This is a genomic window from Superficieibacter sp. (genome assembly GCF_032071645.1).
GTDB lineage: Bacteria > Pseudomonadota > Gammaproteobacteria > Enterobacterales > Enterobacteriaceae > Superficieibacter.
On the sequence record NZ_DAMAPU010000006.1, the window covers coordinates 57,672 to 114,908 of the forward strand.

Annotated in this window: 57 protein-coding genes (2 of these 57 running past the window's edge); 32 read left to right on the forward strand and 25 right to left on the reverse strand. The window is 54.7% G+C overall.

The genetic code is table 11. The annotated features are described in order from the left end of the window. The 8 genes in view from RT197_RS13165 to RT197_RS13200 are tightly spaced (at most 37 nt apart) and all read left to right on the forward strand, a layout consistent with a single transcriptional unit that may run on beyond the window. A protein-coding gene (locus RT197_RS13165) for a pentapeptide repeat-containing protein (RefSeq protein ID WP_312951363.1) crosses the window boundary here: on the forward strand, positions 1-657 show its 3' portion. The gene continues 414 nt to the left of window position 1, outside the view; only the last 657 of its 1,071 coding nucleotides appear in the window; its start codon lies off the left edge, out of view; it ends in the stop codon at positions 655-657. 9 nt (positions 658-666) lie between these two features. Further along, entirely contained in the window at positions 667-1,272 is a 606-nt protein-coding gene (locus tag RT197_RS13170) for a DUF3540 domain-containing protein (RefSeq protein ID WP_312951365.1), read from the forward strand. Positions 1,273-1,281: 9 nt separating this feature from the next. Next, positions 1,282-1,674 (forward strand): DUF4150 domain-containing protein, encoded by a 393-nt coding sequence (locus tag RT197_RS13175; RefSeq protein WP_312951368.1) that lies wholly within the window; start codon positions 1,282-1,284, stop codon positions 1,672-1,674. 37 nt (positions 1,675-1,711) lie between these two features. Further along, entirely contained in the window at positions 1,712-2,515 is an 804-nt protein-coding gene (locus RT197_RS13180) for a hypothetical protein (protein ID WP_312951370.1), read from the forward strand. Beyond that, on the forward strand, positions 2,499-2,966 hold the full coding sequence (locus tag RT197_RS13185) for a hypothetical protein (protein WP_312951372.1): 468 nt from the start codon (positions 2,499-2,501) through the stop codon (positions 2,964-2,966). The genes RT197_RS13180 and RT197_RS13185 overlap by 17 nt, the downstream gene beginning before the upstream one ends. 20 nt (positions 2,967-2,986) lie before the next feature. Then, positions 2,987-3,424, forward strand: a complete 438-nt coding sequence (locus RT197_RS13190; RefSeq protein ID WP_312951374.1) for a DUF1795 domain-containing protein — start codon at positions 2,987-2,989, stop codon at positions 3,422-3,424. Positions 3,425-3,441: 17 nt separating this feature from the next. Further along, on the forward strand, positions 3,442-7,587 hold the full coding sequence (locus tag RT197_RS13195) for an RHS repeat-associated core domain-containing protein (RefSeq protein ID WP_312951377.1): 4,146 nt from the start codon (positions 3,442-3,444) through the stop codon (positions 7,585-7,587). Continuing rightward, positions 7,577-7,873, forward strand: coding sequence for a colicin immunity domain-containing protein (locus RT197_RS13200; protein ID WP_312951379.1), 297 nt, complete (start codon positions 7,577-7,579; stop codon positions 7,871-7,873). The genes RT197_RS13195 and RT197_RS13200 overlap by 11 nt, the downstream gene beginning before the upstream one ends. A gap of 420 nt (positions 7,874-8,293) precedes the next feature. Here the strand turns inward: RT197_RS13200 and RT197_RS13210 are convergent, their stop codons facing one another. After that, complete coding sequence (locus RT197_RS13210; protein WP_312951380.1) at positions 8,294-9,157, reverse strand: YicC/YloC family endoribonuclease; 864 nt, start codon at positions 9,155-9,157, stop codon at positions 8,294-8,296. Between the two features lie 125 nt (positions 9,158-9,282). On the opposite strand from RT197_RS13210, the gene rph reads away from it, so the two are divergent. Continuing rightward, positions 9,283-9,999 carry a ribonuclease PH gene (gene rph, locus RT197_RS13215; protein WP_194207582.1) on the forward strand — a complete coding sequence of 239 codons (717 nt, stop codon included), beginning with the start codon at positions 9,283-9,285 and terminating at the stop codon, positions 9,997-9,999. A gap of 64 nt (positions 10,000-10,063) precedes the next feature. Next, positions 10,064-10,705 (forward strand): orotate phosphoribosyltransferase, encoded by a 642-nt coding sequence (pyrE, locus tag RT197_RS13220; protein WP_312951383.1) that lies wholly within the window; start codon positions 10,064-10,066, stop codon positions 10,703-10,705. Positions 10,706-10,738: 33 nt separating this feature from the next. Here the strand turns inward: pyrE and RT197_RS13225 are convergent, their stop codons facing one another. The 4 genes from RT197_RS13225 to coaBC all read right to left on the reverse strand — a co-directional run bounded on the left by RT197_RS13225 (position 10,739) and on the right by coaBC (position 14,266). Next, positions 10,739-11,755 (reverse strand): SMP-30/gluconolactonase/LRE family protein, encoded by a 1,017-nt coding sequence (locus RT197_RS13225; RefSeq protein WP_312951385.1) that lies wholly within the window; start codon positions 11,753-11,755, stop codon positions 10,739-10,741. A gap of 149 nt (positions 11,756-11,904) precedes the next feature. After that, a complete protein-coding gene (slmA, locus tag RT197_RS13230) occupies positions 11,905-12,501 on the reverse strand; it encodes a nucleoid occlusion factor SlmA (RefSeq protein ID WP_312951387.1) in 597 nt (198 codons plus the stop codon). Between the two features lie 117 nt (positions 12,502-12,618). After that, complete coding sequence (gene dut, locus RT197_RS13235; protein ID WP_312951388.1) at positions 12,619-13,077, reverse strand: dUTP diphosphatase; 459 nt, start codon at positions 13,075-13,077, stop codon at positions 12,619-12,621. After that, positions 13,055-14,266: a bifunctional phosphopantothenoylcysteine decarboxylase/phosphopantothenate--cysteine ligase CoaBC gene (gene coaBC, locus RT197_RS13240; protein ID WP_312951626.1), complete on the reverse strand. Its 1,212-nt coding sequence runs from the start codon at positions 14,264-14,266 to the stop codon at positions 13,055-13,057. Before coaBC ends, dut begins: the two co-directional genes overlap by 23 nt. Before the next feature lie 171 nt (positions 14,267-14,437). Here coaBC and radC point away from each other — a divergent pair, with 171 nt between their 5' ends. The 4 genes from radC (at position 14,438) to mutM (ending at position 16,623) form a co-directional block, all read left to right on the forward strand. Next, entirely contained in the window at positions 14,438-15,103 is a 666-nt protein-coding gene (gene radC / locus RT197_RS13245) for a RadC family protein (RefSeq protein WP_312951390.1), read from the forward strand. A 216-nt stretch (positions 15,104-15,319) separates the two neighbouring features. Further along, positions 15,320-15,556: a 50S ribosomal protein L28 gene (gene rpmB / locus RT197_RS13250; RefSeq protein ID WP_002436699.1), complete on the forward strand. Its 237-nt coding sequence runs from the start codon at positions 15,320-15,322 to the stop codon at positions 15,554-15,556. A gap of 20 nt (positions 15,557-15,576) precedes the next feature. Then, a complete protein-coding gene (gene rpmG, locus RT197_RS13255) occupies positions 15,577-15,744 on the forward strand; it encodes a 50S ribosomal protein L33 (protein ID WP_003024094.1) in 168 nt (55 codons plus the stop codon). 69 nt (positions 15,745-15,813) lie between these two features. After that, on the forward strand, positions 15,814-16,623 hold the full coding sequence (gene mutM / locus RT197_RS13260) for a bifunctional DNA-formamidopyrimidine glycosylase/DNA-(apurinic or apyrimidinic site) lyase (protein ID WP_312951394.1): 810 nt from the start codon (positions 15,814-15,816) through the stop codon (positions 16,621-16,623). Between the two features lie 10 nt (positions 16,624-16,633). Here mutM and coaD read toward each other — a convergent pair whose 3' ends face one another. Both coaD and waaA read right to left on the reverse strand, forming a co-directional pair. Further along, positions 16,634-17,113, reverse strand: coding sequence for a pantetheine-phosphate adenylyltransferase (gene coaD, locus RT197_RS13265; protein WP_312951396.1), 480 nt, complete (start codon positions 17,111-17,113; stop codon positions 16,634-16,636). A gap of 8 nt (positions 17,114-17,121) precedes the next feature. Then, on the reverse strand, positions 17,122-18,399 hold the full coding sequence (gene waaA / locus RT197_RS13270; RefSeq protein WP_312951398.1) for a lipid IV(A) 3-deoxy-D-manno-octulosonic acid transferase: 1,278 nt from the start codon (positions 18,397-18,399) through the stop codon (positions 17,122-17,124). 453 nt (positions 18,400-18,852) lie between these two features. Between waaA and RT197_RS13275 the strand changes: the two genes are divergently transcribed. From RT197_RS13275 to RT197_RS13290, 4 genes are read left to right on the forward strand one after another with little or no spacing between them, the layout of a single operon-like run. Beyond that, positions 18,853-19,983 carry a glycosyltransferase family 4 protein gene (locus RT197_RS13275; protein WP_312951400.1) on the forward strand — a complete coding sequence of 377 codons (1,131 nt, stop codon included), beginning with the start codon at positions 18,853-18,855 and terminating at the stop codon, positions 19,981-19,983. Positions 19,984-20,027: 44 nt separating this feature from the next. Then, positions 20,028-21,098: a lipopolysaccharide core heptosyltransferase RfaQ gene (gene rfaQ / locus RT197_RS13280; protein WP_312951402.1), complete on the forward strand. Its 1,071-nt coding sequence runs from the start codon at positions 20,028-20,030 to the stop codon at positions 21,096-21,098. A gap of 11 nt (positions 21,099-21,109) precedes the next feature. Continuing rightward, complete coding sequence (gene rfaP, locus RT197_RS13285; RefSeq protein WP_312951404.1) at positions 21,110-21,907, forward strand: lipopolysaccharide core heptose(I) kinase RfaP; 798 nt, start codon at positions 21,110-21,112, stop codon at positions 21,905-21,907. Next, positions 21,904-22,851, forward strand: a complete 948-nt coding sequence (locus RT197_RS13290) for a glycosyltransferase family 8 protein (RefSeq protein ID WP_312951405.1) — start codon at positions 21,904-21,906, stop codon at positions 22,849-22,851. The genes rfaP and RT197_RS13290 overlap by 4 nt, the downstream gene beginning before the upstream one ends. Positions 22,852-22,885: 34 nt before the next feature. Here the strand turns inward: RT197_RS13290 and RT197_RS13295 are convergent, their stop codons facing one another. From RT197_RS13295 to rfaD, 6 genes are all read right to left on the reverse strand, one after another. Then, a complete protein-coding gene (locus RT197_RS13295) occupies positions 22,886-23,905 on the reverse strand; it encodes a glycosyltransferase (protein ID WP_312951407.1) in 1,020 nt (339 codons plus the stop codon). A gap of 139 nt (positions 23,906-24,044) precedes the next feature. Next, positions 24,045-25,028, reverse strand: a complete 984-nt coding sequence (locus RT197_RS13300) for a glycosyltransferase family 2 protein (protein ID WP_312951408.1) — start codon at positions 25,026-25,028, stop codon at positions 24,045-24,047. Then, entirely contained in the window at positions 25,003-26,262 is a 1,260-nt protein-coding gene (locus RT197_RS13305; protein WP_312951627.1) for an O-antigen ligase family protein, read from the reverse strand. Before RT197_RS13305 ends, RT197_RS13300 begins: the two co-directional genes overlap by 26 nt. Position 26,263: 1 nt before the next feature. Further along, the gene (gene rfaC, locus RT197_RS13310; protein WP_312951409.1) at positions 26,264-27,229 is read right to left on the reverse strand and encodes a lipopolysaccharide heptosyltransferase RfaC; all 966 of its coding nucleotides are present in this window, start codon (positions 27,227-27,229) and stop codon (positions 26,264-26,266) included. 3 nt (positions 27,230-27,232) lie between these two features. Then, a complete protein-coding gene (gene rfaF / locus RT197_RS13315; protein WP_312951411.1) occupies positions 27,233-28,279 on the reverse strand; it encodes an ADP-heptose--LPS heptosyltransferase RfaF in 1,047 nt (348 codons plus the stop codon). A 1-nt stretch (position 28,280) separates the two neighbouring features. Then, positions 28,281-29,213 carry an ADP-glyceromanno-heptose 6-epimerase gene (gene rfaD / locus RT197_RS13320; protein ID WP_312951412.1) on the reverse strand — a complete coding sequence of 311 codons (933 nt, stop codon included), beginning with the start codon at positions 29,211-29,213 and terminating at the stop codon, positions 28,281-28,283. A gap of 213 nt (positions 29,214-29,426) precedes the next feature. On the opposite strand from rfaD, the gene kbl reads away from it, so the two are divergent. Together kbl and tdh are read left to right on the forward strand one after the other, a co-directional pair. Then, positions 29,427-30,623, forward strand: coding sequence for a glycine C-acetyltransferase (kbl, locus tag RT197_RS13325; RefSeq protein ID WP_312951413.1), 1,197 nt, complete (start codon positions 29,427-29,429; stop codon positions 30,621-30,623). 9 nt (positions 30,624-30,632) lie between these two features. Further along, positions 30,633-31,658 carry an L-threonine 3-dehydrogenase gene (tdh, locus tag RT197_RS13330; protein ID WP_312951414.1) on the forward strand — a complete coding sequence of 342 codons (1,026 nt, stop codon included), beginning with the start codon at positions 30,633-30,635 and terminating at the stop codon, positions 31,656-31,658. A gap of 27 nt (positions 31,659-31,685) precedes the next feature. Here tdh and RT197_RS13335 read toward each other — a convergent pair whose 3' ends face one another. Continuing rightward, positions 31,686-32,378 carry a lipopolysaccharide core heptose(II) kinase RfaY gene (locus RT197_RS13335; RefSeq protein WP_312951416.1) on the reverse strand — a complete coding sequence of 231 codons (693 nt, stop codon included), beginning with the start codon at positions 32,376-32,378 and terminating at the stop codon, positions 31,686-31,688. Between the two features lie 225 nt (positions 32,379-32,603). On the opposite strand from RT197_RS13335, the gene RT197_RS13340 reads away from it, so the two are divergent. Beyond that, a complete protein-coding gene (locus RT197_RS13340; protein ID WP_312951628.1) occupies positions 32,604-33,638 on the forward strand; it encodes a glycosyltransferase in 1,035 nt (344 codons plus the stop codon). Here the strand turns inward: RT197_RS13340 and RT197_RS13345 are convergent. Genes RT197_RS13345 through gpmM form a run of 3 tightly spaced genes read right to left on the reverse strand, consistent with a single transcriptional unit; the run spans position 33,635 to position 37,402 of the window. Beyond that, complete coding sequence (locus tag RT197_RS13345) at positions 33,635-34,573, reverse strand: divergent polysaccharide deacetylase family protein (RefSeq protein ID WP_312951418.1); 939 nt, start codon at positions 34,571-34,573, stop codon at positions 33,635-33,637. The genes RT197_RS13340 and RT197_RS13345 overlap by 4 nt on opposite strands. Before the next feature lie 3 nt (positions 34,574-34,576). Then, the gene (gene envC, locus RT197_RS13350; RefSeq protein WP_312951420.1) at positions 34,577-35,848 is read right to left on the reverse strand and encodes a murein hydrolase activator EnvC; all 1,272 of its coding nucleotides are present in this window, start codon (positions 35,846-35,848) and stop codon (positions 34,577-34,579) included. Between the two features lie 9 nt (positions 35,849-35,857). Then, positions 35,858-37,402, reverse strand: coding sequence for a 2,3-bisphosphoglycerate-independent phosphoglycerate mutase (gene gpmM / locus RT197_RS13355; RefSeq protein ID WP_312951421.1), 1,545 nt, complete (start codon positions 37,400-37,402; stop codon positions 35,858-35,860). 246 nt (positions 37,403-37,648) lie between these two features. Here gpmM and RT197_RS13360 point away from each other — a divergent pair, with 246 nt between their 5' ends. The 5 genes from RT197_RS13360 (at position 37,649) to cysE (ending at position 40,816) form a co-directional block, all read left to right on the forward strand. Further along, the gene (locus RT197_RS13360) at positions 37,649-38,080 is read left to right on the forward strand and encodes a rhodanese-like domain-containing protein (protein WP_312951422.1); all 432 of its coding nucleotides are present in this window, start codon (positions 37,649-37,651) and stop codon (positions 38,078-38,080) included. Between the two features lie 15 nt (positions 38,081-38,095). Next, positions 38,096-38,347 carry a glutaredoxin 3 gene (gene grxC, locus RT197_RS13365; RefSeq protein ID WP_312951424.1) on the forward strand — a complete coding sequence of 84 codons (252 nt, stop codon included), beginning with the start codon at positions 38,096-38,098 and terminating at the stop codon, positions 38,345-38,347. 88 nt (positions 38,348-38,435) lie between these two features. Then, positions 38,436-38,903, forward strand: a complete 468-nt coding sequence (secB, locus tag RT197_RS13370; protein ID WP_312951426.1) for a protein-export chaperone SecB — start codon at positions 38,436-38,438, stop codon at positions 38,901-38,903. Continuing rightward, the gene (gene gpsA, locus RT197_RS13375) at positions 38,903-39,922 is read left to right on the forward strand and encodes an NAD(P)H-dependent glycerol-3-phosphate dehydrogenase (protein ID WP_312951427.1); all 1,020 of its coding nucleotides are present in this window, start codon (positions 38,903-38,905) and stop codon (positions 39,920-39,922) included. The genes secB and gpsA overlap by 1 nt, the downstream gene beginning before the upstream one ends. 75 nt (positions 39,923-39,997) lie before the next feature. Continuing rightward, positions 39,998-40,816, forward strand: coding sequence for a serine O-acetyltransferase (gene cysE / locus RT197_RS13380; protein ID WP_312951429.1), 819 nt, complete (start codon positions 39,998-40,000; stop codon positions 40,814-40,816). Positions 40,817-40,854: 38 nt separating this feature from the next. Here the strand turns inward: cysE and trmL are convergent, their stop codons facing one another. The 8 genes from trmL to RT197_RS13420 form a co-directional block, all read right to left on the reverse strand. Beyond that, positions 40,855-41,328 carry a tRNA (uridine(34)/cytosine(34)/5-carboxymethylaminomethyluridine(34)-2'-O)-methyltransferase TrmL gene (gene trmL, locus RT197_RS13385; protein WP_312951430.1) on the reverse strand — a complete coding sequence of 158 codons (474 nt, stop codon included), beginning with the start codon at positions 41,326-41,328 and terminating at the stop codon, positions 40,855-40,857. Positions 41,329-41,377: 49 nt separating this feature from the next. Then, complete coding sequence (gene lldD, locus RT197_RS13390; RefSeq protein ID WP_312951432.1) at positions 41,378-42,568, reverse strand: FMN-dependent L-lactate dehydrogenase LldD; 1,191 nt, start codon at positions 42,566-42,568, stop codon at positions 41,378-41,380. Beyond that, positions 42,565-43,341 carry a transcriptional regulator LldR gene (gene lldR, locus RT197_RS13395; RefSeq protein ID WP_312951434.1) on the reverse strand — a complete coding sequence of 259 codons (777 nt, stop codon included), beginning with the start codon at positions 43,339-43,341 and terminating at the stop codon, positions 42,565-42,567. The genes lldD and lldR overlap by 4 nt, the downstream gene beginning before the upstream one ends. Then, positions 43,338-44,993, reverse strand: a complete 1,656-nt coding sequence (gene lldP, locus RT197_RS13400; protein WP_312951435.1) for an L-lactate permease — start codon at positions 44,991-44,993, stop codon at positions 43,338-43,340. Before lldP ends, lldR begins: the two co-directional genes overlap by 4 nt. Before the next feature lie 280 nt (positions 44,994-45,273). Next, on the reverse strand, positions 45,274-45,636 hold the full coding sequence (locus RT197_RS13405; RefSeq protein WP_312951437.1) for a YibL family ribosome-associated protein: 363 nt from the start codon (positions 45,634-45,636) through the stop codon (positions 45,274-45,276). Between the two features lie 58 nt (positions 45,637-45,694). Then, a complete protein-coding gene (gene mtlR / locus RT197_RS13410; protein ID WP_312951439.1) occupies positions 45,695-46,285 on the reverse strand; it encodes a mannitol operon repressor MtlR in 591 nt (196 codons plus the stop codon). Next, positions 46,282-47,430 (reverse strand): mannitol-1-phosphate 5-dehydrogenase, encoded by a 1,149-nt coding sequence (mtlD, locus tag RT197_RS13415; protein WP_312951440.1) that lies wholly within the window; start codon positions 47,428-47,430, stop codon positions 46,282-46,284. Before mtlD ends, mtlR begins: the two co-directional genes overlap by 4 nt. A gap of 119 nt (positions 47,431-47,549) precedes the next feature. Then, the gene (locus RT197_RS13420; protein WP_312951442.1) at positions 47,550-49,463 is read right to left on the reverse strand and encodes a PTS mannitol transporter subunit IICBA; all 1,914 of its coding nucleotides are present in this window, start codon (positions 49,461-49,463) and stop codon (positions 47,550-47,552) included. Between the two features lie 572 nt (positions 49,464-50,035). Between RT197_RS13420 and RT197_RS13425 the strand changes: the two genes are divergently transcribed. The 6 genes from RT197_RS13425 to selA form a co-directional block, all read left to right on the forward strand. After that, complete coding sequence (locus RT197_RS13425; RefSeq protein WP_312951443.1) at positions 50,036-51,574, forward strand: PTS transporter subunit EIIC; 1,539 nt, start codon at positions 50,036-50,038, stop codon at positions 51,572-51,574. Between the two features lie 13 nt (positions 51,575-51,587). Continuing rightward, positions 51,588-53,315, forward strand: a complete 1,728-nt coding sequence (locus tag RT197_RS13430; RefSeq protein ID WP_312951444.1) for a sulfatase — start codon at positions 51,588-51,590, stop codon at positions 53,313-53,315. A gap of 11 nt (positions 53,316-53,326) precedes the next feature. After that, positions 53,327-54,205, forward strand: coding sequence for an aldose 1-epimerase family protein (locus tag RT197_RS13435; RefSeq protein ID WP_312951445.1), 879 nt, complete (start codon positions 53,327-53,329; stop codon positions 54,203-54,205). Between the two features lie 57 nt (positions 54,206-54,262). Next, entirely contained in the window at positions 54,263-55,144 is an 882-nt protein-coding gene (locus RT197_RS13440) for a MurR/RpiR family transcriptional regulator (RefSeq protein ID WP_312951447.1), read from the forward strand. A 179-nt stretch (positions 55,145-55,323) separates the two neighbouring features. Beyond that, complete coding sequence (locus RT197_RS13445; RefSeq protein WP_312951448.1) at positions 55,324-55,932, forward strand: glutathione S-transferase; 609 nt, start codon at positions 55,324-55,326, stop codon at positions 55,930-55,932. Between the two features lie 84 nt (positions 55,933-56,016). After that, a protein-coding gene (gene selA, locus RT197_RS13450; protein WP_312951450.1) for an L-seryl-tRNA(Sec) selenium transferase crosses the window boundary here: on the forward strand, positions 56,017-57,237 show its 5' portion. Its footprint extends 168 nt past the window's final position; 1,221 of the gene's 1,389 nt are visible here — the first part of the coding sequence; its start codon is at positions 56,017-56,019; its stop codon lies off the right edge, out of view.

Sequence of the window (57,237 nt, forward strand, 5' to 3'; positions counted from 1 at the left end):
TTCTTTCAATCGACGCTGGCGCGCAGCATCTTTGACGATTGCCAGAGCCTGCAAACGACGTTTTACGATATCGATCTGCGCACCACTTCGCTGGCGCGCGGGCGCTTTGAACGCAGCGTCTTTTTTAAGTGCGACCAGCGCGGCAAAAACTATACCCGTCAGCAGTTTATCGGCTGTCAGTTTACCGATTGCCCGCTGGACGGCGCGCTGTTCAACGGATCGCAGTTAACCCAGTGCAACTTTAAGGGCGCGTCGCTGAAAGCCGCGCAGCTCAACAAGGTGAATGCCAGCCAGGCGCTGTTTATGGAGGCGGATCTGAGCGGCGCGCAGTGCCGGGGTAGCCTTTTCGATCAGGCCATTTTTGCCGGGGCGACGTTGACGCAGACGGATTTCAGCCAGAGCCGCTTCTTTCAGACCATCCTGCATCAGGTCAGCGCCCGGCAGGCGCAGTTCGCCTTTTGCGATCTGACCTACGGCGATTTTACCGGCGCGGATCTGCGCAACGCCGATTTTCGCAGTGCGACCTTTTCCCGTACCCGAATGCACCGCGCCCGCCAGGAAAATGCGTATTTTTCCGGGCGGCAGGGGATTCTGGAATATGACGAAGAACTACTGGCTGCGGAGGCGTGGAGCGTACAGCGCCAGAGCCGGAGCTAAGGAGAGAAGATGAATAAGATTAACCATAAGCTGGCGCAGAGCGTCATGCCGCCAGCGCAGGCGTCCGGGATCGTGACTCACGGCTTCGCCGATGGCAGCCTGACGGTGGAAAGCGAAGGGCGCGGCTGGCACTGCCGCCGCGCGGTAAGCTGTGTGATCGCGCCCCAGGTGGGCGATACGGTGCTGATCGCAAGCGTAGAAAATCAAATCTGGCTGCTGGCGGTACTGGAGCGCGCGGACCCGCATAGCGCTGAACTGAGCGTTCCCGGCGATTTGCGGATTGCCAGCGGGGGCGAGCTTAGCCTCGCCAGCGCTACCCTGCGCGTCAGTGCGCAGAGCGGCGACTGCCATATCAGCGACATGAAATACAGCGGCGACAAACTCTCCGCGTGGGTCACGCTGTCGCGCATTGTGGGCAAACGCGCCGAATCGGTGTGGCAGACCGTGACCCAGATCAGCCATAACCTGCTGCGTACCACCCGGCAGACGGAGCAGGTGCGCGCGGGGCAACTGGATATGAAAGCGGAAAACTATGCCCGGCTGCACGCCCACAATACGCTGATCACCTCAAAGGCGATCACCAAAGTGGATTCAGAACAGATCCATATGGGATAAGGAGCGACTATGTTTGCAAACTGCCAGCTTTTCGGCGTGGATCTCGCCTTCCCGGATGTCTGCCTGACACCGATGCCTGCGCCCACGCCGATCCCGTACCCGGATATCGCGCTGGGTCCCACGGCCATCCCCAACGCGGTGAACATTCTGTTTATGGGGATGCCCGCGCACAATATGGCGACCGTGACGCCGTTGACCAATGGCGATAACCCCGGCGTTGCCACCGGCGTGGCTTCCGGCACGGTGATGGGGCCGTCCCGGCATTTGACCGGCGCATTTACCGTCCTGCTGAAAGGCACGCCCGCCACGCGGATGACCAGCCTTAGCCTGCAAAACTCCACTAATACCGTGGGGATGCGCATTGTGCCGAGCCAGTTTAAAGTGGTGATGCTGGCACCCTGAGCGATGTTGCCGCAACCCTAATCAGGAGACGCCTGCTATGAATATGTATGATTTGCGAAGGCAGCATCTTCATCCTAAAGAATATGAAAATATCGTTTCGCCTTCGTGGGCGAAAAATTATATCCGCAGCCATTTTGTGGTGGTGAGGGGCGCGACGAATCCATTCTTTAGTATTGATGGCATGACCTTAAAAAATCGCTTTGAATATAATCCCAATGCGGCATTTGACCCGCTCTATACGCAGAATCTCAGCAAAATAGAGAGCATGATCGATGCCGGGGATATCGTGGTTATCGATCATCTGCAACGCACCAAATTTTATTATCCGTTTTTCATTTCTGAAAACGGCGAACTGTTTTGCGTGGATGAAAATGCTTACGGCGCGCATTTTGTGAATTACGTGCTGGAAAAATATCGCTCCAGCGTGTCGCAGTCCGGTAAACCGTCGCCCACCCGCAGCGCGTTTGTCCCCGCGACGGCGCAGTACGGGCCGGGATACTGGAAAACGTCGGATAACGATTATCACGGCAGTAAGAATGTGCTTATTATGGCGATTAACCGTCTGACCAGCATGGGCGATGAGGGCCGCGTGTTTGGCTCCGACGGTAAAGATTATATGAACACCTCGCGCGATAAAATTCAGCTCTGGACGCCGTTACCGGCGGACCTGGCGGATGACGCCAGAGCCACTCTTTCACAGCGCTCGGTCATCAGACGCTACGGCGAAAAACGCGCGACCTACCAAAAATATCAGGAAAGCGACGATGCATGGGCGGTCAGCGGTAAATCATGGCAGTGGATCCCCGGCGTAAGAGATGAGGATTATGAATTTAAAAACTAAAATATTTTATTTCTGGGGCGCAATGGATGTGCTGGCTATTGCAATGTACGTCATCGCGTCGGTGTCCAATGGACGGGTGCCCTTTATTTCTGATTTTATCGCCTTTACCGGTATGGATAACAACGTCACCGGCGACGGCGGCTATAGTGTAGCCGTCACTTTGTTTTTTGTTCTCGACCTGATCATGCTGCTGTCGTTATTTGTTTCGGCAGCGCTGTTTTTTAAGAAACACCGTTATGCAGTGCGATTTGCCCTCTGCCAGGAAGTGCTGCGCTTTATTGCCTCGCGCTATTCGCTGGCGCTTTTCCCGGCGCTAACGGGATTATTCGGCGCGGGAAACAACTGGATTTATCTGTCGCTGTTTATTCTCTCTGAACTGCTCAAAATTGGCTCGCTGATTTACGTGATTAAGGCCGACCGTCACGCCGCGCCTCATTCAGTCATTCGTTAATACGGGGTGGAAACCGCTTAATGTCACCACAAAATTCAGTCTGCCTGTTTACTGAAGGCCAGGTCACGCTGCCTGACGGTTATCAGGACCGCACGGTTAACGCCTTTATTCCTCCTGCCGCCCACGCGCCCGCGCTGAATATTGCGCGCGATACTCTCAACCCGGACGAAACGCTGGCTGCGTATATCGACCGTCAACTGGCGCTGATGGAAAAACATCTGAAAGGCTGGAAACAGGGACTGCGCGACGCGGCTACGCTCGGCAATAACCTGTTACAGGGTGAAATCGTCCATGCCAGTTATCTACGCGACGGCAGGCGGATCTGGCAGCAGCAGGCGGTGTTTAATTCCGCAGATCGGCAGGTTCTGGTCTTCACCATGAGTTCTTCTGCCGCATTCAACGATGCGGATAACGCGCTATTTCTCGCCCTGCTCGCCAGTTTTCATTTTCACGCCTGATAATAAGGATTTTTGCCATGTTTGAAGCAGCCCGCATCGATGACGATATCGGTCATTCGGGTGCCCTGGCCGGGATGATCGCCGGAACGATTGTCGGCGGGATCATCGCGGCAGCGGGCGGCTGGGCCTCTACCGCGCTTTTTATCGCGGGCATAGGGGCTTCCTGCCTGGGCGTAGGGCTACTGCTTATCGGCCTCAGCTTTGTTGTCGGTACGGTGTCCGCCAATCTGGCGGTGTCGGCGAGGGACAGCATCGCGGAGGACGGGGCCAGCAGGATGACCAAAAAAGGAACCATCAAAACAGGCTCCCGCAACGTCTTCACCAACAGCAGACGCGCCGCCCTTGCCGTCATCAGCATTGTGGATTGCCAGGACGACGGCCCGACAATGCAGATGTCGGAAGGATCGTCTCTGGTCTTTATCAACAGCCAGCCCGCTTCCCGTATCGGCGACCAGACCACCTGCGGCGCGAAGGTGATGACCGGCTCCGACAACGTGTTTATCGGTGGCCCGCCCAAAGCGATGCTGCCCATCAAGCCAGAAGTGCCTTCGTGGGTCTATAAAGCGTCCGATCTGACGCTGTTATTAGCCGGACTTTTCGGCGGTATACGCGGAGCCGTCGGTAAAGCAGGGGCGATAGCCCGACAGCTGGCGAAGATCCCCGGTATCAATAAAATCATGCAGATCGCCTGCCGCTCCGGCGCGTTGATGGTTGGCCTGGCTGCCGTCGGGATTATCGTTCGCCCGGTGCATATTGTCAGCGGGCAAAAATTCCTCGCGGGTGATGACGAGCTGGATTTTGAGCTGCCCTCCCGCCTGCCCGTGCGCTGGCAGCGCTACTGGCGCAGCGGCAACCCCGGCGACAGCGTGCTGGGGCGCGGCTGGAACCTGTTCTGGGAGACCCGGCTGGAGCGCTATCAGGACGGCCTGGTCTGGCGCGCGCCGACCGGGGATTACGTCTCTTTTCCCCTTGTGCCCAGGGGGATGCGCACCTGGTGCGAGTCCGAGAAGCAATGGCTGGAACATCACCGCGACGATAGCTGGTCGGTGTATGACCTCAGCGGTGAACGCTGGCACTTTGCGCCGTTGCAGGATGACGCGCCCTCCCTGCTACAGCGGCTGTCCGAACCCTGCGGCAACGATATTCTTTTTGAGTGGAACGGGGACCATACGCTTCATGCGCTGACCGACAGCGCCGGCCAGCGCGTGGTTTGCCGTTATGAAGGCAACCGTCTCGTCGGTGCCTGGCTGGATGATGACGTCTGTCTCGTCAGCTACGCCTACGATGAGCAGCGCCAGCTGATCGCGGTATCAGGGCGTGGCGGTCAGCTGCGTCGGCGTTTCCGCTGGCAGGACGGGCTGATGATCGCCCATGAAGATGCCAACGGCTTGCTCAGTGAATACCAGTGGCAGGAGATTAACGGGCTGCCGCGCGTGGTTGCTTTCCGGCACAGCGGCGGCGAGCAGATGACGCTTGAGTATGACTTCGCTAACGGTACGCGCCGTGCCATCCGCGATGACGGAGCCGAGGCGCACTGGCTGATTGACGATGATGATAACGTTGCCCGCTTTACGGACTTCGATGGTCGGCAGACCGCTTTTGTCTACCGCAACGGCGAGCTTTGTGACGTCATCCTGCCCGGCGGCGCTATCCGCGCCAGCGTCTGGGATCATTATGGTCGTATGACGCAGGAGACGGACCCGGCGGGGCGGCAGACGATTTGGCACTGGTATCGCCTGACCGACCGTATCACCCGCATTCAGTATCCTGATTTCACCTCTGACCATAACGAGTACGATCTCAGCGGTCGCCTGCTGGCTGAAACAGATGTCTGTGGCAACACCACAACGTATCACTATGCCGATGCTGAAGAGACGTTGCCGGATCGCATCACCGATGCCATCGGCGGCGTGGTCAGGATGGAGTGGAACCGTCAGGGACTGCTGACGCAGCGTACCGATTGTTCCGGCAGCGTGACCCGCTTCAGCTACGATCGCTTCGGGCAACTGGTCAGCAGCGAAGATGCGGAAGGTAACGTCACCCGCCGGGAATGGAACGCGGCGGGGCTGATTAGCGCAGTGATTTACCCGGACGGCAGCCGCGAGTCGCTAATCTGGAACGAACGCGGTCAGCTCAGCGCCTGGCGTGATCCGCTGGAAGATGAGATGCGCTGGACGTACAACGCGCTGGGCCAGCCGGTCAGCCTTACTGATCGTCTTAACCGCACCCGTCGCTGGCATTACGATCCGCGTGGCAACCTGCTGCGGCTGGAGAACGGTAACGGCGGCGAATACCGCTTTACGCGGGACGCCGCAGGCCGCCTGCTCAGCGAACTCCGCCCGGATGAGACGGTGCGTTATATGGAGTGGGACGCGCGGGGCTTTATGAGCGCGCTGCGGGAGGAGGGCAAACCCGCTGCCGATGGCGGCATCGCCCGGCGTAAGGAGCAGTTCAGCTACGACGACAGCGGCCTGCTGACCGGACGCCGCCACCGCCATGCGGAGTACCGCTATTTGCGTAAACAGAGCGGACAGCTTGCCAGCGTGCAGCGCATTCCCACCGCAGAAGGCGCGGCGCTGGGCATTGAACGCGATAATGTGGACTTTACCCTGGACGCCGCTGGGCGCGTGCTGGGCGAGTCCGGCGTCAACGGCGCGCTTGCCTGTGAGTGGGATGCGCTCGGCAACCTGACCTCCCTCACGCTGCCCGGCGCACAGCAGATATCATGGCTGCATTACGGCTCCGGTCACGTCAGCGCCATTCGTTTTGGGCAGCAACTGGTGACGGAGTTCACCCGCGACCGCCTGCACCGGGAGATCCAGCGCAGCCAGGGCGCACGCGAACAGTTCCGCCAGTATGACCGCCTCGGCAGGCGCACCCTACAGCGCAGCGAACTTAGCACCGATGTCGCCCTGCCGGAGCAAACGATTCTCGAACGCCTTTACCGCTACACCGGACGCGGTGAACTGGCGGGGGTCAGTGACACCCTGCGCGGAGAAATCAGCTATGGCTACGATGCGGAAGGCCGCCTGCTCCGGCACTATGAAGCCAGGCAGGGACACAAGAACAACCATTTCCGCTACGACGCTGCCGATAATCTGGCCGCAAACGATGACGAGTCGCCCGCCGTACCGCTGACCGACAACCGTTTGCAGCACTGGCAGAACCTGTTCATGAAGTACGACGCGTGGGGCAACCTTATCAGTCGCCGCAGCGGTCTGTATGAGCAGCATTTTACCTGGGATGCAGAAAATCGGTTGGTCACAGCCCACGGAACCGGGCCGGAAGGCCGTTTCCGCGCGCACTATCACTATGATGCGCTGGGCAGACGAACCCGCAAAACCGTCAGCACTGGCCGTGGTACCACCACCACCCGCTTTCTCTGGCAGGGCTACCGTCTATTACAGGAACAGCATGAGGGAGGGCGTGACAGCACTTACCTCTACGATCCAAATGAGGCCTGGAGCCCGCTGGCACGTATCGATCACCCCGATACCGCGAATGAGGGTGAGATCCTCTGGTTCAGTACCGACCTGAACAGCGCTCCGCTGGAAGTCACCGACGCCAGCGGCGCAGTACGCTGGAGCGGGCAGTACGGCAGTTTTGGTGAAGTACGCTACCAGAGTGAAGGCCTGTCGCGGCTGGCGAACAGCGCCACGTTGCGGCATCAGCCCCTGCGCTACGCCGGGCAATATGCCGACGGTGAAACGGGTTTACACTATAATCTGTTTAGGTATTATGACCCGCAGGTCGGACGGTTTGTGGTGCAGGATCCGATAGGGCTGGCGGGGGGAGTAAACCTCTATAGTTACGTCAAAAATCCGCTGTCATATATTGATCCACTGGGATTAACTGGATGTTCTGTTAATTTTTCCCCGAAACAATTACAGAAAAAATTCAAACATGCTATTGATTTTGGTGTCCCCGGAAATGCTAGCAAGCAAGGTTTAGAAGTATTCGAAAATGCTATGAGAAATCATATTGATTTACCCGACACGACACCTATAGTTGGTAAATATAGATGGAGTCAGGATGTCTATCATTATTTTAATCCAAAAACCAATCTTAATGTTATGACGGATATGAATGGTAATTTTATATCTGGATGGAAGCTATCAGAGAGGCAAGTGACTGATTTGTTGGAGTTGAAAAATGTGTTCTAAGGAAAATGAAACAGAATTGTTGGGGCTAATAGAGGATTTTATCTCTGGAAATATTCCTGCAATTGAATTTGAAAAAAAATATATTGCTGCATGGCGCCATTATAGAGACTCCGATGATTTCAGTAAAATTGATAAAAATATTCAAATATATGTTGATCGTGTTTTTACAACTTTAGATGTTTATTGCTCTGACCCTGAATTAAGAGATGAAAACGATCTGGATGATAATGAATTATTTAGTGAAATCATCAGGCTAAGTAATAAATGGAAGAAAAATAATTTATAACTAATAAAAGCCGGGAAGAAAATTAAACCTTCCCGACTTTTTATTATTTTACGCTCGTTCAACATACTAAACACTCCGCCTGTCAGTGTCTTAAACGCCTGCTTCACCTTCCTGCATTTCATTACCGCCAGCCATCAGCACGATGCACCCTTCCGTGATCTTCACGGTAACGTCCGTCCCGGTCTCAAACCTGCCTGGGCGAGGCAATCGCATTTTGCCGTGAAGCGAAATGATCACTGGCATCGCTCTGCATTACGCCGGGCAATAGGCCGACGGTAAAACGGACTTACACTATAATTATGCCCCGCAGGTCGGAAGGTTTGTGGTGCAGCAGCCAAAAGACGATCCCAATAAAAAAGCCTGCTTCCCACAGGCTCCCGGAATCACTTCGCGCAGTAAATATCCTGCCCTTAAAATCGCTTACTCAATATTTTGAATCTGTTCCCGCATCTGCTCAATCAGCACTTTCAGCTCAATCGCAGAATTAGTCACTTCAGCATTAATCGACTTCGACGCCAGGGTATTCGATTCGCGGTTAAATTCCTGCATCATAAAGTCCAGACGGCGGCCGACGGCTTCTTTCTTCTTCAGGATGTTCCAGGTTTCTTTAACGTGCGCTTCGAGGCGATCCAGTTCTTCCGCGACGTCGATGCGCTGGGCCATCAGCACCAGCTCTTGTTCCAGACGGTTGTTTTCCAACTGGACGTTAGCATCTTCCAGTTTTGCCACCAGACGTTCGCGCTGCCACTGTAGAATCTCCGGCATATGGGCGCGGACTTTAACTACTTCTGCGCTCACACCGTCCAGCCGCTGTTCGATCAGCGCTTTCAGCGCCTGGCCTTCGGTTTCACGGGCGACGATAAAGTCATCCAGCGTGCCGTCCAGCGCGGCGAGGATTTGAGCGGCAATCGCATCCAGATCCTGTTCCTGAGCGGCCATTACGCCCGGCCAGCGCAGGATATCGACCGGATTAATCTCCCCTTCGTCGCTCTGCATTTTGACCCAGTTCGCGGCAGTCACGAGCTGCTTCGCGAGCTTCTCATTCAGGTTCAGTTCACTCTGGGCACTGGCATCGGGTTCAAAACGCAGGCTGCACTCGACTTTACCGCGCGTCAGGCGGGTACGAATACGCTCGCGCACCACCGGCTCAAGGCTACGGAACTGCTCCGGCAAACGAAAATACGTTTCCAGATAACGCTGGTTTACCGAGCGCATTTCCCAGGTGGCGCTACCCCATTCGCCCTTGATTTCACGGCGGGCATAAGCGGTCATACTGCGGATCATAAACGTTCCTGTTTTTAAAGGAGAGATGGGAGGATTATAGCTATCCATGCCTTGTCATGATAGGAATAACCGCCGGAAGCCCGTATAATGCGCAGCCACATTCGTTTTAAGCCGGAGAATTCAACATGCGTCCAGCAGGCCGTAGCGTCAATCAGGTGCGTCCCGTCACCCTGACCCGTAACTATACAAAACACGCAGAAGGCTCCGTGCTGGTCGAATTTGGTGATACCAAAGTTCTGTGCACTGCGTCTATTGATGAAGGCGTGCCGCGCTTCCTGAAAGGTCAGGGGCAGGGCTGGATCACCGCCGAGTACGGTATGCTGCCGCGCTCAACCCATACCCGTAACGCGCGCGAAGCGGCGAAGGGTAAACAGGGCGGTCGCACGATGGAAATTCAGCGTCTGATTGCCCGCGCGCTGCGTGCGGCGGTGGATCTCAAAGCGCTGGGCGAGTTCACCATTACCCTCGACTGTGACGTGATCCAGGCCGATGGCGGTACGCGCACCGCATCCATTACCGGTGCCTGCGTGGCGCTGGCCGATGCGCTGAATAAGCTGGTCGCAGCCGGTAAGCTGAAAACCAATCCGCTGAAAGGCATGGTGGCAGCCGTCTCCGTGGGCATCGTCAATGGTGAAGCGGTCTGCGATCTGGAGTACGTCGAAGACTCAGCGGCAGAGACAGATATGAACGTGGTGATGACCGAAGACGGTCGCATCATTGAGGTACAGGGAACGGCCGAAGGCGAGCCGTTCACGCATGAAGAGTTACTGACCCTGCTGGCGCTGGCGCGAGGGGGAATAGAGTCCATTGTGGCGACGCAGAAGGCGGCGTTAGAAAATTAGTTTTAAGGCGACTGAGAAGTCGCCTTTTTTTTGCCTGTAATAAAGTGAGATGAGGAGCAGATCCATGAAACCATATCAGCGACAGTTTATTGAGTTTGCGCTTGGCAAGCAGGTACTGAAGTTTGGCGAGTTTACGCTGAAGTCCGGGCGCAAAAGCCCTTATTTCTTCAACGCCGGGCTGTTTAATACCGGCCGCGATTTGGCGCTGTTAGGTCGTTTTTATGCGGAAGCCCTGGTGGATTCCGGTATCGAGTTCGATCTGCTGTTTGGTCCGGCCTATAAAGGCATCCCGATTGCGACTACCACCGCCGTTGCGCTGGCTGAGCATCATGACCGCGATTTACCGTACTGCTTTAACCGTAAAGAAGCCAAAACCCACGGCGAGGGCGGCAACCTGGTCGGTAGCCCGTTGCAGGGCCGGGTGATGCTGGTTGATGATGTGATCACCGCAGGCACCGCCATTCGTGAGTCGATGGAGATTATTCAGGCCCACGGCGCACAGCTGGCGGGCGTACTGATTTCGCTGGATCGCCAGGAACGCGGACGCGGCGAGATTTCTGCCATTCAGGAAGTTGAGCGCGATTACGGCTGCAAGGTGATTTCGATCATCACGCTGAAAGAGCTGATTGCCTACCTCGAAGAGCAGCCGGAAATGGCGGCGCATCTGGCGGCGGTGCGGGCGTATCGGGAAGCGTTTGGCGTGTAAAATTTACCCGGCAGGCTGTCTGCCGGGTAGGGTTCAGATCAGTTTTGCGCCCTGCGTATTCACGAACAGTGAATAGATCGATGTACTGGAAGCCATAAACAGCCGGTTGCGCTGTTCGCCGCCGAAGCACAGGTTGGCGCAGCGCTCTGGCAGCTTAATCGTGCCGATGTGTTTGCCCTGTGGATTGAAAACCCTTACGCCATCCAGTTCTTCCGTCCCGGTGCCCCAGCCGCACCACAGGTTGCCGTCAACGTCGCAGGCAATGCCGTCCGCCGTGCCGTTACCGCAATCAATATGCACCCGTTTGTTTTGCAGCGCGTTATCAACGACATCCCATGCCAGAATGAGTCTGTTTGGTGCGGCGCGGCTTTCCACCACGTACAGGATTTTTTCATCGGGGGAAAAGCATAGCCCGTTCGGGCCTTTCACATCGCCCAGAACCACGCTTAGCTTGCGGCTTTCCGGGTCCAGTCGATAGACATTCTGCGGGAGTTGCGGCGTGGCTTTATGGCCTTCATAAAAACCGGTGATGCCAAACGGCGGATCGGTAAACCAGACTGAGCCATCTGATTTCACGACAATGTCATTAGGCGAGTTAAGCGGTTTGCCCTCAAAGCTGTCGGCCAGCACGGTGATGGTGCCGTCATATTCGGTGCGGGTGATGCGACGGGTATCGTGTTCACAACTGATCAGCCGACCCTGTCGGTCACGGGCATGGCCGTTGGCGTTGTTTGCCGGGCGACGAAAGACGCTGGTTTCTCCACTCAGTTCATCCCAGCGCATGATGGCGTTGTTGGGAATATCACTCCACAGCAGCATTTGCATATCGCCAAACCAGACCGGACCTTCCGCCCAGCGAAAACCGGTGGCGATTTGTTCCACCTTCGCGCTGGCGACCATGTAACGGCGAAAGCTGTCATCAACCGCAATGAGACGTGGATCGGGATAACGTTCGGAAGGTGTCCAGCCGGCAAAACTTTTTTGACTCAGCAGTAACGTTGCGGTTGCCAGCCCGCTCAGTTTTAGCAGTTCCCGTCGTGATGTCGCCATCGAACTTGTCCTTATCTTATAAAAGAGGAGCCTGAAGAATACCAGGAGAGTGGGAGGGGAAAGCATCTGGCAATTCAACGAATTACCCTGGAGCTTTTTACAAATTGCAGCGGGGAATAATGCAGCCCCGGCGGGCTGCATGAGCGTGATTACTGGAGTTGTGCGGCAATCAGCGGCCAGCGGGCGTCGAAGTCGTCCGTCGGGCGATATTTGAAATCGCTGCGCACAAAGCGCGACAGCATACCTTCGCAGAATGCCAGTAGCTGGCTTGCCAGCAGGGTTTCATCGGTGACATAGCCTTCACCTTCGCGCATTCTTTTTTCGCGCAGTACCTGACGCAACTGGGCTTCGATACGTTCGAAAAGCTGGCTGATACGCCCCTGGAGCCGATCCTGTTCGAACATCAGCGCGTGCCCGGTAAGAATGCGCGTCAGCCCCGGATTACGCTCACCAAACCCCAGAATCAGCAGCACGATCAGGCGCAGGCGCGCGGTGGTATCCTTCTCGTCTTTGAGGATCAGATTGATGCGGGTAATCAGGCTATCTTCGATAAATTCAATCAGGCTATCGAACATGCGCGTTTTGCTGGGAAAATGACGGTACAACGCCGCTTCGGAAACGCCTACGGAAGCGGCGAGTTTCGCCGTGGTAATGCGTTGACTGCCATCGCTGGATTCAAGCATTAACGCCAGAGATTGAAGTATTTCTTCGCGACGGTTCCTTTTCGCGGTTTGTTTTTCTGCCATGTTGCAAAATACCCCTGAAAATAAACAATGGTCAGGCGAGCATCCACACAGCGACCGCAAACCGGAAAGTTTGCGGTAATGTTATTGCGCTTGTGCGCTGTGGGATGCGTTAACGTTTTATTTGCGCCCGGAGTGACCGAAGCCGCCTTCGCCACGATCGGTGGCATCAAACGCGTCCACCAGATTAAATTCAGCCTGTACGATCGGAACAAATACCATCTGGGCGATACGCTCGCCTGGCTCGATGGTGAAGTTGTCCTGCCCACGGTTCCAGATGGATACCATCAGTTGGCCCTGATAGTCGGAATCGATCAGGCCCACCAGATTGCCCAGCACGATGCCGTGCTTATGGCCGAGACCGGAACGCGGCAGCATGACCGCCGCCAGAGAGGGATCGGCGATATGAATAGCCAGCCCGGTAGGCAGCAGCGCGGTTGCGCCGGGTGCCAGCTCAATGGCTTCGTCAAGGCAGGCACGCAGGTCAAGACCGGCAGAGCCGGAGGTGGCATAGGTCGGCAGCGGGAATTGCTCGCCAACACGCGGGTCCAGAATCTTAACGTCGATTTTTTTCATCATAACGGGTAACGATCTCGTCGAGTAATAATTGGCCCAGGAGTTCTTTGCGCTCAAGCGGTAAGATTTTATCTCCATCCTGCCAGAAAAGGTGCAAGGCATTGGTATCGCTGTTAAAGCCCTGATTCGCCAGCGAAACATCGTTCGCGCAGATCAAATCAAGGTTTTTACGGGTTCGCTTCTGCCGGGCGTATTCTTCCACATTAGTTGTTTCGGCGGCAAACCCTACGACGTAGGGACGATGGTCGTTAAGTGCGGCGACGCCAGCGACAATGTCCGGGTTTTTGACCATTTTTATTGTTAATTCATCGCCTTGCTTTTTAATTTTTTCTTCAGCAATCGCGATGGCGCGATAGTCTGCCACGGCAGCGCAGCCAATAAAAATATGCTGCTGCTGCGCGCTTGCCTGGACTGCGGCTTCCATTTCCAGCGCGGTAGTGACGTCCACCCGCTGAACGCGCGGCGGTGTGGGTAACGCCACCGGACCCGCCACCAGGGTGACGTTTGCGCCGCGTTTTGCGGCGGCGGCGGCGATGGCAAACCCCATCTTCCCGGAACTGTGGTTCGAAATGTAGCGTACCGGATCCAACGGCTCACGCGTGGGGCCAGCGGTAACCATAATATTGAGATGTTGCAGATCGTTGACGGGCGAAAAATGGGCCGCAGCCATATCGACAATCGTCAGTGGGTCGAGCATCCGCCCCGGGCCGATATCGCCACACGCCTGGCTACCGCTGTCCGGTCCCCAGAGCAGCAGCCCACGCTCGGCAAGCAGGTTCAGGTTATGCTGCGTGGCGGCGGCGCGATACATCTGCTGATTCATGGCGGGCACGACGGCAACGGGTGCGGGCGTCGCCAGGCAGATGGTGGAAACCAGATCGTTTGCCATGCCTGCGGCGACACGGGCAATTAAATCTGCGGTGGCGGGAGCCAGAATCACCAGGTCGGCCCATTTGCCCAGCTCAATATGGCCCATTGCGGCTTCGGCTGCCGGATCAAGCAGGCTATCGGAAACCGGGTATCCAGAAACCGCCTGTAAGCTCAGGGGCGTGATAAAGGCTTTGGCTGCGTCGGTCATTGCCACGCGCACATCCGCCCCGCGCTCGCGCAGACGACGCACCAGTTCCGGCGTTTTATAGGCAGCGATACCGCCGCTTACGCCGAGAACGATTTTTTTACCGGCCAGGCTCATCATGATCTTTCCTGTTGGATTACACCAGAAGCTGGGCATTTTATCACAATCCTGGTAGCACTGTGCGCCCTGGGCACTTTCACTTTGCGAGTGACTACGCAAGAGTGAAAAAGGCAGGTCGATGCGCCGGGCCAGCTATGGCAGCATATTCCCTCACAGCCAGGGGGGGATATGAAAACAGCCGCTGAAGAGTTACCGCGCGAGAAAATGCTGCGTTCAGGCATTGAATCGCTTAGCGAAACAGAGCTGCTGGCGCTGTTTTTACGCACCGGCACGCGCGGCAAAAATGTGATGAAGCTGGCGGCAGACTTATTAAATCATTTTAACTCTCTTTCCGACCTGATGGCGGCCGATTTGTCGCAGTTCGCCGAAATTGGCGGCATCGGCATCGCCACATACGCGCAGCTTCGGGCCATTCCTGAAATATCCCGCCGCTGCTATATCGAACGCCTGCGAGCGAAGCGCGCGCTGTTGAGTCCTGAACTGACGCGGGAGTTTTTACAGAGCCAACTGGTGGGTGAAGCGCGCGAGGTGTTTATGGTGATCTATCTTGATAGCCAGCTTCAGGTACTCAACTATCAGCGGCTTTTTGCCGGTACGCTTAGCCACGTTGAGGTGCATCCGCGTGAAATTGTACGAGAAGCCATCAAAGTCAACGCTGCCTCCGTGATCCTTGCACATAATCATCCTTCCGGTAGCGCCGAACCGAGTAAAGCAGATAAGATGATCACCGAACGTGTGGTAAACTGCTGTCAGCTAATGGATATTCGCGTACTTGATCACCTGGTGATTGGACGTGGCGAGTACGTTTCCTTTGCGGAAAGAGGCTTAATTTAGCCCTGTCGGCGCGATCCATCGGGATCTTTGTCTGTTCGGGACTTGAGCACATCGCCGACACAGCGTATACTACGCCACCTTTGAGAATCTCGGGTTTGGCATTTGGGCCTGGTAATCGCGAGTTCACTTAGAACCGCCGTGACCAGGCTTTACAGCCTGACGAGGCGTCAATACCCCATACGAAGCTCGAGCTAATTTGATTTTTGGAGAATAGACATGTCCCGAGTCTGCCAAGTTACTGGCAAGCGTCCGGTGACCGGTAACAACCGTTCCCACGCACTGAACGCGACTAAACGCCGTTTCCTGCCGAACCTGCACTCTCACCGTTTTTGGGTTGAGAGCGAGAAGCGTTTTGTCACCCTGCGCGTATCTGCTAAAGGTATGCGTGTTATTGATAAGAAAGGCATTGATACAGTTCTGTCCGAACTGCGTGCCCGTGGCGAAAAGTACTAAGTACTAAGAGGAAATAAATCATGGCTAAAGGTATTCGTGAGAAAATCAAGCTGGTTTCTTCTGCTGGTACTGGTCACTTCTACACCACCACGAAGAACAAGCGTACTAAGCCGGAAAAACTGGAACTGAAAAAATTCGATCCAGTTGTCCGTCAGCACGTACTGTACAAAGAAGCTAAAATCAAATAATTTTAGTGAATTGTACGAAAACCCCGCTCCGGCGGGGTTTTCTGTTTTCTGGCCCTGGAGAACATAAACATGCCTGAATTACCTGAAGTTGAGACCAGCCGACGCGGCATTGAGCCGCATCTGGTGGGCGAGACTATCCTCCACGTCGTTGTACGCAACGGAAGGCTGCGCTGGCCGGTCTCGGAAGAAATCCATACCCTTAGCGATAAGCCCGTGCTCAGCGTACAGCGTCGCGCCAAATATCTGCTGCTGGAACTGCCGGACGGCTGGATCATCATCCACCTGGGAATGTCAGGCAGCCTGCGCATTCTTCCGCAGGAGCTACCGGCAGAAAAGCACGACCATGTGGATATGGTAATGAGTAACGGTAAGGTGCTGCGCTACACCGATCCACGCCGCTTTGGGGCCTGGCTATGGACCAAAGAGCTGGAAGGACACAACGTGCTGGCGCATCTGGGGCCGGAGCCGCTCAGCGACGCATTTAACGCCGACTATTTCCGTCAGAAATGCGCGAAGAAAAAAACGGCGATTAAACCCTGGCTGATGGACAACAAGCTGGTGGTCGGCGTGGGCAATATTTACGCCAGCGAATCACTGTTTGCTGCCGGGATCCACCCGGATCGGCTGGCCTCATCGCTGTCGCATGAAGAGTGTGAATTGCTGGTGCGGGTTATTAAAGCGGTGCTGTTGCGCTCAATAGAGCAGGGCGGAACGACGCTGAAAGATTTCCTGCAAAGCGACGGCAAGCCGGGGTATTTTGCCCAGCAGCTTCAGGTTTATGGCAGGAAAGGCGAGCCGTGCCACGTTTGCGGTACGCCGATTGTGGCGTCGAAGCACGCTCAGCGGGCGACATTCTATTGCCGCCAGTGTCAGAAGTAGGCAGGGCGGGTTACTTCAGCTTCGCCAGCAGCGCCTGATGCACGTTAGGCGGCAGAAAATGCGTCACGTCACCTTCGTGACGCGCCACTTCTTTGACCAGCGTCGAAGAGATAAATGACCAGTCTTTTGACGGCATCAGGAAGACGCTTTCCAGTTCCGGCATCAAATGGCGATTCATATGCGCCAGCTGCATCTCATACTCGAAATCAGCAACCGCCCGCAGGCCACGGATTAGGATATTCGCCTGCTGATCGCGGGCGAAATTAGCCATCAAATCGCTAAACCCCGTCACTTCCACGCCCGGCAGATGCGCCGTGGCTTCTTTTGCCAGCGTCACGCGCTCTTCCAGCGTAAACATCGGTTTTTTGCTGGGGCTGGCGGCAATGGCGAGTACGACCTGATCGAACATGCAGGCTGCGCGGGTAACGATATCAATATGACCATTGGTGATGGGATCGAATGTCCCCGGATAAATTGCCCGTCTTTGCATGGCAGACCTCAGTGCGTTTTGGGTGGCAGATACGGTTGCAGCAGATGCAGGAGACGCTGTAGCGCGCCCTGATTCTGGTGCAGCACTTCCACGGCATGATGCCCATAGTAGTTACGATAATCTTCATCCGTCAGCAAAGAAGCAATCTCTTTTGTCAGAGAAGGGGCATCGGTGACCGTAATCAGGCCGTCCGCCTGCTCCAGGCGCGCGCAGATATCTTTGAAATTAAAGGTGTGCGGTCCCATCAACACCGGGATCGCGTGGGCGGCAGGCTCCAGCGGATTGTGACCGCCGCGCTCGACCAGCGAGCCGCCAACGAAGGCTAAATCCGCAATGCCGTACAGCAGCATTAACTCGCCCATGGTATCGCCGACGACCACCTGCGTGCTGCCGGAAGGCACTTCGCCAGAGGAGCGGGTGATATAGCTTAGGCCCGCCTGACGGACCAGACTCACCGCATCCGGGAAACGCTCCGGGTGACGGGGCACCAGGATCAACAGCAGATTAGGGAACTGTTGCAGCAGCGCCTGATGCGCCGCCAGCACGATGCTCTCCTCCCCGTCATGGGTACTGGTGGCAATCCATACCGGGCGACGAGGTGCCCACTGGCTGCGCAGGGTGATGGCTTTTGCCGCCAGTTGTGGGGTGACGGAGATATCAAACTTCAGGCTACCGGTGACGTTTAACTGGTTACGCTTTGCGCCAAGCTGGATAAAACGTTCACCGTCTTCTTCATTTTGCGCTGCAATCAGCGTGATCCGCCGCAGCAGCGTTTTAATAAATTTCCCCAGCTTGCCGTAACCTGCTGCGGACCGCGCGGAAAGGCGGGCATTGGCGATCACCAGCGGCGTTTTGCGCTTATAGAGGGCGGTGATGAGATTCGGCCACAGTTCCGTTTCCATAATTAACACCAGTTTGGGGTCAACTTTATTCAGAAAACGATTAATGGCATCCGGCAAATCGTAGGGTAAATAAACATGCTGCACATCTTTACCGAACGCGGACTGAACGCGCTCGGAACCGGTCGGCGTCATCGTGGTGACGGTAATGGGCAGCTCAGGATAACGATGGCGTAACGCGCGTACCAGCGGGATAGCCGCCAGCGTTTCACCGACGGAAACCGAATGCAGCATGATACCGCCGGGCTTCAGCGGGGTGCGGTAAAACCCGTAGCGCTCGCCCCAACGTTTCCGGTAAGCCGGAGCTTTACGACCACGCACCCAAAGCCGTACCCAAATGAGCGGCTGAATAAGGTAAAGCAATGTGGTGTAAAGCGATTGCAGCATAGTGTATGACTGGCTAATGAATGTGCTGGGGATTCTAAGTTTTTAGCGAAGCCTTTGCCATTACTTTTGCGGAATTTGCTTTAGGTTGGCTTAACCGGCAGCGAAAAAGAAGGCAGACTGGTCGATTTTTTAAGAATAACCACCAAAATTCGCGTATTTTGCTACGTTATTCATGACGCGTCTGGCAGGTAATGAAAAGGCGGAAATGGCTTCTTTTCGTTTATTATCAGTCAATTAATTGCCAGTCGGTTAAAAAACATTCATATCGGATCGCCGGGCAACTAGTGATACACTATCGCGCTAAATTGTCCTGGATAGCGAACTGGTAGCTATAAGCCTGAGCGGTAGCGTGTCTGCAAGCGCTCTTTTTATCGTTTCCGATGGCGGATAGAAAATGTAGGCCGCTGAATTCGTTGTGTTTTGTGACTGTATGACGTTGAACAGGGATCTGACATGATTATCGCGTTTTGCTTATTTAAATATTTTCCCTTTGGCGGATTGCAGCGTGACTTTTTGCGCATCGCAACCACCGTGGCGGAGCGCGGGGCAAAAGTGCGGATCTACGTGCTTTCCTGGCAGGGAGAGCGACCAGATAATTTTGACATTGTGACGGTTCCGGCAACGTCATCAACTAATCACGGCAAAAATAAAGAATATTATCAGTGGGTTCAGCAACATCTGGCACAGCATCCGGTTGACCGGATTATGGGCTTTAACAAAATGCCGGGTCTGGACGTCTATTATGCCGCCGATGTCTGTTACGCCGAGAAAGTCGCTAAAGAGAAAGGCTTTTTTTACAAGCTGACCCCGCGTTATCGTCACTTTGCTGCCTTTGAAGAAGCGGTATTCCGTAAAGGCGCAAAAACAGAGTTATTAATGCTCACCGACCGGCAAATCAGTGATTTTAAAAAGCACTATGGTACGGAAGATGCGCGTTTCCATATTTTGCCGCCGGGGATCTACCCTGACCGTAAATACAGCGCCCATCCGCCGGGCTGCCGTGAGCAATTCCGCCGCGAGAATAATATTGCTGCCGGTGAATTACTGATTTTGCAGGTGGGTTCTGACTTCTCCCGTAAAGGGGTGGATCGAAGCATCCGCGCTTTTGCCGCGCTGCCTGCGACCGTGAAAAGTAACGCCAGGCTGGTGGTGGTCGGACAGGATAAACCCGGTAAATATGAAGCGCTGGCGGAAAAGCTGGGCGTCAAAGGCCAGGTGTGGTTTTACGCGGGCAGAAACGATGTGTCGCAGCTCATGATGGCGGCAGATGTACTTATTCATCCCGCGTATCAGGAAGCCGCAGGCATCGTGCTGCTGGAAGCCATTGCCGCCGGGCTGCCGGTGCTGACAACAGAAGTGTGCGGTTATGCGCACTATATTCAAAAAGCGCAGTGCGGTGAGGTTATCGCCGAGCCTTTCCAGCAGGCCGCGCTGGATGCCGCCTTACTGAAGGCAGCGACGGACGACGCTCAAAGGACGCAGTGGGCCGAGAATGCCCGGCACTATGCTGATACAAAGGATATTTATAGTCTTCCAGAAAAAGTAGCCGATATTATTATGAATGAGTGCCACATATTTCAGTGAAACGATTAATGTAGTTCAGTTTGTCTTACTAAACCTGGATGGCTATGCGTAAATATAAAAAAATTCTGATTATCAAACTGAAGTTTCAGGGTGATGTACTGCTGACCACGCCGGTAGTCAATACGCTGAAAGAGCATTTCCCGGATGCGGAAATTGATATGATGGTGTATAAATCGACCGTACAGATAATTTCAGAACATATAAATATCCATAAAATCTACGGCGTGGCGGATAAAAAAGCGTCACCCTTAGAGAAGCTACGTAATATCTGCCAGGTTATTAAAGAAGTACGCGCAAACAAGTATGATTTAGTGGTTAACCTTTCAAGCCAGATTGCACTTGGTCTGGTGATGAGATGCATTCCCGCGCCCATGAAGATCGGCTTTAACTTTGGTCGGCAAAAATCGAAATATTGGGTGAATGCCTACGATAAAACGTTGGACGATGCCTGCGACCATATCGTCCCGCAAAACTTATCTATTCTTACGCTGCTGGGTATTGATCGTATGGTGAATCATACCTCAATGACTTATGAGGGCAGGCACTGGCAGCGTTTAAAAGCGCGAATGGATGAACTGGGGCTGACGAAAGAATACGTGGTTGTTCAGCCCACCGCCCGGCAAATATTTAAATGCTGGGATAACGATAAATTTGCCGCAGTCATCAATCACCTGATGGGCAAAGGATATGACGTGGTGCTGACGTCCGGCCCGGGCAAAGAAGATGCTGAAATTATTGATGATATTGTCAGCCAGTGTACGGTAAAACCCGTCACTGAATTTGCCGGGAAAACCTCTTTCCCGGAACTGGCTGCGCTTATCGATCACGCGATTTTATTTATCGGCGTTGATTCGGCACCGGGTCACATTGCGGCGGCAGTTGATACACCGGTTGTCTGTTTGTTTGGCGCAACGAAGCACCGCTTCTGGCACCCGTGGACGGAAAAGCTTGAGCTAATCTGGGCCGGTGACTATAAAACGATGCCGCTGCGAAAAGATCTCGATCGCAGTTTCAGATATTTAACCTATATTCCGGCAGAAGATGTCATCTGTGCTGCAGACAGAATGTTGACGCGCTACCCTGCGCCAAAAACCCTTTTTAACGATGTGAAATGATGGTGGGAAAGATGGTTGAGTTAAAAGAACCATTCAGAACGTTGTGGCAGGGTAAAGATCCTTTTCACGAAATAGAGCTACTGACGGGGCATGTTTATCGGGCGCTTGAAACGCGAAAGACGCTGCGCTTTGAAATCGATAACATCGGCTACTTTATCAAAATACACTACGGCACCACCTCAAAAGAAGTCGTTAAGAATCTGCTGTCGTTCCGTTTGCCAGTATTGGGGGCGGATCGGGAATGGAAGGCGATTCATCGTCTCCATGACGTCGGTGTCGATACCATGCACGGCGTGGCTTTTGGCATGAAGGGCATCAATCCGGTTAACATCACCTCTTTTATTATTACGGAAGAGCTGACCAATACGGTGAGCCTCGAAGATTATTGCGCAGAGTGGAAAAGCCAGCCGCCGGGTTATAACGCGAAAAGGAAACTGATTGCGCATCTGGCGACGACCGTCAGGAAAATGCACGCGGCGGGCGTCAATCATCGCGACTGTTACCTGTGCCATTTCCTGCTGCATCTGCCTTACGATCCCCATCACGATAAGCCGAAACTCTCCGTTATTGATCTACATCGTGCGCAAATTCGTCCCTCTGTCCCGCTGCGCTGGCGTAATAAGGATCTGATCGGCCTTTATTTCTCATCGTCAGAGATTGGTCTGACGACGGCAGATGTTTTTTACTTTATGCAGATCTATTTTGACAAGCCGCTGCGTGAAATCCTGCGCGATGAGCGGAATTTAATCGCTATTGCGCAGGTACGGGCGCAAAAAATCAAAGAAAGAACGCTGCGGAAAGGGTTATGATCAGTAAAGAGTCTATTATTAACGTCGTATTTTGTTCCGATGGTAATTACATCGAATACCTGGCGACGTCGCTGGCATCGGTTTATCACAATAATTTAGCCAACAATATTCATTTCCACGTTTTTTCTTATGATGTCAGTGAGTCACAGCTTGATAAGCTCCGCGCCCAGCCGGGAAATATTTCGGTCTATAAAATCGAAAATGCCGATCTTGCCAGTTATGACAGCCAGTCATCTTTAGCCCATATTAACAAATCCACTTATATCCGATTGCTGGTTCCGCGCCTGCTGCCGGAGAGCGTGCAGCGATTTGTCTATCTTGATGTTGATACCCTGTGCTTTTCCTCTCTGTCGGCATTAAACGCGATTAATATCGATCATCATATTTGCGCGGTAGTGACGGACAACACGAAAGACATTAATCGTAAAAACAGCCAGCGCATCGGGATGACCACGGACGCCTATTTTAACGCCGGTTTTCTCTACATTAACCGGCGCGCCTGGCTGGATCATGAGGTGGAACGCAAAACGCAGGATATTCTGCGCGATCGCAAAGGGCAGCTAAAGTATCTTGACCAGGATGCGTTAAACATTGTCCTTGAAAATAATGTGGTTTATATCGATAAGAAATGGAATTTGCTGTATACGCTGCTAAACGATGAGCAGCAGCAAAACTTTATTTACCGCGCAGAAACCATGCCGGTCATCATGCATTTTACCGGCGGACGTAAGCCGTGGTATCAGGAGCATCAGGGCGTCGGCCAGCACCTGTACCTTTTTTACCGCAACTTTACCGCCTGGCGCGATACGCCGCTGCGCAGCTACCGCGAGCGAATGCGGGCAACGGATTACCGGGTTTATGCCCGCAGGGCGCTACAAAAAGGCCATCTTGTGGAAGCGCTAAAAAATTATGCGGCGTACCTGAATAAGAAACTGAAGAAGTAAAAAAAAGCCACTGGCTCGGCACCAGTGGCTTTTTTTATGAGATCCGCTTTTTCCACTTCAGCCAGGTATAGGTGAGATAAGTTTTGAAGCTCTCGAAGCCTCGCCCCAGATATTTTTCATGGACCGATTTCTTTTTATACTGCTTTAAAGTGCTGGCTTCATAAAGCGGCTGGTCACGCCACGGCGATATTTTATAGATATCCGTAAAATATTTCACCGCCGGGTAGTCTTTAGCCCAGCTAAACCACGGTTTAGTGACGCCCACAAAATGGATAAAGACGGTATCCTCTTTTATAATTTCTTTGTAACGCCCGGCTTTGCGCAATTTAGGCTCATCGTCGAAATTATAAAAGGTGTTGAAACGTGAATTGATAAACTGGACTTTTCCGCGCACAAGAAGATTTAACGCATCCTGATCGGGGAACATCAGTTTAGGAGCCAGCTCTTCATTGGAATATGTGGCTACAATTTTTTGCAGGATATTATTCTGCCGCCACGCCTTCAGATTGATGTAAAGCATCCCCGCATTGAAATAGGTATCAGGTTCGAAATTGAATACCTCAACCGCTCTCTTCTGCATCATCTCCACGTCAATCACTGCCGCAACAATATTATCCCCAATATCAATATTTAATAATGGTTCAACGCTGCCTTTGCAAATAATATCAGCATCCAGATAGATTAAGTTATCGGTGTGCGGCTGCAAGTATTCACAGGTTAAAAATCGATAATACGTCGCGTAGGAATAGCGGATGGTGTAAGGGAATTTATCGAAGCAGTTATTATCAATAATATATATTGAAATATTGGTGCGGTAATGGACCGCTAATTCTTCTAATTTACTACAGATAGCGTCATCACAGTAGTCGGAGAAAATATGAAAGACAAAAGGCACGTCTTTATTATTTTCCAGCAACGACGTAATCGAGATACACGCCCCAAATAAGAAATTTTTGTCTACCCCGTAAGCAACGTCAAGGCGCCTGGCGGGGAAAACATCGGACGATGCGCCAGAAAACGTCTGTTGGCTTAGTATAGGATGCGTACCAAACATAACACTACCTGTAATAAAATTGCATGGCTAACTATAACATGTTAAGGCAGTGATGACTACCGGCGTACAAACTCTCAAAGGGTCGTTCCTTCCATGGAACGCGTCGGTAAGATTTTTGCTGAATGCGAGCGAAATGGTTTTACATCTTTTCACCGGACCCAGGGAGCAGGCGGTGTTTCAGACGTGAAAAGAGCAAATCTAACTGATAAAGTTTGATTCTTAAATAAAACTTTTTATGCTTTTTATCAATGTTTTTATACAGGCTAACTTCTTTCAGGTTATTAATGAGGGCGATTTCTTCAGCGCTAAAATTATAATAGCCGCGCATCTTGCGGGTTTTCTTCCTCATTTCAACGTAGCAGTTGAGCATCGCCATCGTCATCAGCGGGGCGGTGTCTTCATGTTCCCGAACGTTATTGATAAATTTTTCCAGAGCATAGGCCATATCATGGATGTCATTTTCCTGATGCATTCCGGTCACGCTAAATTTATTATCACGATAATAGTAAAGAACGCTATTTATCTTACAGATATTGCTGCTTTTCACATACTGGAATGGCGTAAAGGAGACGTCTTCGTAATACGAGATAGTTTCCGGGAAGCGGTCATCACCGATGACTTCTTTTCTGAAAATGCGGCTCCAGACCTGCCAGTGCGACGCTCTGAATGTCTTGCGGAGGATCTCCGCACGATCCGTTTCGATGATGTTCTGAGGGCGATTTTTTTGCGCAGCGATAAAATCGTCTAAACTGCGGGTGCTTTCATAAGCAATGATATCGTACCGCTGACCTTCCAGAACGGGCATGATAATGTTAAAAAAGTCGGCACTGTAGAGATCGTCACCATCAATAAAGGCGAGATACTCTCCCTGACTCATTGCGATTCCCCGGTTTCTGGCGGCAGAAACCCCACTTTGAGACTGGTAATGGTAATGTATCCGATCGTTGTTTTGCGTGATCTCGCGGATGATCGAGTCTGAATCATCGGTAGAGCCGTCGTTAATTACAATGAGTTCACATGCATCAGGCATATTATTTATAACAGACATAATGGCATCTGACACCAGTATGCCATTATTATGTGTTGCCATGATTATGCTAAGAATTGGCTTTTCGTTCATCATTAATTTTATTCTGTTGTAATAATATGCAAAGTGCTATACATGCTGTTGCAACTATCGGCATTTCCCGTGAGTAGAACAAAACATCTGAGATACCGAACAGGATTATCGCCAGCGTAACGCCAAAAAGAGGCATGTTTTTATGACTAAAAGCGTAGTAAATGAGTGACAGATAGAAAACAATAAGAATTAACGTACCCAGAATCCCTTTCAGGGAGAGAGACTCAATAACCTCATTATGGAGATGAACGTTCAAATACAAACTCGCGCCGGAAAGAGCCGGTTCCCTTTTTACCAGTTCGGTAATATCCGCCTGGCGTGCTTCGATCGATTGTCCTGTCAGATCGAATTTCGCCGTTGATAGCCCGGCTTTATACATGGCCAGCCGTGCGCCCACTGACGTATTGCTGTTATTTTTCTGGTAACTTTCAATGTCGCTCATTAAGTTGCTGGTCCGCTGTTGAATAACATCTTTCATCACGAAACCACACACGATGAGCAATGCTAAAAAGACAGCGGTTCTTTTCAACAGGGCAGTAGCGGAATGCGAGTAGTTGACTAATAGCATGAGCATTATGATGACCGGATAGGTCAGCATCGCCGCCCGCGTTTCATTCAATGCCAGAATGCTCAGAACACTTATTGTGATTATTGCCAGCATAACAGGATAGAATTTTGGCTTTAGCTGAATAAGCCACGCGCTGCAAACAATGCCTGTCAGTGACACGGCATAACCCATTGTGGTTGCCACTTTGAAGGCTAACATTATACGCATTTGCCCGTTTTGTGGCTCTTCAACGCAGGCAAAAACCAGGGCCGTCATGATGATCAACGCCAGAGCCGGTATCACCAAATTACGCAGGCTTTGCTTTATTAAGCCGAAAGCCAGAATAACTATCGCACCAACAATAAGCACCCGTCCGGCATATAAATAGGCGCGATAGGTTCCTGAGAAAACGGTTTTTTCTGGCTTGAACAGCTCCAACCACATTATATTATAGATACCCAGTAATAATATTATGCCTGCCAGTATCAGTAATGTCTTATTGCAGAGAATGGATTTTCTCTCTGATATCAGATAAATCAGCGCAACGAACCCGGTGATGCTAAACAGTTTAACCGCAACGTTAACATCTATTATAAGAAGCGAAAACAAGGTTGCCAGTAATCCTGTGCATAACGCCCATTCGCAAACTTTTTTTGCCTGTGGCGAGAAATGCAGTCCCTGTAATGTCATGCTATTCACTCAAATTCGTTAAGCGCTCAATAATAGTATGGGGCGCGATGTGGCTGGTATCGTTATCTGGAGATTTTAATGCCAGCTGATTTTTGCCATATCCGCCAATCAATCCAGGATCGGTTGGCCCGTACAGCGTGATATTGGGTCGATCCAGCGCCGCCGTCAGATGGCTTAGGCCCGTATCAACAGAAACCACAAACTTCGCACCTGCCAACAGACGCGCGATCTCTTCCAGGCTCATGCGGGGCAAAACATCGACATAATCAAACCCATCCGCCAACCTTTTGGCTCTGGCCTCTTCATGCGGTGCGCCCCACGGCAGCTTGATCCTTATTCCGGCATCGCGAAGCAAACCGATTAAGTCGCGCCAGTGCGCTTCCGGCCAGTGTTTATCGTCTCGCGTCGTTGCATGTAAAAATACTGCATAGCTTCCGCTTTCCGCCTTCAGATTAGTCGAAAAATGGCGGGCAATGGCGTAATCGCCTTGCGTTTGCGGTTTTGCATAGCCGAGGCTTTTAGCGAACAGTTCCCGCGTGCGTTCCACGGCGTGCTGTTGTTTACCAATAGAATGGCGACGGTTATAAAAGAGACTGGCCAGCGGTTCGCGGGCGCTGTTCCAGTCCATACCGTGTTTAGTACCATGCGCCAGCCTTGTTACCAGCGCTGCGCTTTTTACCAGTCCCTGCGCGTCGATAACGGCATCATAGTGCACCTCACGTAAACGCTGATAAAACGCGCTGCGTTCTGCTTTGACCGGCGCAGAAAACCATGCTTTGCGCCAGCGGCGAATGGCCACGGGCAGTACCCGCTCCACGGCTTCATGCCAGGCGGGGATCTGGGCGAAACCTTCTTCAACCACCCAGTCAAAACGGATACCCGGCAGGGCGTGCAGCGCATCGGTAAGCGCCGGGAGGGTGTGGAGTACGTCGCCCATTGACGATGTTTTAACGATCAGAACCCGCATCCGTCAGTTACCCTCATCAAGAAGAAGGGCATTTAGCTCCTCAAGCACGCGCTGCGGCGTGATATCAATCAGGCTCTGGTGATAGCCTTCTGCGGCATCGCCTTTACGCACTTTGTGGTAGCCTTCAATCAGTCGAATGACGCGGGCCTTGTGCGAAAGCGGTGGCGTAAAATCGGGGCTGCTGGGGCCATAAAGTGCCACCAGCGGACGTCCAAGCGCGGCGGCAACGTGCATTAAGCCGGAGTCGTTGGAGACCACCGCTTTACAGGCCGCAATCAGGATCACCGCCTGCTCAAGCTGGGTTTCTCCCGCCAGATTGCGGCACCACGCCTGTTGTTCAACGCTTAGCGCCGCAAGAATTTCATTGCCTGCTTCGTGATCTTTTGCCGAGCCAAACAGCACCACCTGATAGCCTTCATCAATCAGCTGCTTTGCCAGCTCCGCGTAATGATAGTGCGGCCAGCGTTTCGCCGGGCCGAATTCTGCGCCGGGGCAAAAGCCGATTAACGGGCGCTCGGCGGAGAGGGTGAAGGCGTCGCAGGTTACGGTTTTCTCGTCCTCACCGACCTGCAATTCCGGCCACAGTAGCGGCTGGGGCAGATCTTTCGCTGACGTTATGGTGCCTTTGTCATAAGCCAGCGCCACGTAGCGCTCGACCATCAGCGGCCAGGCTTTTTTATCCAGCACCCGCGCATCGTTGAGCAGGCCGTAGCGCATCTCACCGCGCCAGCCGGTACGCAGGGGAATGTTGGCAAAAAAGGGCACCAGCGCAGACTTAAAGGAATTCGGCAGCACGTAAGCGCGATCGTAGCGGCGCTCACGCAGGCTGTGACCCAGCTTACGCCGCGCGCCGATTTCCAGCGCCCCGTGCCCCAGCGGCATCGGGATCGCGTCATTGACCTCTGGCATCCGCGATAACAGCGGACGGCACCACGCAGGTGCCATCACGTCGATTATCGCCTGGGGATAGCGCGCCCGGAGCGTGCGATAGAGACTTTGCGACATCATCATGTCGCCCACCCATGACGGGCCAATCACCAGTATTTTCATGTTATGCGTCGCGGTTCAGCCAGGCCATATATTCCGTCACGCCTTCGGCCACGGTTTTAAATGGCTTATCGTAGCCCGCAGCGCGCAGGTTAGTGAGATCTGCCTGGGTAAACGCCTGATAGCGTCCTTTCAGTTTCTCCGGGAACGGAATGTACTCAATGCTGCCCTGCTTGTGGAAGGCCAGCGTCGCATCCGCCACCGCCTGGAAGGATTCCGCCCGGCCGGTGCCGAGGTTGAAAATGCCGGAAACGCCGTTTTCCAGGAACCACAGATTGACGGCGGCAACATCGCCCACATACACGAAGTCGCGCTTAAAGTTGTCGCTGCCTTCGAACAGTTTCGGACTTTCGCCATTGTTAAGCTGGGTATTCAGATGGAAAGCCACGCTTGCCATGCTGCCTTTATGCCCTTCGCGTGGACCGTAGACGTTGAAATAGCGGAAGCCGACAATTTGCGAGTTCGCTTCCGGCAGGATTTGACGCACGTATTCATCGAACAGGAATTTGGAGTAGCCGTAGACGTTCAGCGGTTTTTCATATTCACGGGATTCGATAAAGTCCGACGTGCGCCCACCGTAAGTGGCCGCAGAAGAGGCATACAGGAACGGAATTTCACGTTCCAGGCAGTAGTGCAGCAGCTCTTTAGAATACTGATAGTTATTATCCATCATGTATTTGCCGTCCCACTCGGTGGTGGAAGAGCAGGCACCTTCATGGAAGATGGCTTCGATATCGCCGAAATCTTCGCCCGCCATGATCTGGATAAGAAAGTCTTCCTTATCCATATAGTCAGCAATGTCGAGGTCGACCAGGTTAACAAACTTGGTACCGTCTTTCAGGTTATCGACCACCAGAATGTCGCTAATCCCCTTATCATTCAGCGCCTTAATAATATTGCTACCGATAAAACCCGCGCCGCCAGTTACAATGATCATACGTTAACCTTTGAAATAGTGGGTACTGAGACTGTCCCAGATACGATTAGGTTTATCATATCATTACAACGGCTGGTGTTCAGCTATCACCGACCGCTTACCGATGTCAGCGTGATTTATGCTGCAAAAATGGCATCTGTTGCTGCGTCATCTCGTATCAAAGTATAGCTTTGGGTAATATGTGCCAAAATTTGCTGAATCTGGAGAGTTGTTATGCGTGGGGACTTTTACAAACAGTTGAGCGATGACCTGGAGACCGCACGAGCGGAAGGGTTGTTTAAAGAAGAGCGCATTATTACCTCGGCGCAGCAGGCGGATATTACCGTCGGTGATGGCAGTCATGTTATTAACTTTTGCGCCAACAACTATCTTGGCCTGGCGAACCATCCAGAGCTGATCGCGGCGGCCAAAGCGGGGATGGATTCTCACGGTTTCGGCATGGCCTCGGTGCGCTTTATCTGCGGCACGCAGGACAGCCATAAAGTGCTGGAAAAAAAGCTGGCCGACTTCCTCGGTATGGACGATGCCATTCTCTATTCTTCCTGCTTTGACGCGAACGGCGGGCTGTTTGAAACTCTGCTTGGCGCGGAAGACGCCATTATTTCTGATGCCCTGAACCATGCCTCCATTATTGACGGCGTGCGCCTGTGTAAAGCGAAGCGTTTCCGCTATGCCAACAATGACATGCAGGAGCTGGAAGCGCGGCTGAAAGAGGCGCGTGACGCGGGCGCGCGGCATGTGCTGATCGCTACCGACGGCGTATTCTCAATGGACGGCGTGATTGCCAACCTGAAAGGCGTGTGCGATCTGGCGGATAAATACGACGCGCTGGTGATGGTGGATGACTCCCACGCGGTGGGCTTTGTCGGGACTAACGGTCGCGGCACGCACGAATACTGTGAGGTGATGGGCCGCGTCGATATTATCACCGGCACGCTGGGCAAAGCGCTCGGCGGCGCGTCCGGCGGCTACACGGCGGCGCGTAAAGAGGTGGTCGAGTGGCTGCGTCAGCGTTCGCGCCCGTACCTGTTCTCCAACTCGCTGGCTCCGGCGATTGTTTCCGCCTCCATTAAAGTGCTGGAGATGCTGGCCTCCGGCGCGGAACTGCGCGATCGCCTGTGGGCCAACGCCCGTCAGTTCCGCGAGCAGATGTCGGCGGCGGGCTTTACGCTGGCCGGTGCCGATCACGCGATTATCCCGGTCATGCTGGGTGACGCGACCGTGGCGCAGAATTTTGCCCGCGAGCTGCAAAAAGAGGGTATTTACGTCACCGGATTCTTCTATCCGGTGGTGCCAAAAGGTCAGGCGCGTATTCGTACCCAGATGTCGGCGGCGCATACCCCTGAACAAATTGAGCGTGCGGTTGCGGCGTTTACCCGCATCGGTAAACAGCTGGGCGTGATTGCCTGAGGATCTGAGATGAAAGCATTATCGAAACTGAAAGCGGAAGAAGGCATCTGGATGACCGACGTGGCGAAACCGGACGTCGGACACAACGATCTGCTGATTAAAATCCGCAAAACCGCCATCTGCGGCACTGACGTGCACATTTATAACTGGGATGAGTGGTCGCAAAAAACCATTCCCGTGCCGATGGTGGTCGGGCATGAATACGTCGGCGAAGTGGTTGGCATCGGTCAGGAAGTGAAAGGCTTTAAAATTGGCGACCGCGTTTCGGGTGAAGGTCACATTACCTGCGGCTACTGTCGTAACTGTCGCGGCGGGCGCACGCATCTGTGCCGTAACACCGTCGGCGTGGGCGTTAACCGTCCGGGCTGCTTCGCGGAATATCTGGTGATCCCCGCCTTCAACGCATTCAAAATCCCCGACAATATTTCTGACGATTTGGCCTCTATTTTCGACCCGTTTGGTAATGCGGTGCATACGGCGCTGTCGTTCGATCTGGTCGGTGAAGACGTGCTGGTTTCCGGCGCGGGTCCGATTGGCATTATGGCGGCGGCGGTGGCAAAACACGTCGGCGCGCGTAACGTTGTTATCACGGACGTCAATGAATACCGCCTGAGCCTGGCGCGTAAAATGGGCGTGACCCGTGCGGTAAACGTGGCGAAAGAGAGCCTGAATGACGTGATGGCAGAGCTGGGGATGACCGAAGGCTTCGACGTGGGGCTGGAGATGTCCGGCGCGCCACCGGCGTTCCGTTCAATGCTTGATACCATGAATCACGGCGGGCGCATCGCCATGCTGGGCATTCCGCCGTCGGATATGTCCATCGACTGGAACAAGGTGATTTTCAAAGGGCTGTTCATCAAAGGCATTTATGGCCGTGAGATGTTTGAGACCTGGTACAAAATGGCGGCGCTGATCCAGTCAGGTCTGGATCTGTCACCGATTATCACCCACCGTTTCTCCATTGATGAATTCCAGCAGGGCTTTGACGCCATGCGTTCCGGTCAGTCCGGGAAGGTGATTCTGAGCTGGGAATAATACCGATAGCCCGGCGCTCACCGGGCGTTATTTCGCTTTCCCGCGCAGTCGGCGGGAAAGCCGACGAAAATCTTCTTTCAGCGTAATCAGGCGGTACACCGCGCCGTGGCCCTGCACCACGATGTGGTATTTTTTGCGCAGCGTCAGGAGGTCATTGGCCTGGCATACCCGCATACTGCCGCGACAGGAGAGGTCAATAATCTTCAGATCGCCCTCCGGCGTGCGGATAAAATTTCCGGCGTGAATATCATTCGATGCCAGCCCGGCACCGTGCAGCGCGACGATACAGCGGGCAACGTCGTCCCGGTTGCTGTCGTCGATAGCCTTTAACGGCGTGCCTTCGACGTACTCATGAAGGGTATAAACGTCCACGCACTCGCGACCCACCATCTTTTCCGCCACGTAATACAGATCTGCCGTGCCGGTGTAGCCATTGCGGATCGCGCGATCGATGGCGTAAATCAGCCTGGAGAAAAACGGGCCGGAGAGATAACTCTGCACGCGCTTCTCCAGCCGCTTATCTTTTTCGCGGTCATTCTTAAGAATGTACTTTTGACCTTCGTACTCCACCAGCGCGACCGTTCGGTCCTCATTGCCGCTGCCGAGTGGCGTCGCCTTCAGTTCACCCGCCAGATATTGTTTTAATACCTCGCCAAAGCGCACGCCCGTGCTTTTTTCATAGATATTGAAGCCGTTTTCTTTGCTGGTGACGATAGACATAGCGTTTCCAAACAGGGGGTTACAGGAGATTTATTACCTGCCGTATTATACCTCAGCTTACTGCTTTCCACTGTCGTCAAAGCTTAACAATTAACGATTATTCTTAATCTGCTTTTATTTTCAAGCTGAAAATCAATGAGATAACCGAAGCGCGCTGGAGCTTAAGTCTTTCTTAAGGAATAGCGCGTAAAACATCACCGCATATCCATTGTTAAGCAGGTAATTATCATGATGAGCCCAGGTAAACTTAGCGTCATTATCCCTCTCTACAACGCCGGGGAAGCGTTCGCGGCATGTATGGAGTCGCTGGTGGCGCAAAGCTGGAACGCGCTGGAAATTATTATCGTTAATGATGACTCAACGGATTGTTCCGTCGCAATCGCCCACCAGTATGCGGAAAAATATCCGCATATTCAGGTGATTACCCAGCCGAATGCCGGTGTGTCGGTAGCGCGCAATCGCGGGATGGAAGTGGCAACCGGGGAGTATGTCGCATTCGTGGACGCCGACGATCTCACTTATCCCACTATGTACGAAACGCTGATGACCATGGCGTTGCGTGACAATCTGGACGTCGCACAGTGCAACGCCGACTGGTGCGACAGCGTAACTGGCCACTGCTGGCAGTCAATTCCGCTGGATCGCGTGCGCTCAACCGACGTCATGAGCGGCCCGGACTGGCTGCGGATGGCGCTGGCCTCGCGCCGCTGGACCCACGTTGTGTGGATGGGCATCTATCGCCGTAAAATGCTGGACGATTGCGGCATGAGTTTTATACCAGGTCTGCATCACCAGGATATTGTGTGGTCCACCGAATGCATGTTCAACGCCAAACGGGTGCGCTATACCGAGCAGTCGCTGTATAAATATTTCATTCACGACACCTCGATCAGCCGTTCCAAACGGCAGGGGCAGAAGAATCTCGCCTACCAGCGCCACTATATTAAGATCACCCGCCTGCTGGAGAAGCTGAACCGCGACTATGCGGATAAAATCACCATTTACCCGGAATTTCACCAGCAAATTACTTATGAAGCGCTGCGCGTCTGCCATGCGGTACGCAAAGAGCGCGATCCGATGATCCGCCAGCGGATGATCGCCGAGATATTTACCTCCGGGATGTATAAGCGGATGGTGATGAGCGTGCGCAGCGCGAAGCTGGGGTATCAGGCGCTACTCTGGTCGGCGCGCCTGTGGAAATGGCGTGATAAAAAGCTGTGCATTCGCCGCCTCGCTCGCCAGGCGGTCAACCTGCGCTAAGACGTCGGTTTCTGCCGGTTCCAGCCCTGCCACTGGTGCTGGAAATACTGGACCAGCGTGCTCTGGCTGATGCTTTCGCCAAGCACGGCGAAGAATCGCGTTGCATAAACCGGTTCAGGCTTTTGTTTCGGTTTGCACAGTTTTACACCACGGAACGGATTGCGCGGCGCGTCCGGCGGTCGGGTGTGATTGGGTGTTGAAGTATCAACCTGGGGCTCATTCAGCAGCGAGCTGGGGCGCACGAGGGTGATGTCTGGCGGCAGGTTATACACCATCTGCTGTAGCACGCGTACCGTCGAGGGATGCGGATGCCCGATGGCGATCGCCGAACCGTTACGCCGCGCCAGTTCTACCGCGCGGGTAAACTGGACGCGAATGTCCGCCTCTTTCTGCGAATCATCCAGAAATACCTTGCGCTTAATCACCTTCACGCCGGTGCCGCTGGCAGCGCGCATCGACTGGCTGTTGCCAATCGTCATGCTGTCGAGAAAGTAGAGGTTGTAGCGACTTAACGCCTGCATCACTTTTTGCATACCGAACAGACTGGAGGTCATCGCGCTGCCCATGTGGTTATTCAGCCCCACGGCATACGGGACGTCGTCCACCGCTTCACGAATAATCCGCTCAATCTCCTGGCTGCTCATTTCCGGGCGCAGGGTGTCTTTTTCCAGCGGCTGCTTACTTAACGGTGCCATCGGCAGGTGGATCAGCACTTCGTGGCCGTTATTGTGGGCTTTGGTTGCCATTTCCCGCGCGTGTGGTGCGTTGGGTAACACGGCGACGCTGATGGCGGAGGGGAGGGCCAGCACCTGATTTTCGGTCTGTGGACGGTAGCCGAAATCATCAATCACGATGGCGAGTTTACCGGCGTAAACCGGTGCGATAACGGCTAGCAGCCCGGCAGTACAAACAACAATGCGACGAAATTGAAGCAAAACTTATCTTCCCAACCACGGTTGTGGATTGACCGCCTGACCCTGGCGGCGAATTTCGAAATAGAGCGACGGTCTGCCCTGACCCCCACTGTTGCCCACAAGGGCAATCGCCTGACCGGCCCGCACCTGTGTTCCGACGCTGACCAGCGCGCTCTGATTATAGCCATAAAGACTCATATCGCCCTTGCCGTGCTCGACGACGACGACCAGGCCATAGCCCTGGAGCCAGTCGGCGAGGATCACGCGACCATCGGCAATGGCTTTAACTTCGGAGCCTTCAGATGCGCCGATAACCATGCCTTTCCACCGTAGCTCACCCTGGAGCTGTTCGCCATAGCGATGCAGCGTCGGGCCGCGAACCGGCCAGTAGGCCTGACCGCGCGGCGCGCCCAGCCCGCCGGTACGGGACATCAGCGAGGTTTCGCTTTCGGTCGGTTTGTAGGTAGTTCCTTTGCGCGTGGCCTCTTTCTGCCGGTTACGCACGGCTTCGGCTTCACGCGCTTCCTGCTCGGCGCGCGCTTTAGCTTTCGCAGCCGCAGCGGCAATACTGTTGCGCAGGCGTGATTCGTTGGCGCGCATTTCGCTAAGCTGCTGCTGGCCCTGCTGAATGGAGGACTCCAGCCCGGAGAGGGTTTTTTTACGCTCGTTGCGCGCCTGCTCCAGTTTCGCCTGCTGCGCCCGCTGCTCGTAAAGCAGGGTCTGCTGCTGGCTTTGCTTCTCTTCCAGCTCGGCTTTTTGGGTATCGACTTCCTGGCGAGTCTGCTTTAACTGCGCGATGGTTTCCTGACGCGCCTGGTTGAGGTAGCCAAAGTACGCCTGTAAACGCTGCCCGCGCTGGCCTTCTTCGCCACTCAACACGAACTGTAGCCCGGAGTGCTCCCCCTGACGGAAGGAGGCATCAAGCTGTGCGGCAAGATTCCGCTCCTGCGCGGCCCGCTGCTGTTCAAGGCGGGCAATGGAGGCGTTCATCTCGGCGATTTGTTTATTGAGCTGGGCGAGGCTGTTTTCGGTTTCCCGCAGTTTGCGGGCGGCGGCGGCGATGGCTTCTTCCTGCTGCTTAAGCAGGTTGAGCAGGCCAGCACGCTGCTGTTGCTGCTTTTGTACCGCCCGCTGCTTGGCGGCGATATCGGCCTGAATACTTTTCAGCTGATCGCGTTCGTCAGCCTGGGCGGAAAAGGCGCACAACAATACGCCAGCGCTAAGCACGCTGGCGTAAAGTACGGACCTGACTGCCGTCGCGGTCCATGTAATTGAAAAAATCGCCTTTCCCCTCATGGGGAGGGATTATTCCACGATGAACAGCGGCTTACCAGTCATCTGTTGCGGGATTTCCATTCCCATCAGCGTCAGCATGGTCGGCGCGATGTCGGAAAGCTTGCCGCCCTCTACTGCCGTCAGGGTTTTATCGCCGACATAAATCAGCGGAACCGGCAGGTTGGTGTGCGCGGTATGCGCCTGACCGGTGGACTGGTCGCGCATCTGCTCGGCGTTGCCGTGGTCAGCGGTGATCAGCAACTGCCCGCCAACGGATTCAACGGCTTTCGTCACCTGCGCGATGCAGTTATCCAGCGTTTCGACGGCGGCAACGGCGGCTTCAAAGACGCCTGTGTGACCGACCATATCGCCGTTCGGATAGTTACAGATGATGGTGTCGTATTTGCCGCTTTCGATGGCCGCAACCAGTTTCTCGGTCAGCTCGGCTGAGCTCATTTCCGGTTGCAGATCGTAGGTCGCCACTTTCGGGGAGTTGATCAGAATACGCTCTTCACCGGCAAACGGCTCTTCAACACCGCCATTAAAGAAGAAGGTGACGTGGGCATATTTTTCCGTTTCGGAGATGCGCAACTGGGTTTTGTCGTTCTTCGCCATCCACTCGCCGAAGGTGTTTTCCAGCGACGACGGCGGATAAGCGCAGGCGGTTTTGATATCCGCTGCGTATTCGGTCAGCATGATGAAATCGATGTTGACCACTTTTTTGCGGGCAAAACCGTCGAAATCGGCGTTAACGAAAGCGCGGGTAATTTCACGGGCGCGGTCGGCGCGGAAGTTCATGAAAATCAGCGCGTCGCCGTCCTGCATGGCGGCATCCGGCTGGCCTTCGGCGCGGATAACGGTGGCTTTGACGAACTCGTCGTTTTCATCACGGGCGTAGGCGGCCTGCAAACCGGCCACGGCGGAATCGGCCAGGAACTCGCCTTTCGCCTGGGTCAGCAGATCGTAAGCCTGTTCCACGCGATCCCAGCGGTTGTCGCGGTCCATGGCGTAGTAACGACCAATGATGGACGCCACGCGGCCTTTGCCCAGCGCGGCAAATTTTTCTTCGAATTTTTGCAGTGAGCTTTCGGCGCTGCGCGGCGGAGTATCGCGACCATCCAGGAATGCGTGCAGATAGATTTTCTCGGCACCGCGCTCGGCGGCCAGCTCTGCCATCGCCAGGATGTGATCTTCATGGCTGTGGACACCGCCCGCAGAAAGCAGGCCCATGATATGCACGGCTTTGCCTGCTGCCGAGGCTTTGTCTACCGCCGCGGTCAGCACCGGGTTAGCGAAGAACGTGCGCTCTTTGATTTCGACATCAAGACGGGTCAGGTCCTGATAAACGATGCGGCCCGCGCCAAGGTTGACGTGACCCACTTCGGAGTTACCCATCTGGCGGTCCGGCAGGCCGACTTCCAGACCTGACGCATCAATCAGCGTATGCGGACGTGTAGCCCACAGAGCGTCCATCACCGGCGTTTTTGCGGCGAAAATGGCGTTATCCTGATTATCTTCGCGGTAGCCGTAGCCATCCAGAATCACCAGTACCATCGGTTTTTTAGAAATCGACATTGCAATAACCTCATGCTCACAAGACAGAAAATTTGCGTAATATTACTTCAACTGAATCGATTAAATAGCCGCAGAAGATCAAAGAAAGCGCCTTCACCGGGCGGAGATTTGCATACATCAGGCAAATTTTTCCGTAGCGCGCCGCAGAAAATGCAGAACATCGCGCTCTCTGGCTGTATTTGCCACACTGCACAGGTATACTCCTGTCCTGGTTTTTTAATCACTACGTCGGGAGCTGTTACCCCCATGCAAGAAATTATGCAATTTGTTAGCCGTCACCCCATACTTTGTATCGCATGGGTTGCGCTGCTGGTGGCTGTACTGTTCACTACTTTCAAAGGTCTTACTTCTAAAGTGAAGACTATTACGCGCGGTGAAGCGACCCGTCTTATTAATAAAGAAGATGCCGTTGTGGTCGATCTGCGCCAGCGTGATGATTTCCGTAAAGGACATATCGCAGGCTCTGTGAATCTGCTGCCCGCTGAAATCAAAGCCAATAACGTGGGTGAGCTTGATAAACACAAAGATAAACCCATTATTGTGGTAGATGGCTCAGGTATGCAGGCGCAGGAACCGGCGAATGCTCTGATCAAAGCCGGTTTCGAAAAAGTCTTCGTGCTGAAAGAAGGCGTAGCTGGCTGGAGTGGTGAAAACCTGCCGCTGGTACGCGGCAAATAATCTGGAGAGACGTTAATGGCCAATATCGAGATCTACACCAAAGCGACCTGCCCGTTTTGCCATCGCGCAAAAGCGCTGCTGAACAGCAAAGGCGTGACTTTTGAAGAGCTGCCGATTGACGGCGACGCGCTCAAGCGTGACGAAATGATCCAACGCAGCGGCCGCACCACCGTCCCACAGATTTTTATTGATGCACAGCACATTGGCGGCTGTGACGACTTGTACGCGCTCGACGCTCGTGGTGGACTTGATCCGCTGCTGCGCTAAGCGACAGGCAAAACCCTTCAGGCGGCATTAATGGTTGCAGTCAGAAGGATGAAGTAAGTATTTAAGGACAACACTAAGGGTTTTATACATGTCAGAACAAAATCAAACTGAGATGGCTTTCCAGATTCAGCGTATTTATACCAAGGACATCTCTTTCGAAGCGCCAAACGCGCCCGTTGTTTTCCAGAAAGAGTGGCAACCAGAAGTTAAACTGGATCTGGACACGGCTTCAAGCCAACTGGCTGAAGGCGTGTACGAAGTGGTACTGCGTGTTACCGTGACCGCTACCCTCGGCGAAGAAACCGCGTTCCTGTGTGAAGTACAGCAGGGCGGTATTTTCTCCATCGAAGGTATCGAAGGCACTCAGATGGCGCATTGCCTCGGCGCATACTGCCCGAACATCCTGTTCCCGTATGCTCGCGAATGCATCACCAGCCTGGTTTCACGCGGTACGTTCCCGCAACTGAACCTCGCGCCGGTTAACTTTGATGCGCTGTTTATGAACTATTTACAGCAGCAGGCTGGCGAAGGTACTGAAGAACATCAGGATGCCTGATGAGCGAAAGTAACGCTTCAATGACTGTGATCGGTGCCGGCTCTTACGGCACCGCTCTTGCCATAACATTGGCAAGAAATGGCCACCACGTTGTTCTGTGGGGCCATGACCCGAAACATATCGCGATGTTAGAGCACGATCGCTGTAACGTTGCGTTCCTTCCCGATGTCCCTTTCCCGGATACGCTGCACCTTGAGAGCGATTTAGCCGCTGCGCTGGCCGCCAGCCGTAATATTCTGGTAGTGGTGCCGAGCCATGTTTTTGGCGAAGTGCTGCGCCAGATCAAGCCGTTGATGCGTGCCGATGCCCGGCTGGTGTGGGCAACAAAAGGCCTTGAAGCAGAAACCGGACGTCTGTTGCAGGACGTGGCCCGCGAAGCGCTGGGTGATACCATCCCGCTGGCGGTCATTTCCGGCCCGACCTTCGCCAAAGAGCTGGCGGCAGGACTGCCAACAGCTATCGCGCTGGCCTCGACCGATCCGACCTTCTCTGACGATCTCCAGCAGCTTTTGCATTGCGGGAAGAGCTTCCGCGTCTACAGCAACCCGGACTTTATCGGCGTGCAGCTGGGCGGCGCGGTGAAAAACGTCATCGCCATCGGCGCGGGCATGTCGGACGGCATCGGCTTTGGTGCGAATGCCCGTACCGCGTTAATCACCCGTGGCCTGACTGAAATGTCGCGTCTGGGCACGGCGCTGGGTGCCGATCCCGCCACCTTTATGGGGATGGCAGGCCTGGGCGATCTGGTGCTGACCTGTACCGACAACCAGTCGCGTAACCGTCGCTTTGGCATGATGCTCGGACAGGGCATGGATGTTCAGGGCGCGCAGGACAAGATTGGTCAGGTGGTTGAAGGCTACCGCAATACCAAAGAAGTCCGTGCGCTGGCGCACCGCTTCGGGGTTGAAATGCCAATAACTGAGGAAATTTATCAGGTATTGTATTGCGGAAAAAATGCGCGCGAGGCAGCATTGACGCTATTAGGCCGTTCGCGCAAGGATGAGCGCAGCAGCAAATAGCCGCAAGAACGCTACATTTCAATGATACGGCCAGCACAGAACTGGCCGATCGTTTCAATTCGTCTGGAGTCAGCAATGCCGTGTGAAGAACTGGATATCGTCTGGAACAATATTAAAGCCGAAGCAAGAGCGCTGGCCGAGTGCGAGCCGATGCTGGCCAGTTTTTACCACGCGACGTTACTGAAGCATGAAAATCTGGGCAGCGCATTAAGCTATATGCTGGCGAATAAGCTGGCTTCGCCGATTATGCCCGCTATCGCGATCCGTGAAGTGGTGGAAGAAGCTTACGCGGCGGACCCGGAAATGATCGCCTCTGCCGCCTGCGACATTCAGGCGGTGCGCACCCGCGATCCGGCGGTCGACAAATATTCCACGCCGCTGCTGTACCTGAAAGGTTTTCACGCGCTTCAGGCTTACCGCATCGGCCACTGGTTGTGGCATCAGGGACGTCAGGCGCTGGCAATTTTCCTGCAAAATCAGGTATCCGTTTCTTTTCAGGTAGATATTCACCCGGCGGCAACCATCGGCCACGGCATCATGCTCGACCATGCTACGGGCATTGTGGTTGGCGAAACGGCGGTGATTGAAAATGACGTCTCAATTCTGCAATCGGTAACGCTGGGCGGTACTGGCAAAACCAGCGGCGACCGTCACCCGAAAATCCGTGAAGGGGTGATGATTGGCGCAGGAGCGAAAATCCTCGGCAATATCGAAGTCGGGCGCGGCGCGAAAATCGGCGCTGGCTCCGTGGTGCTGCAACCCGTTCCGCCGCACACCACCGCCGCTGGTGTCCCGGCACGCATTGTGGGTAAACCTGAATCCGATAAACCCGCCATGGATATGGATCAGCATTTCAGCTCGCATAACGGGTTTGAGTACGGGGACGGGATTTAAACGCGGTTGCCCGATAGCTTCAGCCTTATCGGGCCTCGTCAGTTTTTGACAATCGCCCCCGGATACCCCAGTTGCCGCCACGCTTCATACACCACCACCGACACCGCGTTTGACAGATTCATGCTGCGGCTGTCCGGCATCATCGGAATACGGATTTTTTGTTCAGCGGGCAGAGCATCGAGAATGGTGGCAGGCAGGCCGCGCGTTTCCGGGCCGAACATCAGATAATCGCCGTCCTGATAACTCACTGCGCTGTGCGCGGGCGTGCCTTTCGTCGTGAGGGCAAACAATCGCCGGGGCTGTTGCGCTTCCATAAAGGCGGCGTAGTCGTGATGGCGCGTCACGGCGGTGAATTCGTGATAATCCAGCCCCGCGCGGCGCAGGCGTTTATCATCCCAGGCAAAGCCCATGGGTTCGATGATATGCAGGCGAAAGCCCGTGTTGGCGCACAGACGGATGATATTGCCCGTGTTTGGCGGGATTTCTGGTTCGAATAAAACGATGTTCAGCATACAGCCCCCTTAAATTGCGGGGGCAGAATAGCAGATATTTACGTAACCCTCACGCGGCATCCCCGTGCGTCAGCGGCGCGAGAGCGGAAGGGATTTCTTTCCCCTGATTTTGTACCAGTGACTCCTGGGTGATCTCCTTAATGGACTTCGCCCCGGTCAGGGTCATCGCCACCCGCATCTCTTTCTCAATCAGATTCAGCAGATTAGCCACGCCCGCCTGACCATGGGTAGCCAGCGCGTAAAGGTATGCGCGGCCCAGCAGAACGGTATCGGCACCGAGGGCGATCATGCGGACTACGTCCAGCCCGTTACGGATGCCGCTGTCAGCGAGAATGGCGATGTCGCCCTTCACCGCGTCGGCGATGGCGGGCAGGGCGCGGGCGGAGGATAGCACACCGTCAAGCTGGCGGCCGCCGTGGTTAGAAACCACGATCCCGTCTGCGCCAAAGCGCACCGCATCGCGGGCATCTTCCGGGTCGAGGATCCCTTTGATCACCATCGGACCGTCCCAGAACTCACGGATCCACTCCAGGTCTTTCCACGAGATCGACGGATCGAAGTTGTTTGCCAGCCAGCCGATATAATCCTCAAGCCCGGTCGGTTTGCCGAGATAGGCGGAGATATTACCCAAATCGTGCGGGCGACCATTTACCCCTACGTCCCACGCCCACTGCGGATGCGTCACTGCCTGCCAGTAGCGGCGCATCGCCGCATTTGCTCCGCTCATCCCGGAGTGGGCATCGCGATAGCGCGCGCCGGGCGTCGGCATATCGACGGTAAAGACCAGCGTTGAACAGCCTGCGGCCTTCGCCCGCTCCAGAGCGTTGCGCATAAACCCGCGATCGCGCAGCACGTAAAGCTGGAACCACATCGGGCGCGTAATGGTCGGCGCAACTTCCTCAATCGGGCATACGGAAACGGTGGAAAGGGTAAACGGGATACCTTTTGCGTCGGCGGCTGCCGCTGCCTGTACCTCGCCGCGCCGGGCATACATACCGCACAGCCCGACCGGAGCCAGCGCCACCGGCATCGAAAGCTGCTCATTAAACAGCGTGGTTTCAAGGCTTAAATCGGACATGTTCTTCAGCACGCGCTGGCGCAGCGCAATCTGCGAAAGATCTTCGACGTTACGGCGCAGGGTATATTCGGCATAAGCGCCGCCGTCGATATAGTGAAACAAAAACGGCGGCAGGATGCGCTGGGCGGCGGCGCGGTAGTCGCTGGCGGCGGAAATAATCATGATTTATTCTCCCTTGAAATATCATTCTGATCGCCGGGCAGACGGGTAATTCGCGCCTGTCGGGCCTGATCTTCATCAAAACGTTTAATCGTGGTATGGACGAACTGAAGGTGGGCCATCATTGCCTTACGCGCGCCATCGGCGTCACCGGCGAAAATCGCCTCCATTACCGCCTGATGCTGTTCGGTGAGACAGGCAAAAACCGGCGGCACCAGATACATCCGCTGGCGGCTCTGCTTGACGGAGGACTGCAACAGATCGAAGAAGCCGCGCATGGTTTGCAGCAGGACGACGTTGTGCGAGGCTTCGGCAATAGCGAGGTGAAAACGCACGTCCGCCTGCGACGCCAGATCCGGGTCATCGCCCAGCGTCGCCTCGAAGCAGAGCTTAATTTTCTCTTTATCGGCAACGGTGGCGCGCAGGGCGGCGTGCCAGGCGGTGCTGGCTTCAATGGCGTGGCGCGCTTCCAGGATATCGAAGCTGTAGTCCGGGTCGTCGGCCATCAGCGTTTTCAGCGGCTGGACGATATTGTGTTCCGACCAGCGTTCATGCTGCCAGCGCACAAAGGTGCCGCCGCCGCGACGGCTTAACAGCACGCCTTCGCTGTTAAGCCGGGCGATGGCTTCGCGTAGCGAATTGCGCGAGACGCCAAGCTGCACAGCGAGCTGCCGTTCGCCGGGCAAACGCATTCCCGCCTCCAGCTGTTGTTCTTCAATCAGCGCCCGCAAACGATCGGCAACCTCGTCCGCAAGGCGTCTGGGCATCACAATCATGGGATCATCCAGGTTAATACATAAGCCTGAAGCGTGGTGATCACGCCCACCATGCAGGTGAAAATCAGGCTGTGTTTAACGGTAAAGCGGAACAGGTCAGACTCTTTGCCGACCAGTCCGACGGCAGCACAGGCAATGGCGATAGACTGCGGCGAGATCATCTTGCCGGTCACGCCCCCGGTGGTATTTGCGGCGACCAGCAGGACATCCGACACGCCAATCTGCTGCGCGGCGGTCGCCTGAAGCGCGGCGAACAGCGCGTTTGACGACGTATCCGAACCGGTCAAAAAGACCCCCAGCCAGCCGAGGAACGGCGAGAAGAAAGTAAATGCATGACCGGTATGGGCCAGCGCCAGCGCCAGCGTTGATGACAGCCCGGAGTAGTTCGAAATAAACGCGAACGCCAGCACCATGCCGATGGAGTAAATCGGCAGCGCCAGCTCTTTTAGCGTGCTGCCAAAGGTCTGCAACGCCGCGCCTGGCTTCATCTTTAACCAAAGGATAGACAAAATCGCCGCAAACAGGATCGCCGTACCGGTCGCGGAGAACCAGTCGAACTTATACACTGCCGCATACGCCGTGGCTTCGTGAACCACCGGCGGCATCCGCGCGACCAGCTTATCGAGGAACGGAACCGGGATGTTAATCACCCAGTCATACATCGCGCCGCCCGGTGCGAACAGCGCCTTAAACGGCGGAATACTCCACAGCGTCACCGTTGCGGTGAGGAACAGGAACGGCGACCACGCGCGCAGTATCTGGCCTGGCGTGTAGCGGATGCGATCAATCAAAGGATCGACCTGTGCCGCGCCCATATCGCCGAAGCGGAAAATGCGCACCGGCTGCCAGCGTTTGAGGAACAGCGTCAGGCAGATGAGCGACACCAGCGACGAGATAATGTCCGGCAGTTCCGGCCCGATAAAGTTCGAACTTAAATACTGCGCGATGGCAAACGAGCCGCCCGCCACCATGACCGCAGGCCAGGTCTCTTTCACACCGCGCCAGCCGTCCATAATCGCCATGATCCAGAACAGCACAATAATGGTCAGGAACGGCAGTTGACGACCGACCATCTGCCCGATTTCAAAGCTGTCCAGCCCGGTAACCTGCCCGGCCACCAGAATCGGGATACCCATCGCCCCAAACGCAACCGGCGCGGTATTTACAATCAGGCACAGCCCCGCCGCATACAGCGGATTAAAGCCCAGACCCACCAGCAGCGCGGCGGTAATCGCTACCGGCGCGCCGAAGCCCGCCGCCCCTTCAAGAAACGCGCCGAAGGAGAAGCCAACGATCAGCATTTGCAGGCGCTGGTCCGGGGTGATGGAGAGAATCGACGAACGAATGATGTCGAACTGCCCGGTCTTCACCGAAATTTTATAGACGAACACCGCTGCGATGATGATCCAGGCTATCGGCCACAGTCCGTAAAAGAAGCCGTACACCACCGAGGAGAGCGCATTCGCCACCGGCATTTTGTAAAACAACAACGCCACCAGCAGCGCGATGATGACCGTATATGTTGCGGCGATATAGCCTTTCAGCTTGAGCTTAATCAGCGCGAAGAAGAAAAAGAGGATCGGGAGCGATGCGATCAGGCTCGACAGCCAAATGTTGCCAGCCGGATCGTAGTTCTGTTGCCAGAGGTTCATGCAGGTCTCCTGAGGCCCACCGATACGCCAGCGCAGTGAGTCTCTGCTCATTGCTGCGTCACATTCTGTGTAAAGGTGGTCCTGCCAATATGAGGTTTTAGGGTCACGACAGAGAAAGGTTAACTAATTGTTATGGGTAAGCAACGGATGTGTGAGTATAAATTAAGGAATTGTGAACCAATAAGGGGTTTGGTAGGGAATTGGTAGGGCCAATAAAAGGGCCGGGTAACGTCAGCCCATCAGGAAGCACAATGCCTTTGCATTGTGCCTGTGCTTAATCTCAAAACTCCCCTTTCGCGAAGCCCGTCACCTCTTTCAGCCCCATCTCGCGGCCCAGCGCGGTCATGGGGTGAACGACGACCAGACCACGGACGCTCTTCTTCAGCTTGCCCATATCGGCCTGTTCTTTTTTGGTGATAGCGCGGCGAAACGGCAGTTTCGTGAGCTTTTGCGCTTCGGCGCTGAGTTTCTGGCTATGAACGTCGCGCAGACGGGTGATTTCAGCTTCCAGCGTTGCCTTTTCTTTTTCCAGCTCGGCGTATTTATCTGCGGCTTCAACCAGCGACAAATCGGCCTGCTGGTGGCGGATCAGATCCAGGCGATCGCTAAGGCGTTTGATTTCGTTCTTTTCGACTTCTTTCATGACTTATTAACTCTAAAATCGGGATGATTGCGCTAAGGATACACCAATGCGCGGATGGTTACTTCTGAAAGGCTTTTTTTAAGCTGATGCGGGAGATCAGCTCGGTCAGGGATAACACCATCGTGGAGCGGACAACCTGCTGATAACGCTGGTTTTGCATTGCCAGTAAGTCAGCATCGCTGGCATCAAACTGCGGCGTCGGGGGCAGGGCGGTGACGCAGTGCAGCTCGCCAAAGGGGCCTAAAATCTCGTCGTCGGTGAAGGTGTATTCATTGCCGTCATGATTTAGCTCTTCACGCAGCGCCATAAGCAGCTCAGCGTCTTCGTACTCGAGGCGGCTGATGACGCCCAGCCCGTAGATGAGCTTCAGACGCACGGAAAGATCGCCCAGCGGACCATTACCGTCCAGCAGCGGCTCGACCGCATATTTCACCGCGTAGTCGTCTTTGCGGAACACCTGCATAACCAGAATATTGACCGCTTCGGTGAGAAGTTCCACGGCGGCAATCAGAAAGCTTCTTACGGTTTTGCCAGCATTCAGACGCTCAAGCACACGGTTTTCAAAGGCCTGGGTTTCTTCCATAATTGCCTGCATATCTGACAAGCCAAAATTTTGGCGCAGGTCAACCTGCGCCAGATTAAGCATCATTTGGTGGCGTTGTAGTCAGCAACGGCTTCAGCAACGACGTCGCTGTGGGCATCCAGACCAGAAATCTGTGCCAGCGCCGCCTGCGGACCTTTTTCCTCAATCAGCGTTGCCAGTTCCTGTGCCTGCGGATCCTGTTCGCTACGGTAATGCATCGCGGCGGCAATCCCTTTCACCAGATTTGTGCGCGGCAGATTATACTCCAGCGTGCCAAGCAAAGGTTTGATCAAACGATCCCCTGCGCTCAGTTTTCGCAGCGGCTGACGACCCACGCGCTCCACGTCATCTTTCAGGTACGGGTTTTCGAAGCGACCGAGAATTTTGTGGATATAGGCAGCGTGTTTTTCCGCATCAAAACCATAGCGCTTGATCAGCACCGCGCCGCTTTCTTCCATCGCGCCCTGAACGACAGCACGAATGTTGTCATCAAGGATCGCATCGCGGATGGTCTGATGCCCGGCAATTTTACCGAGATAGGCAGTAATGGCGTGCCCGGTGTTGAGAGTAAAGAGTTTACGCTCCACGAATGCCATCAGGTTGTCGGTCAGTTCCATGCCCAGAATGGTCGGCAGATCGCCTTTAAACTGGGTTTTATCGACAATCCACTCGCTGAAGGTCTCAACGGTCACTTCCAGCGGATCGTTGGTCGCGGAGGCGGACGGCGGCACGATGCGGTCAACGGCAGAATCCACGAAGCCGACATGCTGCTCAACCCAGGCTTTATCTTCTTCCGCCAGCGCCGCAAGAACGTGGCCTTTGAGCTGCGTGGTGCCGCGCACCATATTTTCACAGGCGATGATATTCAGCGGGGTTTCTGTTCCCTGCGCTTTACGTTTTGCCAGACCTTTGGCAATAGCGGGGGCGATGCGCTCAAGCACCACCGGGCCAACGGCGGTAGTGACCAGATCGACATGCGCAATCAGATCAACCACCTCGTCACCGATGCTGCTGACGGCGTTAACGCCGGACACGGTATCAACCTGCTCGTTTTCACCTACAACGTGAACCTGATAGCTATGACGGGCATTCAGGGCATCGAGAACCACCTGATTCACATCGGCGAACGTGAGGGCGATCCCCGCATCGGCAAGCAGTTTGCCAATGAAGCCACGACCGATATTACCTGCGCCAAAATGTAATGCTTTCATAGAAATAACCTTTCTTAATGTTTTTACCCAAGAGGGCTGGGGTGAGGCGCTTACCTCACCCTAACCCTCTCCCAACGGGAGAGAGCCAGAACCGCGCCCCGTCAGAGGCGCGGACAAACTTACTTATGACCTGCCAGCAGCGCCAGCACTTCATCAACGCTCTGGGTACGGGTCAGACGTTCGATAACCGATTCGTCGTCCAGCGCGTTGGTCAGGCTGGTGATCACCTGAACGTGCTCGTTATTGCGGGCCGCGATGCCAATCACCAGACGGGCGATGTCATCTTCATCTTCGCCGAAGCGAACGCCCTGCGGATACTGGCAGAATACCACACCGGTTTTCAGCACCCGGTCTTTGGCTTCAACCGTGCCGTGCGGAACGGCGATAGACTCACCCAGGTAGGTCGGGGTCAGTTTTTCACGGTCCAGCATGGCCTGTACGTATTCCGGCTCAACGTAGCCACCTTTGACCAGTTGCTCACCGGCAAACAGAATGGCCTCTTCTTTAGTCGCAGCGGTGCGGCCAAGGAAGATGTTTTCCGCGCCCAGCTTGAACAGGTTAGCGTCCGGGCGATCAAAACTGTCCTCCAGGCTGGAGCGCACTTTCACTGCGTTGTCAGTATGGCGCTGTGCCGCGACCAGGCGTTCGGTCAGGCTGGTATACAGGCCGCTGTCGAGGAAGTTGGTCAGCGAAATATGCTGCGCCTGCGGAACCTGACGCATGGCACGCTCGGTCAGATCGCGGTGGGTGATGACCAGGTCAACATCCGGCGGCAGGCTGTTAATTGCGCTGTTGGTAACCGAAATATTGCTCAGACCCGCGTCCTGCACTTTCTTACGCAGCACGCCTGCACCCATTGCGCTGGAACCCATACCGGCGTCGCAGGCAACGATGATTTTACGCACGTGGCTTAAGTCGTTAGTCACATCGCCAGCCGTCAGCGGCGTAGCGCCTTTAGACTGTGCTTTCATATCCTGCACGCGACGGGTTGCCGCTTCGATATCGTCTTCTTCTTTCACTTTGCTGGTTTTCAGCAGGATGGCAGAAATCACGAAGGAAACGATCAGCGCTGCAAGAATGGCCGCGATGTTAGCAAAGTAAGCGCCCTTCGGCGTCATCGCCAGCACTGCCAGGATGGAGCCCGGAGAAGCCGGAGAAACCAGGCCGCCGTTCAGCATAGTCAGCGTAAACACGCCGGTCATACCACCGAGGATCACCGCCAGCAGCAGACGCGGATTCATCAGCACATACGGGAAGTAGATTTCGTGGATACCGCCCAGGAAGTGGATGATAGCCGCACCGCCCGCAGACTGTTTAGCGCTACCGCGACCAAAGAACATGTACGCCAGCAGCACGCCCATACCCGGACCCGGGTTCGCTTCGATCAGGAAGAAAATAGACTTGCCGAGATCGTGAGACTGCTGAATACCCAGCGGCGAGAAAATACCGTGGTTGATGGCGTTGTTGAGGAACAGGATTTTCGCCGGTTCAACAAAGATAGAGGCCAGCGGCAGCATTTCATGGACAACCATGAAGTTAACGCCCGCAGCCAGCACTTTGGACAGCACTTCAACCGCAGGGCCAATGCCGAGGAACGCCAGAATCGCGAGGATCATCCCGATGATGCCAGCGGAGAAGTTATTCACCAGCATCTCAAAACCGGATTTGATCTTACCGTCTACCCAGATGTCAAAACGTTTGATTGCCCAGCCGCCCAGCGGACCTGCAATCATTGCGCCGAGGAACATTGGCATATCCGCACCGACAATAACGCCCATCGTGGTAATCGCACCCACCACGCCGCCACGATCGCCGCCAACCAGACGCCCACCGGTATAACCGATAAGCAGCGGCAGCAGATAGGTGATCATCGGGCCAACCAGTTTCGCCAGCGTCTCGTTAGGCAACCACCCTGTTGGAATAAATAACGCGGTGATAATACCCCACGCGATAAACGCGCCGATATTTGGCATCACCATGTTGCTGAGGAAACGACCAAAGCTTTGCACTCTGATCTTGATATCGGATGACATATAACACCCCTTCTTATGTGTACTGTCGCGAGGCTGGAAGCCCGAGTTTTTTTGTTAATATGGCGGCAGAGGTAGCCGTACCCTGTTGATGATGCGAAATCTGGCACTTAAACGCCGCACTGTCCAGAGAGCGCCCTTTAGTGTGATCTGGATCACCTAAATGCAGGGGGTTAACCACTTTTTATAGTGACTGCGATCACAAAAACCCGGCGTAAAAAAAGAACAACGGGCTAAAACAGGCCACCATCCCGGCGTTAATGTGATGTTAATCACATTTTATATCGCCCCTTTTGTTATTTATTTGTGAGTTAGATCACAAGATATTTTTGTCAGGATTTTTCCGAGTGTGATCAACCGCAAATTGCGCATCTGATTAAAATTCAATCTGTAATTTTCTTACTTACCTTCGCCAGAATTCATTGCACAGAAATGACACAGAAAAAATAAGTGATCTGCTTCACTAATTGGCTTCGTGCCCGTTGGCTTTTTATACAAATGATCGGAATAATAGTTTCATAATATATTTCATAAAATGAAACTTTAATTTCTTTCATCGGCACAAGGGACCGCTTATGAGCAGGCTATTTTCTGGCGCGCAGAATCTGGGCAAGTCGTTTATGTTACCCATCGCCATGTTGCCCGCAGCAGGATTGCTGTTGGGATTCGGCGGCGTATTTACCAATCCCGTCACCCTTTCTGCCTACGCCTTTCTTGACAACGACATCGTGCAGGCGGTTTTTACCGTGATGAAACTCTGTGGCAGCGTGGTGTTTGATAACCTCGCGCTGCTTTTTGCCGTCGGTATTGCGGTCGGGCTGGCGCGCAGCGATAAAGGCACCGCAGGTCTGGCGGCGGTACTGTGTTTTCTGGTGATGAATAAGGCGATTAGCGCTTCGCTGCTGCTATCAGGCACCCTGGCGACGGAAAATCTGGCGGCGGCGGGGCAGGCGAGCGTACTGGGGATCACCACCCTGCAAACGGGCGTCATGGGCGGCATTATGTCCGGCCTGCTGACCTCCTGGCTCCATGCGCGTTATTGCAAAACCGAATTGCCCAACCTGCTGGCATTCTTCAGCGGATCGCGGTTTGTGCCCATCGTGACCTCCTTTTTCGCCATCTTTCTCGGCGTGGCGCTCTTCTGGCTCTGGCCGCCGATTCAGGCAGGCATTACGCATCTTGGCGGGCTGGTGGAGAAAACGGGGTATGTCGGCACTCTCGTTTACGGCATGATCCTTAAGTGTCTGATCCCCCTTGGCCTGCACCACCTGTTTTATCTTCCTTTCTGGATGACCAGCGTTGGCGGCGAAGCGGTGGTGAATGGTCATCTGGTGGAAGGCACGCAAAAAATCTTTTTTGCGCAACTCGCAGACCCGACAACCACGCAGTATTACATCGGCGTATCACGCTTTATGGCTGGCCGGTTTGCCGATTTTATGTTCGGCCTGCCGGGGGCGGCGCTGGCGATATACCACTGCGCCAAACCGCAGAATAAGAAAAAAGTTGCCAGCCTGATGCTCTCCGCCGCGTTGACGTCATTCGTAACCGGCATTACCGAGCCGCTGGAATTTGCCTTCATGTTCTGCGCGCCGCTGCTGTACGTCGTGCATATCATCCTGACCGGCGTCGCATTCATGCTGACGCATATTCTGGAGATCACCGTTGGTCAGACTTTCTCCGGCGGGCTGATTGATTTCCTGCTCTTCGGCGTTTTGCAGGGTAACGCCAAAACGCACTGGATGCTGATGCTGCCGTCAGGCATGGTGATGTTCTGTCTTTACTATTTTACCTTCCGCTTTCTTATTCAGTGGCGTCAGCTCAATACCCCTGGCCGCGAAAACACCGCCGACGAAACGCCGATGGCCACCGTACCCGCAACCGACCGGGCGGCTGGCATTGTCGCGGCGCTTGGCGGACGCGAAAACATTGTCGATGTGGACTGCTGCGCGACGCGTCTGCGCATCACCGTCAGTGCACCAGAGCGGGTAAAAATTGACGATTTTAAGGCGCTGGGAAGCCGGGGGGCGTTTATTCGCGGGCAGGGCGTGCAAGTTGTGTACGGTCCGCACGTCACCCTGATTAGAAACGAAGTCGAAGAATTTATCGGTTCATAAAGAGAGCGGTTTTATGAAAGCAGTAATGTTGATGTTTGATACTCTGACGCGCAACCACCTCGCCCCCTACGGCGGTGAGGCGATCACCCCTAATTTCAGCCAGCTGGCGCGGGAATCCACCCAGTTCGACAATTTTTACGTCGGCAGTATGCCCTGTATGCCTGCCCGCCGCGAATTACATACCGGGCGCTACAATTTTTTGCACCGTAGCTGGGGGCCGCTTGAGCCGTTTGATTTTTCCGCGATGCAGGCGCTGCGTCAGCAGGGCGTTCACACCCATATGGTGACGGACCATAAACACTACTGGCGCGATGGGGGAGCGACTTACCACACGCGCTACTCCACGTTTGAATTTATCCGGGGTCAGGAAGGCGACTGCTGGAAAGGGCAGGTGGAAAAGCCGTCGATCCGCTGGCAGGGTAACGAAGATGAAGAAACGCTGCGTCGTCGTCTTGGACGTATGACGCAGGATTTAATCAACCGCCAGGCCATGCCCACGCAGGAGGAGCATTTCACCCATCGCACCATTCGCGCCGGGATTGAGTTCCTGGAAACTAACCGCGACCAGGATAACTGGTTCCTGCAAATCGAGTGTTTCGATCCGCATGAGCCGTTTTTCGTGCCGGAAAAATATCTGGCACAGTACGGCTGTAAGCCGGAAGACTTTGACGGCTGGGTTCCCTATTACTGCGGTGCTCCCGGCGGAAATGATGACGGCAAAGCACGCAAATTCTACCAGGCGCTGATGACCCTGTGTGATGACTATCTCGGTCAGGTGATGGATAAGCTCAAAGCGCTGGATCTGTGGGATGACACGCTGTTTATCGTGTGCACCGATCACGGGTTTTTACTCGGCGAGCATGACTGGTGGGGTAAAAACATCATGCCCGTGTATAACGAAATTGCGAACACGCCGTTTTTTATTCGCGATCCGCGCAGTCACGCACAGGGCGAAAGACGCAGCGCGCTGGCGCAAACTATTGATATCCCGGCAACGTTGCTGGAGTATTTTGCCGTTCCTCTTCCACCGACGATGACCGGAAAATCGCTGCGTCCCGCCATCGAGCGTGATGACGCCATCAGGGACTACGCGCTGTTTGGCTATTTTGGCGGGCATATTAATATCACCGACGGCGAGTTTGTTTATATGCGCTGCCCGCGCGAGCAAAACAACGACGCGCTTTTTGAATATACGCTGATGCCGACGCGCATCGACAGCCCGTTTAAAATCAGCGAATTAAAAGATATCCGTATTCATCCCGGCTTTGACTTCACCCAGGGCGCGCAGGTCATGCAGATCCCGGCGTCTTTCCGCTATCTCGATCCGTGGCGCTTTGGCGACAAGCTATTTAATGTGAAATCCGATCCCGGCCAACAGCAACCGCTGGAGGACGTTAACACGTCGCTGCATTACGCGGCGGCGTTAATCCCGCTGATGCAGCAGCACGACGCACCGCCGGAGCTTTATCCGCGTTTTGCCCTCGACAAGCTTGACGAGGAACACGAGCGGCAGTTTAGCCAGCGGCTGAAGGAAAACGTCGCCGGTTACGCCTGTGCTCATGAGGGCATCCGCGAAGCGCTGAGATTTCTGCTGCGCAACGGGGTGGCGGCGAAAACGCCTGGCGCGCAGGGTGAAATCATTGACGAGGCGGATATTTACGCGCTCATCGATGCGCACTTCACCGGCGACAAACACCGGTCGATGGTTTATCAGACCCGGCTGTTACTGCGTACCGCATAAGGAGCGATCGGGTGGAATGGTGTCTGGAAAACGCACGTTTTCAGATGGTGGTGCAGGCGACGGGCGCAGAACTGACGCAGCTCTGGGATAAACAACGTCAGCACCACTGGCTCTGGCAGGCGCAGCCGGGAGTATGGAATAACGTCGCGACACAGCTTTTTCCCGTGGTCGGGCAGCTTATTCACCAGGGGCTGTGGCAAGGGAAGCGTTTTTATCCGCTCCCTGCCCACGGTTTTTTGCGCAATCATCCTTTTACCTGCATTGAACATAGCGCGACGCGGCTGGTGGTCGAAGCCTCCGACGACCGCCGCACCCGCGCGATCTGGCCGTTTGCCTGGCGGTTGCGCATTGAATGGCAACTGACGGATGACGGGATAACCCTTGTCTGGCAGGTCACGAATCCCGGCGAGGACGCGCTGGGCTATTCACTCGGCTGGCATCCCGGTTTTGCTTTACCGGTGGCCAGCCAGCCAGGGTGGCACGTTCGTTTTGCCGGTGAACGGGTGCGCGGTCCCTTCCGGACGCATCACCGCACGCTGAACACCGAAAACGCTGCGCCCGGGGTCACGTCTTTTCCGCTAACGGCGCAGACCTTTACGGCGGGGGCTGTCTATTTCGCGCAGACGCAACACGGTCAGGTTGCCGTTTGCGCCCCTGATGGAGAGGCGCAAATCCTCTTTTTTCTCCACGATCAGCCGTGGCTGGCGTTATGGAACGTGCCTGGCGAAGACTTTCTTTGCGTGGAGCCGCTGTACGGCACAACGGACGCGCCGGATTTTGACGGGCAGATTGCCCACAAGCGCGGTATTCGCTGGCTGGAGGCGGGGAAAACCTGCCAGCACCGGCTTACCGTTCGCTTCCGGGCAGACAGCCAGCAAGGAGCAGATTAAAATACCTTTTTTGCTTGTGCGGTGGCGCGCCGGAAACGTCGGTCAGGAGAGTGAGTGATGAGTGTGAATAAAGAAAACGTCCGCCTGTACATCGCCAATATTCAGGGAAGCCTGAGCGAAACGGATCGCAAAATTGCCGAATTTATAGTGCAGCAGCCCGCACGGATGGCACAGCTACCGATAAAAAAGCTGGCGCAGGAAACAGGGGTCAGCGAAGCGACGATTGTGCGGTTCAGTAAACGAATCGGCTATGACGGTTTGCTAAACCTGCGTGCCGATTTAAAGCGGGAACTGTTAACGGAAAACGAGCGGGCGCTGCCTTCCTCGCCCGATATCTTTCTTGATGACTCGCGTAATGACGTCGCCAATAAAATCGCCCTGACGATGGAAACCACGCTGAAAGAAACCATCGGTTTGCTGGATCTGAAAATCGTCAATCCGGTGGTAGAGCGCTTTCTGAGAGCGCGGCGGGTTATGTTTGTCGGTTTTGGCGCATCCGGGCTGGCGGCGCTTGAAGCGCGTGACAAAATGAACCGTCTGGGCATTGATTCCGAGGCGTTTACCGATCGCTTCACCATGACGCTGAAGCTGGCAAACCTGAAGGCTGATGATTTTGTTGTCGCGTTTTCGCATTCCGGTGAAACGCCGGAAGTGGTTAACGCCTTTCGTCTGGCGCAAAAAAAAGGGGCGTATAAACTGGCGATTACGCACAGCCCGCATTCACCTCTCAACGAGCTGGCGGATACCTTTCTTCTGACAAGCGGCAGCGCCGGGCCGATGCAGGGCGACTCCATTGCCACACGCATTTCCCAGCTTTTTATCATTGAATTTTTGTGTACCGAGATCACCCGGCATAACCTGCGCGATAGCGCTTCGACGGGGCTTTCTATTAAAGAGTTGCTGATTAAAGAACGGATCAAACGCGAAACGGCAGAATGATCCGTCTGTCTTCGCGCATATACTCTAAATGATTCGAGTTGCAGGAAGGCGGCGACGCAGCTCATCCCCGGGAGCTTACTCCAGTAAGTGACTGGGGAGAGCGAGTCAAGCCAACGCACCTGCAACTTGAAGCATGACGAGTATACTTGTTTTTTTGTTGGCAAAAAAAGGACCCGATCATGAAACTCATCGGCAGCTATACCAGCCCCTTTGTACGCAAAATCTCGGTGATCCTGCTGGAAAAGGGCATCACTTTCGAATTTATTAACGAACTGCCCTATAACCAGACCAACGGGGTGGCGCACTATAACCCGCTGGGTAAGGTCCCGGCGCTGGTGACGGATGACGGCGAATGCTGGTACGACTCGCCCATCGTGGCGCAGTATCTTGAACTGCTGGACATCGCCCCGGCGCTGATCCCGCGCGAGCCAAAAGCGGCGCTGCGCGTGCGTCAACTGGAGGCACTGGCGGACGGCATTATGGATGCGGCGCTGGTTTCAGTACGCGAACAGACGCGTCCGGTCGCGCAGCAATCCCCGGAAGAACTGCTGCGCCAGCGCGAGAAAATCAGCCGGGCACTGGATGCGCTGGAAGGCTACCTGCGCGACGGTACGCTGAAAGTCGATGAGGTAAACCTGGCGACTATCGCCATTGCCTGCGCTATCGACTACCTCAACTTCCGCCGCGTGTCACCGGGCTGGTGCGTGGACCGGCCGCAGCTGGTTAAGCTGGTGGAAACGCTGTTCCAGCGCGAAAGCTTTGCGCGTACCGAGCCGCCAAAGGCTTAACACTTTCCGCCAGTACGCGGTAAACTCTGCGGGCATAGCGACCCCTCTTTTCAGAGGGGATAATCCCAACCGCCAGGCGCGCCCATGACCAGCCAGACTTCATTACTTTACAGCCAGCTCCCCGCCACCGATCGCCTGCTGCGCGATCCTGCCTTTACACCTTTACTTGAACGCTGGGGTCATACCCGGCTGGTGGAAACACTGCGTCAGCTTCAGGACGAGGCGCGTGTCGGCATTCGCCAGCATCAGGCGCTGCCAGCGTGGTGCGCAGACTGGTCACAGGCGGTCACGCAGCGGCTGGCGCAGCAGGAACACAGCGCGCTGCGCCCGGTGATCAACCTGACCGGCACGGTGCTGCATACCAATCTGGGACGCGCGCTTCAGGCACAAGCGGCCATAGAGGCCGTCGCGCAGGCAATGCGTTCCCCGGTCACGCTGGAGTACGATCTGGACGGTGCCGGGCGCGGACATCGCGACCGGGCCATTGCCGATTTACTCTGCCGGATCACCGGCGCGGAAGACGCCTGCATTGTTAACAATAATGCGGCGGCGGTGCTGCTGATGCTGGCGGCGACGGCGACCGGCAAAGAAGTGGTGGTATCACGCGGCGAACTGGTGGAAATTGGCGGCGCGTTCCGCATCCCTGACGTCATGCGCCAGGCGGGCTGTACGCTGCATGAAGTGGGCACCACCAACCGCACCCACGCCAAAGATTATCGTCAGGCGGTCACTGAAAATACCGGCCTGCTGATGAAGGTCCACACCAGTAATTACAGCATTGAAGGCTTCACCAAAGCGGTGGATGAAGCCGAGCTGGCGCAGATTGGCGACGAGCTGGCTATTCCGGTAGTCGCGGATTTAGGCAGCGGATCGCTGGTGGATTTAAGCCAGTACGGTTTGCCAAAAGAGCCAATGCCCCAGCAGTTGATTGCCGCAGGCGTCAGCCTGGTCAGCTTCTCTGGCGACAAACTATTGGGCGGCCCGCAGGCGGGGATCATCGTCGGCAAAAAAGCGCTGATTGCGCAGTTGCAGAGCCACCCGCTCAAACGCGCCCTGCGTGCCGATAAAATGACCCTCGCGGCGCTGGAAGCCACGTTGCGTCTGTATCTGCACCCGGAAGCGCTGGCGGATAACCTTCCCACCCTGCGCCTGCTTAACCGTAAAGCGGACGCCATCCGCGAGCAAGCCGGGCGCCTTTGCGCGCAGATTGCCCCGCGCTTTGCTGACGAGTTTGCGGTACAGGTGATGCCCTGCACCTCGCAAATCGGCAGCGGCTCATTGCCTGTCGAGCGCCTGCCGAGCGCC

Coding starts and splice junctions, on each gene's coding strand:
- RT197_RS13425 (WP_312951443.1), top strand. CDS start 50,036: ATGAGCAGGCTATTTTCTGGCGCGCAGAATCTGGGCAAGTCGTTTATG.
- RT197_RS13180 (WP_312951370.1), top strand. CDS start 1,712: ATGAATATGTATGATTTGCGAAGGCAGCATCTTCATCCTAAAGAATAT.
- radC (WP_312951390.1), top strand. CDS start 14,438: ATGAAAACAGCCGCTGAAGAGTTACCGCGCGAGAAAATGCTGCGTTCA.
- RT197_RS13195 (WP_312951377.1), top strand. CDS start 3,442: ATGTTTGAAGCAGCCCGCATCGATGACGATATCGGTCATTCGGGTGCC.
- RT197_RS13360 (WP_312951422.1), top strand. CDS start 37,649: ATGCAAGAAATTATGCAATTTGTTAGCCGTCACCCCATACTTTGTATC.
- RT197_RS13305 (WP_312951627.1), bottom strand. CDS start 26,262: ATGACATTACAGGGACTGCATTTCTCGCCACAGGCAAAAAAAGTTTGC.
- dut (WP_312951388.1), bottom strand. CDS start 13,077: ATGATGAAAAAAATCGACGTTAAGATTCTGGACCCGCGTGTTGGCGAG.
- RT197_RS13210 (WP_312951380.1), bottom strand. CDS start 9,157: ATGATCCGCAGTATGACCGCTTATGCCCGCCGTGAAATCAAGGGCGAA.
- gpsA (WP_312951427.1), top strand. CDS start 38,903: ATGAGCGAAAGTAACGCTTCAATGACTGTGATCGGTGCCGGCTCTTAC.
- coaBC (WP_312951626.1), bottom strand. CDS start 14,266: ATGAGCCTGGCCGGTAAAAAAATCGTTCTCGGCGTAAGCGGCGGTATC.
- RT197_RS13225 (WP_312951385.1), bottom strand. CDS start 11,755: ATGGCGACATCACGACGGGAACTGCTAAAACTGAGCGGGCTGGCAACC.
- lldR (WP_312951434.1), bottom strand. CDS start 43,341: ATGATTGTGATGCCCAGACGCCTTGCGGACGAGGTTGCCGATCGTTTG.
- lldD (WP_312951432.1), bottom strand. CDS start 42,568: ATGATTATTTCCGCCGCCAGCGACTACCGCGCCGCCGCCCAGCGCATC.
- RT197_RS13275 (WP_312951400.1), top strand. CDS start 18,853: ATGATTATCGCGTTTTGCTTATTTAAATATTTTCCCTTTGGCGGATTG.
- cysE (WP_312951429.1), top strand. CDS start 39,998: ATGCCGTGTGAAGAACTGGATATCGTCTGGAACAATATTAAAGCCGAA.
- RT197_RS13190 (WP_312951374.1), top strand. CDS start 2,987: ATGTCACCACAAAATTCAGTCTGCCTGTTTACTGAAGGCCAGGTCACG.
- rfaD (WP_312951412.1), bottom strand. CDS start 29,213: ATGATCATTGTAACTGGCGGCGCGGGTTTTATCGGTAGCAATATTATT.
- rfaC (WP_312951409.1), bottom strand. CDS start 27,229: ATGCGGGTTCTGATCGTTAAAACATCGTCAATGGGCGACGTACTCCAC.
- secB (WP_312951426.1), top strand. CDS start 38,436: ATGTCAGAACAAAATCAAACTGAGATGGCTTTCCAGATTCAGCGTATT.
- slmA (WP_312951387.1), bottom strand. CDS start 12,501: ATGGCAGAAAAACAAACCGCGAAAAGGAACCGTCGCGAAGAAATACTT.
- RT197_RS13175 (WP_312951368.1), top strand. CDS start 1,282: ATGTTTGCAAACTGCCAGCTTTTCGGCGTGGATCTCGCCTTCCCGGAT.
- rfaQ (WP_312951402.1), top strand. CDS start 20,028: ATGCGTAAATATAAAAAAATTCTGATTATCAAACTGAAGTTTCAGGGT.
- rfaF (WP_312951411.1), bottom strand. CDS start 28,279: ATGAAAATACTGGTGATTGGCCCGTCATGGGTGGGCGACATGATGATG.
- grxC (WP_312951424.1), top strand. CDS start 38,096: ATGGCCAATATCGAGATCTACACCAAAGCGACCTGCCCGTTTTGCCAT.
- RT197_RS13440 (WP_312951447.1), top strand. CDS start 54,263: ATGAGTGTGAATAAAGAAAACGTCCGCCTGTACATCGCCAATATTCAG.
- RT197_RS13335 (WP_312951416.1), bottom strand. CDS start 32,378: ATGTCTATCGTCACCAGCAAAGAAAACGGCTTCAATATCTATGAAAAA.
- lldP (WP_312951435.1), bottom strand. CDS start 44,993: ATGAACCTCTGGCAACAGAACTACGATCCGGCTGGCAACATTTGGCTG.
- coaD (WP_312951396.1), bottom strand. CDS start 17,113: ATGCAAAGACGGGCAATTTATCCGGGGACATTCGATCCCATCACCAAT.
- RT197_RS13185 (WP_312951372.1), top strand. CDS start 2,499: ATGAATTTAAAAACTAAAATATTTTATTTCTGGGGCGCAATGGATGTG.
- RT197_RS13445 (WP_312951448.1), top strand. CDS start 55,324: ATGAAACTCATCGGCAGCTATACCAGCCCCTTTGTACGCAAAATCTCG.
- RT197_RS13295 (WP_312951407.1), bottom strand. CDS start 23,905: ATGTTTGGTACGCATCCTATACTAAGCCAACAGACGTTTTCTGGCGCA.
- waaA (WP_312951398.1), bottom strand. CDS start 18,399: ATGCTGCAATCGCTTTACACCACATTGCTTTACCTTATTCAGCCGCTC.
- rph (WP_194207582.1), top strand. CDS start 9,283: ATGCGTCCAGCAGGCCGTAGCGTCAATCAGGTGCGTCCCGTCACCCTG.
- RT197_RS13200 (WP_312951379.1), top strand. CDS start 7,577: ATGTGTTCTAAGGAAAATGAAACAGAATTGTTGGGGCTAATAGAGGAT.
- gpmM (WP_312951421.1), bottom strand. CDS start 37,402: ATGTCGATTTCTAAAAAACCGATGGTACTGGTGATTCTGGATGGCTAC.
- mtlD (WP_312951440.1), bottom strand. CDS start 47,430: ATGAAAGCATTACATTTTGGCGCAGGTAATATCGGTCGTGGCTTCATT.
- mtlR (WP_312951439.1), bottom strand. CDS start 46,285: ATGATGCTTAATCTGGCGCAGGTTGACCTGCGCCAAAATTTTGGCTTG.
- kbl (WP_312951413.1), top strand. CDS start 29,427: ATGCGTGGGGACTTTTACAAACAGTTGAGCGATGACCTGGAGACCGCA.
- tdh (WP_312951414.1), top strand. CDS start 30,633: ATGAAAGCATTATCGAAACTGAAAGCGGAAGAAGGCATCTGGATGACC.
- RT197_RS13405 (WP_312951437.1), bottom strand. CDS start 45,636: ATGAAAGAAGTCGAAAAGAACGAAATCAAACGCCTTAGCGATCGCCTG.
- envC (WP_312951420.1), bottom strand. CDS start 35,848: ATGAGGGGAAAGGCGATTTTTTCAATTACATGGACCGCGACGGCAGTC.
- RT197_RS13170 (WP_312951365.1), top strand. CDS start 667: ATGAATAAGATTAACCATAAGCTGGCGCAGAGCGTCATGCCGCCAGCG.
- pyrE (WP_312951383.1), top strand. CDS start 10,064: ATGAAACCATATCAGCGACAGTTTATTGAGTTTGCGCTTGGCAAGCAG.
- RT197_RS13290 (WP_312951405.1), top strand. CDS start 21,904: ATGATCAGTAAAGAGTCTATTATTAACGTCGTATTTTGTTCCGATGGT.
- rpmG (WP_003024094.1), top strand. CDS start 15,577: ATGGCTAAAGGTATTCGTGAGAAAATCAAGCTGGTTTCTTCTGCTGGT.
- rpmB (WP_002436699.1), top strand. CDS start 15,320: ATGTCCCGAGTCTGCCAAGTTACTGGCAAGCGTCCGGTGACCGGTAAC.
- RT197_RS13430 (WP_312951444.1), top strand. CDS start 51,588: ATGAAAGCAGTAATGTTGATGTTTGATACTCTGACGCGCAACCACCTC.
- rfaP (WP_312951404.1), top strand. CDS start 21,110: ATGGTTGAGTTAAAAGAACCATTCAGAACGTTGTGGCAGGGTAAAGAT.
- RT197_RS13300 (WP_312951408.1), bottom strand. CDS start 25,028: ATGATGAACGAAAAGCCAATTCTTAGCATAATCATGGCAACACATAAT.
- mutM (WP_312951394.1), top strand. CDS start 15,814: ATGCCTGAATTACCTGAAGTTGAGACCAGCCGACGCGGCATTGAGCCG.
- RT197_RS13420 (WP_312951442.1), bottom strand. CDS start 49,463: ATGTCATCCGATATCAAGATCAGAGTGCAAAGCTTTGGTCGTTTCCTC.
- trmL (WP_312951430.1), bottom strand. CDS start 41,328: ATGCTGAACATCGTTTTATTCGAACCAGAAATCCCGCCAAACACGGGC.